A 57256-nucleotide genomic window follows, 5' to 3' on the forward strand; every position below is an offset into this window, starting at 1 on the left:
GATATCGGCAAAGTCGAGGTTGACCAGGCCCGGCGCCATCATCAGGTCGGTGACGCCACGCACGCCCATGTACAGGACGTTGTCCGCCATCTTGAACGCATCTTTCCAGCTCGTGCGCTCATTGGCCAGGCGGAACAGGTTCTGATTGGGAATGATGATCAGGGTGTCGACGAACTGCTGCAGTTCGGCAATGCCCGCTTCCGCCGATTTCGCGCGGCGGTGCCCTTCGAACGTGAACGGCTTGGTCACCACGCCCACGGTCAGGATGCCACGTTCGCGCGCCATGCGGGCGATGACGGGTGCAGCCCCCGTGCCGGTTCCGCCGCCCATGCCTGCGGTGATGAAGACCATGTGCGCACCATCAAGATGGCGCGAGAGTTCGTCGCACGCTTCTTCCGCGGCGGCGCGGCCGATCTCGGGCTTCGCCCCCGCGCCCAGCCCCTGCGTCAGGTGGGGGCCAAGCTGGATGCGGCGGTCGGCGCTGCTGTGGGAAAGCTGCTGGGCATCGGTGTTGGCGACGACGAATTCCACGCCCTGCAACTGCGAATGGATCATGTTGTCCACCGCATTCGTACCACCGCCGCCAACCCCGATCACTGTGATGCGGGGCGTGAAATCGGAATGATTCTGTTGCGGGATGGTCAGGTTGAGGGTCATGCTTGGCTCCCGATGGATTGGGGTAGGCGTGCTGGCATACTAACGGCAAAAGTACAATAAAAGGTTTTCATGCAAGATTATACCCTGTCACGTATGAAATCCACAAAACGTCTGACAAGGCTGCCTGGACGGGTGTCGCGGGTGTCGGGTTCGCCCATTTCATCCGCCGCCCCCGCCGCCCAGGCCAGAAGCCCCGCGGATGTGGAGAACATCGGCCACGTCGCCGCGTTCTCGGGCAGGCCGACAATACGGCGCGGGCGGCCCAGGCGCACCTGGCGGTTCAGGATCCGCGCCGCCATCGGCCCGATTCCCTCCAGCAGCGAACCCCCGCCGGTCAGGATGACGCGGCCGTCGGATGCGGGGCCGACCGCGGCCATTTCCAGCCTGTCACGTACCATCTCCAGGGTTTCCTCTACGCGCGGGTGTATGATCGAGACAATCTTTGCGCGCGGAATTCTGACATAATGATGGTCGTTGTCACCAATCAGTTGCACGAGAATGGGATCGTGATCGTCGCCCGCCAGCAGTTCGGCCGACCCGTGCATGGTTTTCAGCCGCTCCGCATTGTCGATGGAGGTGGACAGCCCATGCGCTATGTCGCGCGTGATGTGCAGCCCGCCTACGGGAATCGTGGCGGTATGCAGCAGCCGCCCTTCGCCAAACACCCCGATCGACGTGGTGCCGCCGCCCATGTCCACCACGGTGGCGCCCAGGTTGCGCTCGTCCTCGTTCATCACCGCAAGCCCCGAGGCGAGGGGGGAGGACACCATCCCCTCGATCTTCAGTTCCACGCGTGACAGCACGGCTTCCAGGTTGCGCAGCGCGGTCGTGTTGGCGTCGATCACATGCAGGCGCGCGGACAGCAGGTCACACAGGTGCCCGCGCGGGTCCAGCACTTCCTGCGTGTCATCCACCGCGTAATCCAGCGGCAGGGTATGGATGGCCGACCGCCCTTCGGACACGGCGCGCATCCGTCCCTCGCTTATGATCCGGTTGACATCGTTATCCGTGATCTCCCGCCCGCCCACGGACCAGCGCGCGTTGATGTGGCGGCTTTCGGGGTGGCCGCAGGACAGGTTGACGAAAATCGAATCGCGGCGTTCCGTCGCCATGTCCTCCGCCTGCGCCACGGCGGCGCGGATGGCGCTTTCCGCCTCACGCAGGTCCACGATCCCGCCACAGCGCACGCCATGCGAACGCCGCCACCCGTGGCCAAGGATGCGGATGGTGTTGTCAGGCTCGCCGCGCCCGATCAGGCATACGATCTTGGTGGACCCGATATCCAGCACGCTGAACGGTCCCGTGCGCAGCTTGCGCGTGGGCAGGCGCTCGCCCGCGGGGACAACGGATGTCGCGGGCCGCGGGCGGGGCACGCGCGCTGGCGTCCCGGCCCCACGGATGGCGGGAACCGGGGCAGCCGGTGTGGTGGTCCTGGTCGCGGGCAGGGTCGTCCTGACCTTGCCCGGCACTGGATAGTTCATGCCCGCCTCCGTCTTGGGCCGGTTTCGGGGGAAGAAAGCCATGGCGCGGCAGGGGCCTGATCCCCGGTGGGGGCAGCCTGTGGCGGCGTGTCGTCCCTGTCCCGGTCACTGTCGTTCGGGGCAACGGGATTTTCACGCACGATCAGGCGGTCAGGCAGGCGCATGTCGATGGCGATCACCGGCCGGTCCAGTATTTTTATGTTTTCCTGCAATTGTGCAAGACGCTTGAGTGCCGCGACTTCCTGCCCTTCGGGCAGCAGGATGGTCGTGCCGTTGCGCAGGGTCAGGTTCCACCGCCGCTGGCCCACGCGCGATGCAGCCACGACATGGCTGCGTACATCGGGCTGGGCGGACAGTTCATCAATCAGGGCGGCGGCCGCGGTGTTGGCGTCGGGGCCGACCACCAGGGGCAACTGCATGAAGGCCTCGGCGTCCTTGCCGGTCATGCCCTGGTCGCGTACTTGGTGGCCCTCGCGGTCGATCAGCATGAAATGTCCGTGATTCTGCCATACGGCAAAGGGCCGGCGTTCAAACAGGTGGATGATGATGGTGCCGGGCAGGTGGCGCTCCACCACGGAATGATCGACAAACGGCAGCGCGTCGATGCGTTCGCGCGCGGCGGTGACGGAAAAGCCCAGGATGAAGTCCCCCATGCGCGCGCCCAGCGCCTGCTGCAGCGATGTCTCGCTGGTCAGCACGCAGCCGGTCACGTCAATTTCGGTAATGCGCAGGGGCAGCATGTTGATGATCCGCCCGCGCAGCGGCGCGAAACGCGGGTCGGACCCGAAATGCCGCAATGTCGTGACGCAGCCCACCCCGATCACCAGCAGCACCAGCACCAGCAGTGCCGGGCGCAGCAGGCGTTTCTGGCGGCGCAGGAAGATCGAAAGCCGGGAGGGGCGGTCGCTGCTGTCGGTCGGTCGCCTCATGTACGGCAGGTCGCGTGGTCGATCATCCACTGGCACAACGTGGCGTAATCCATGCCGCAGGCCGCGGCCTGTTCGGGCAGAAGGGAAGTGGGCGTCATGCCCGGCTGGGTGTTGGTTTCCAGAATGACCAGGCGACCGGGCGCATCCGGCCCTGCGCTGTCGTCATAACGGAAATCCGTGCGGCTGGCCCCCCGGCAGCCCAGCGCGCGATGGGCGGCCAGCGCAAGTTCACGCGCCTGTTCAAAGGCGTCGGGGTGGATGCGTGCGGGCAGTTCGTGGCGCGACCCGCCGGATGCGTATTTGGCCTGATAGTCATAAAAGCCGGGGCCGCCGCCCGTGGGGGTAATGTCGGTGACCGTCAGCGCGCGGTCTTCCAGCACGCCAACCGTCAGTTCCCGGCCGGGGATGTATTCTTCCACCAGAACCTGGCCGCCAAAGGTCCATTCCGCCGCCACCGTGGCGCGGCGGTTGCTGCCGGGCAGGATGATTTCCACCCCTACGGACGATCCCTCGTTCAGCGGCTTGACCACATAGGGGGCGGGCATCGGGTCCGCCGGTTCCAGCTGCGCGGGCGTCATGACCAGCCCGCCTGCGACCGGCAGGCCGGCCGCCATGAACACGGTGCGGGCCGCGTCCTTGTCCATGGCGGTGGCGGATGCCCGCACGCCGGAATGGGTGTAGGCGATTCCCATCCAGTCCAGCACGCCCTGGATCGACCCGTCCTCGCCAAACCTGCCATGCATGGCGTTGAACACCACGTCCGGGCGGTGGGCCTGCAGGTCGCCCACGATGGCCAGCAGGTCGGGGCCCGCGTCAATGCAGCGCACGTCGTGCCCAAGCCCGCGCAGGACCTCGGCCACGTTGCGCCCGCTGGCAAGGCTGACCTCGCGTTCGGCGGACATGCCGCCCATCAGTACGGAAACCCGGCGGGCCATCATGCGCTTTCTCCCATGCTGTGCGTGGCGGGGCGACCGATGCGTTTGATTTCCCAGCGCAATGTGACCGCTGTGTGGTCATGCACGCGCTGGCGCACGGTATCGCCCAGTTGCTCAAGATCGGCTGCGGTGGCGTTGCCGGTATTCAGCATGAAATTGCAGTGTTTTTCACTGATCTGCGCACCGCCTACCGTCAGGCCGCGACAGCCGGCCGCATCAATCAGTTCCCATGCCTTGCGTTGCGATTCGTCAGGGTCGGGATTGCGGAAGGTGGAGCCGCCGGTCCGGGCGCGCACAGGCTGCGCCGCCTCCCGCGCCGTGCGGATTTCATCGATTCGCTGGCGGATGATGGCAGGCGGCGCCACCATCGCGTTCAGCCGCACCCGCACCACGACCGACTGCGGGGGCAGGGTGGCGTGGCGGTAGCCGAAATCCAGCGAGGCTGCGGGCAGGCGCAGAAGCCTGCCATCACGCGTCACCACTTCCACCCAGTCCATTACCGCCGACATGTCCGACCCGTATGCACCCGCGTTCATGGCCACGGCCCCGCCGATCGAACCCGGAATGCCCGCAAGGAATTCCAGACCCGACAGGCCCGCTTCCGCCGCGTGTTCGGCAACCGTCATGTCCAGACAGGCTGCGCCCACGACCAGCCCGTCACCATCACGCGTGATGGTGGAAAAACCGCGCGCAAGGCGGATGACCATTCCGTCGATCCCGCCATCGCGCACGATCACGTTGGAACACGCGCCCAGCGGCAGGACGGGAACCTCCAGCGGCAGGCGCTTCATGACCTGCGTCAGATCCTCGGCGCTGGCGGGCTGGAACAATAGTTCCGCGGGACCGCCAACGCGAAACCACGTGCGCGGGCCCAGGGCGGCCTGCGGCGTCAGGCGGCCACGCGGGCGGAAGCCCTCCGTGTCCAGGACCTGTGCCCATTGCGGCAGGGTGGTGGCGGCGGTCATGAATGGGCATCCGCCTTCTGGGTGGGGGCCGGTGCATGGGCGATGCCCTGCAGGTCCGCAAGCTGCGCGGGCAGCGCCTGCGCCCAGTTGGTGATGCTGCCAGCCCCCAGGCAGACGACAAAGTCACCCGGCCGGGCAATGGCGTTGATCATTTCCGCAAGGTGCTCCGGCCCCGGCAGCGGCACGACGGACCGGTGCCCGCGTTCGCGCAGCCCCTCGACCAGCGCGTCGCGGTCGATGCCTTCGATCGGCTGTTCCCCGGCCGCGTAGACATCGGCGATGATGACGGTGCCCGCGTCGTTCATGCAGGTGCAGAATTCGTTGAACAGGGTTTTCAGCCGCGAATAACGGTGCGGCTGCATGACCGCGATCACGTTGCCCGCGCCCGCCTGGCGCGCGGCCTTCAGCACGGCGGCGATTTCCACCGGGTGGTGGCCGTAATCGTCAATGATGGTGATGCCCCCGGTTTCCCCCGTGCGGGTGAAACGCCGCTTGACCCCGCGGAACGCGGCAAACGCCGAGCGGATGGTGGCGTCGTCTATTTCCATCTCGGTGCCGACCGCAATGGCCGCCAGCGCGTTCTGCACGTTGTGGTGGCCCAGCATGGGCAGGCGGAACGGCCCCGCGCGGCGTGAACGGTTGCGGTTGCGGTTGGTGATCACGACCTCGAACGTGGCCCCCAGCTTGTCGGTAATCACCTTTTCCGCGCGCACGTCCGCCTGTGGCGAGAAGCCGTAGGTGATGATCCGGTGGTCCGACAGGCGCGGGATCATCTGCTGCACGGCCGGGTGGTCGATGCACAGCACGGCAAAGCCATAGAACGGGATGTTGGAGACGAACTGGTCATACGCCGCCTGCATGGCTTCTTCCGTGCCCCAGTGGTCCAGGTGTTCGGGGTCCATGTTGGTCACGACGGTAATGACGGAGGGCAGGCGCAGGAACGACCCGTCGCTTTCATCGGCTTCCACCACCATCCAGTCGCCCGATCCCATGCGGGTATTGGTGCCGTAGGCTTCGATAATGCCGCCATTGATGACCGTGGGGTCCAGCTTCGCCGCTTCCAGCACGGCGGCGACAAGGCTGGTGGTGGTGGTCTTGCCATGCGTGCCACCCACCGCCACCGACCAGCGCAGGCGCATGAGTTCGGCCAGCATTTCCGCGCGCCGCACCACCGGGATCAGGCGCGCGCGCGCGGCCACGACCTCGGGGTTGTCGCGCTTGACGGCGGTGGACGTCACCACCACCTGCGCACCGCCCAGGTTGGCGGCGTCGTGGCCGATGGTCACGGGAATGCCGGCGGCGCGCAGGCGCGCGACATTCGCACTTTCGGCAATGTCGGAACCCTGCACCGCATAGCCAAGCATGTGCAGCACTTCGGCAATGCCGGACATGCCAATTCCGCCAATGCCGACGAAGTGGATGGTGCCAATGGAAAGGGGCAGGGCTCTCATGTAATCAGGTCTCCGTGTTCGCGCTGGCGGAATTAAGCGGTGCGGGGCAGGTCGGGCAAGCGGGCTTCTATCATATCCGCCAGACGGGCGGCGGCGTCGGGGCGGCCAAGGGCCGCCGCCGCCTGCGCCGTACGGGCCAGCAGGTCACGGTCGCCCAGCAGTTCCGTCAGGCGCCCTGTCAGGGCGGGGGCGGTGAAATCGGGCTGGCGGATCATCCATGCGGCCTGCGCGTCACACAATGCCTGTGCATTGGCGCCCTGTTCATCACGCGCCGCGATGGGCAGCGGCACCAGCAGCGACGGGCGGCCCGCCACCGTCAGTTCCGCAACCGACGACCCGCCCGCGCGGCCGATGACCAGATGGGCCGCACGCAGGCGGTCGGGCACGTTGTCAAGGAAGGGGGCGATGGTGGCGGGAATGCCCGCCGCGCGGTAGGCATCCGCCACGCGGTCCACGTCTTCCGCGCGGGCCTGCTGCGTAACCTGCACGCGCGCGCGCAGCGCCGGGGCAAGGGCCGCGAGGGCAGGCGGCACCACGTCGCTGAATACCCGCGCACCCAGCGACCCGCCCCATACCAGCAGGTTGATCACCCCGTTCGACGGTTCGTAGCCTTCGCCCGCAAGGGCCGCGATATCAGGCCGCACCGGCATGCCGGTCAGCGTGGTGGGCACGCCATCGGGCACGCCGGCCACGACGGGAAACGATGTCGCGATCGCATCCATGCGCGCGGCAAGGAAGCCGTTGGCCTTGCCCAGCACGGCATTGCCTTCATGGATGAACAGGAGCGGCCGCTGCTTTTTCGGCAGCAGGCTGCCCCCCAGCAGCGGCGGCACGGACGGATACCCGCCAAACCCGATGATGGCCGAAGGCCGGATGCGCGACAGCACGGCGCGTGCCTGCGCCGTCCCGCGCCCCAGTGCCATGGCCGCGCGCGCGGCCCGGATGATGCCGCGCCCCGCGATTCCCGCGCCGGGCAGGACAAACTGCTGCCGCCCGGCAAAGACGCCGGTTTCGCGCACGCCCGCGCGCCGGTCGGTCATGAGGATGATGTCATGCCCCCGGCGCACCAGTTCGCAGGCCAGTGCCTCGGCTGGGAAAAAATGGCCGCCGGTGCCTCCGGCCGCGACAGCAATGCAGTGACGGGTCATGACGGTGCTTTCTGCGATGAAGAAGGGGGGCCGAACTGTCCGTAACGGCCTTCCCCCGGCCGGTTGCGGGTCAGCGCCAGCACCAGGCCGATTGTAAGCGCAACCGACATGGCGGAGGAACCACCATAGGAAATGAAGGGCAGCGTCATGCCCTTGGTCGGGATCAGGTGCAGCGTGGACCCCATGTTGACAAAGGCCTGAAGTCCGAACCCCGTCACCAGCCCCGCCGTCGCCACCGTGATGAACGGGTCGTTTTCATGCAGCAGCTTGAGCAGCGTGCGGATGACGATGGTGGCGAACACACCCACGATGAACAGGCAGACCAGCATGCCGAATTCCTCCCCCGCCACGGCAAAGACGAAATCGGCATGCGCATCGGGCAGCAGGTCCTTCACCCGGCCCTCGCCGGGGCCACGGCCCAGCAGGCCGCCATTGCCAAAGGCCCGCAGGGCGGTGTCGATCTGGTAATGGTCGCCCACGGCGGGGTGCAGGAAGCGTTCCACGCGCGACCGCACGTGCGGGAACACCATGTACGCCCCCACGAATGCCGCGACCATGGCGGCAGCCCCCGCGCCAACCAGGAACAGGCTCAGCCCGTCAATGAAAAGCTGGGTCAGGAAAACCGTGGTAATGACGCTGAGCATCCCGATATCAGGCTGTGACTTCAGTAACAGGAGCACCAGCGCGAACAGCCCGATCGCCACCAGCATGCCGGGAAAATACCGTCGCGTCTGGCGTTCGGTCAGCAGCCACGCCGTGACCACGGCAAAGAACGGCTTGAGGAATTCCGATGGCTGCACCGACATCATCGGCAGGGCGATCCACCGCCTGGCGCCCTTGATCTCGATCCCGTGCACCAGTGTCATGAATGTCGCCGCCAGCGCCAGCACGAACCCGATCCACCCCGCCAGCCTGACGGCGCGCAGCGACATCATGGATGTGAAAACGACGATCAGCGCCGCCAGGATCAGGAAGCACACCTGCTTGAAAATGAACATGTCGCGCGACGCGCCGATACGCACGGCCACGGCGGGGCTGGCGGCCAGCATCAGGATATAGCCGAATCCGATCAGGATCCCCACGCAGATCAGCGTGACCCGGTCGATGCTGCGCCACCACCGTGCGGCGCGTGACGTGTTTATGCGCGATATGCCGCTCATGCGCGGGCGGTTCCATCCCTGCTGGCGGCCAGTTCATGCACCAGTGCCGCGAAACGCGCGCCACGGGCCTCGAACCCGCTGAACTGGTCGAAACTGGCGCAGGCGGGCGACAGCATCACGACATCGGCGCCCAGTTCGCGCGCGCGGTCCAGTGCTTCGGGCACGGCGCGGTCAAGGGTTTCGACAATGCGCTGGGGAATGCCGTGGCGGGCCAGCGTCGCCGCCAGGGCCGGCGCATCCCGCCCGATCAGCAGCGCCATGGCGACGCGGTTGAACAGGGGGGCCAGTTCCTCGATCCCGCCAGCCTTGGCCGTGCCGCCCGCGATCCACACCATCCGGTCATGGCACGCCAGCGCGCGCGCGGTCGCATCCGCATTGGTGGCCTTGCTGTCATTGATGAAGCGGACGCCATCAATGCTGCCCACGGTTTTCTGCCGGTGGTCCAGGGCTGCAAAGGACGCGAGGGCGGGTTCCACCGCCGCCCATGGCATGCCCAGATGCAGCGCCATGGCGGTCGCGGCGGCCGCGTTTTCGCGGTTATGGGTGCCCGGCAGGTCATGGGCCGCGCGCAGGTCGGCAATCACGCCGTCATGGTCACACAGCGCGTCGGGCGTGCAGTACAGGTCGCATTGCGGCATGTCCGCGCCGCTGACGCAGGCAATGGTGGTCCGCGTGACCGCCAGCCGCCTGCGGATCGTCTCGTAATCGGGCAGGGTCTCGCCCAGTACCGCCAGATCGCCCGCATGCTGGTGGTCGAAGACATGCAGCTTGGCGGTGACATACCCCGCCATGTCGCCATGCCGGTCCAGATGGTCGGGGGTAAGGTTCAGCAGGCAGGCGACATTGAAGTGCATCTGCTCCAGCCGTTCCAGCATGTAGGACGACATTTCCAGCACATACACGCCATTGTCCGGCAGCAGCGGCAGGGACAGCGATGCGGGGCCAAGATTGCCACCCTCAGCAACCGGCAGGCCGGCATGACGCAGCAGGTGGGCCAGCAGTGCTGTGGTGGTGGATTTACCGTTAGTGCCGGTGATGCCTGCAAATCGGGCTTTCGATCCGCTTTTACGAACTGCCTGAAACAGCAGGTCGGCATCGGAGAGGATCGGCACACCGGCGGCTTTCGCCATGGCCGCGACCGGATGCACACTCGGCAGGATATGCGGGATGCCCGGTGACATGACCAGCGCATCAAAGCCGTCCAGATTCTCAAATGGCGCGACGGTCAGCTTGCCCGATGGAGACTTCCAGCTCTCAAGAGCTTTTCGCCCGGCTTCGCCATCATCCCATGCCTGCACGGTAGCACCCATGCTTGCCAGCGCCTTGGCGGCAGGTGTGCCATTGCGGCCCAACCCGAGCACCGCAAAACGGTGGCCAGCGAACAGATCAGCGGGAAATGAAGTTTTAGCGGGCAAGGCAGGGTCTCCTCAGCGCAGCTTCAGCGTGGCGAGACCGAACAGTCCCAGCACGACGGAGACGATCCAGAACCGGACGACGATCTTGGGCTCCTGCCAGCCCTTCTTTTCAAAGTGATGGTGCAGAGGGGCCATCAGGAACACGCGGCGTTTGGTGCGCTTGTACCAGAAGACCTGAATCACCACGGAAAGCGTCTCGATCACAAACAGACCGCCGACAATGCACAGCACCAGTTCATGCTTGGTGGCGACCGCCACGGCACCGAGCGCGCCGCCGAGGGACAGCGAGCCCGTATCGCCCATGAACACGGAGGCAGGCGGCGCGTTGAACCAAAGAAAGCCTAGCCCCGCACCGACCAGCGCCGCGCAGAAGATGGCGAGTTCACCCGTGCCCGGAACCGCATGCAACTGGAGATAGTCGGCGAAAACATGGTTGCCGACCAGATAGGCAATCAGTGCGAACACCAGTGCCGCGATTATCACGGGAACCGTTGCCAGCCCGTCCAGACCGTCCGTGAAGTTCACGGCGTTACCGAAACCGGCGATCGTCACCATCGCGAAGATCGGGAAGGCGATGCCGAGCGGCAGAAGGAAATCCTTCACAAATGGAAAGGCGAGGTGGTTGGCCAGTTCAGGCGGCATCATCTGTTGCATCCACCAGCCCGCGATCAGGGAGGTAGCGAATTCGCAGGTCAGACGGGCCTTCTTGGACACGCCATCCGTATTGCGTCGGGAAAGCTTGAGATAGTCGTCCGCAAAACCGACAGCGCCGAACGCCGCCGTGACGAAAAGCACGGCCCACACGAACCCGTTCTGTAGGTCAGCCCACAAGAGTGTGGACACAAACAGCGCAATCAGGATCAGGATACCGCCCATCGTCGGCGTCCCGGCCTTCTCCAGAATGTGACGCTCAGGACCGAGTGCGCGGATCGGCTGACCCTCACGCTGGATACGCTTGAGTTCCCGGATCACTGGATTCCCAAGCAGCAGGGCAATCGCCAGCGCGGTCAGACAGGCTCCGCCCGCGCGAAAGGTGAGATAGCGGAACAGGTTGAGGAACGTCGTGTGACCATGCGCATGATGGGCGACGAGCAGATACAGCATCAGACGCTCTCCGCTTTCAGCGCATCCACCACAACCTTCATCCGGCTGCCGAAGCTGCCCTTGACCAGCACGGCGTCACCGGGTTGCAGGACCGCCCGCACACGCGGCGCAAGCGCCGTAGAGGTTTCCTCCCAGCTTCCCCGGCGGGAAGAGGGCAGGGCGTCAAACAGGTCTTTCATGTGCGGTCCACAACAGAATACAAGATCGGCCGCGGCGGTGACCGCAGGCTCAAGGGAGAGATGTTCCTCGCGAGCGAAGTCACCCAGTTCGCGGATGTCTCCCAACACGGCAATGCGGCGTTTTGCTGGCAGAAGTGCGAGCACACCAAGGGCGGCTTTGATCGAGAGGACGGAGGCGTTGTAGCTCTCATCCAGCAGGAGAGCCTCGCCGTCGAGAATGGGGGACGCCGCGCCACGTCCCGTGCCGGGTGAGAAACTAGCGAGAGCCTCCGCAGCCCGACTGACTTCAGAGCCGCTGCCATGCAGGGCTGCGACGATCGCCAGAGTGGACAGGGCATTCCGGGCGAGATGCTCACCGGGTGCGCGGATTTCGACCGGAACGGCGGGTCCCGCCACATGGGCGACAAACCGGCTGCCTTCGCCGGACAGTTCAAGGTCGGTGATACGCGCTTTACTGGTCTCGTCAAAGCCGGACCGCCAAAGCGTGACGCCGGAAGCCTGCGCTACGTCAGTAAAGATTGCCTGACCTTCCGCATCATCCGGCACGATGGCGATGCCACCGCGTGGGAGAGCCGCGATGATGGAGGCCTTTTCCTGCGCAATGGCGTCCAGACTACCCATATGCCCAAGATGCGCCGAGCCGATCGTTGAGATAACGGCGACATCGGGCCGCACCAGTTCAGCCAGTGGAGCAATTTCGCCGGGATGGTTCATGCCGATTTCACTGACACAGAACACGGCGTCACGCGGCAGTAGCGCCAGCGTCAGCGGCACGCCCCAGTGATTGTTGTAGGAAGCGGCTGAGGCGTGCGTCTTGCCGAGTGCGCCAAGCGCCACCCGCAGCATTTCCTTGGTCGTGGTCTTCCCGACGCTTCCTGTCACGGCGACGACATCGCCTGTGAAGCGGGTCCGCGCTGCCCGCGCCAGATCCCACAGTCCCACCATCGTATCGCCGACAATCAGCAGGCGCGGGTCCGTGGGATCAACGCCTTCCAGTTCGTCCGTGCGATGCACCATCACCGCCGCAGCGCCCTTGTCCAGCGCCATGGCGACATGGGCATGACCGTCCGAATTCTCGCCCAGCAAGGCGATGAACAGATCGCCTGCCTCAAGGGTGCGCGTGTCGATCGACACACCGGAGACCCGGATGGCATGACCATCTGCAGAGCCAAAGCGTCCTTGGGTCGCGGCGGCCAGTTCTTCGCCTGTCCAGAGAATGCTCACAGTGCCGCCGCCAGATCTTTCACCACACTCACATCGTCAAAGGGCTGCACGACATCGCCGATGATCTGGCCCTGCTCATGGCCCTTGCCCGCGACCAGCAGCACGTCACCCGGCTGAAGCTGATGCAACGCCTCACCAATGGCTTTTCTGCGATCCGGGAATTCGATGACTTCCTTGGGGGCACCAGCCAGAATATCGCGCCGGATGGCGGCGGCATCTTCACTGCGGGGATTGTCGTCCGTGACGAACACCACGTCAGCCCGCTGCGTGGCTTCCTGCGCCATCAGCGGCCTTTTGCCCTTGTCACGATCGCCGCCTGCCCCGAACAGAATCAGCAGACGCCCTTTGACATGCGGACGCAGACTGTCGAGCGCACGCGCCAGTGCGTCGGGCGTGTGGGCGTAATCGACATACACGGAAGCACCATTGGGCAGCATGACGGCCTGTTCCATGCGTCCACGCACGCCGCGCAGCGTCGGCAGCAGGGTCAAAGCCTCTTCCATGTCGGCCTTGTCTGGTCCTGCCAGAGCCACGGCGAGCAGGGCGTTATCCACCTGAAAACGACCCGGCAGCGGCAGGGTCACATCCATTTCCTTCCTGCCGATTTCAAGCCGCAGAAGCTGATGCCCGTTCGGCAGCGCCTTATGTGCAACAAGACGGATTGTGGTGCCCTTGCGCCCGACCAGTCGCAGATCGAGATCCCGGCGACGCTGGATATCCCGCAGGGCGTCGAGTGTGTCCTCATCCATATCGGCATTGGCCGCCGCAAGGCCACCACCGGGAAGAAGTGTGTCGAACAGACGCAGTTTTGCTGTGCGATAGGCTTCCAGCGAGCCATGATAATCAAGGTGGTCACGGGTCAGATTGGTAAAACCAGCGGCGGAAATCTTCACGCCATCCAGACGGCGCTGGTCCAGACCGTGGGAGGAGGCCTCCATCGCCACATCCGTCACACCACGCTCCCGCAGAGCGGCGAGTGCTTTCGCCAGTGTCACCGGGTCCGGTGTGGTGAGGGAAGGGATGCGGAACGGCAGTTCGACCGGCGAAATCAGTCCCAGCGTTCCAAAGCTCGCGGACGTGCGGCCCATGCCCTGCCAGATCTGACGCAGAAAATCGACGGTGCTGGTTTTTCCGTTCGTGCCCGTAACGGCGACGATATGCTCAGGCTGCGGACCGGCAAGGGTTGCGGCCAGAAGGGCCAGCGAGCGTCGCGGCGTCTTTGTGAAAACCGTCGGCACCTGTTCCGCGACAGCCTTTTCCCCCTCGGGCACGAGAACGGCGGATGCACCCGCAGCCAGTGCGTCAGGAATATAGATGCTGCCGTTTTCCTGCGTTCCCGGAAGCGCCACAAACAGGGAGCCGGGCTGAACCTGCCGACTGTCGGCCGTGATGGACGTGATTTCCGGATCGTTTGTGGTCAGAGCGTCTGATGTCAGGCCGGACTGGGAAAGGAGAGAGGAAAGTTTCATGATCTAGCCCTGTCCGCCTTCCTGTTGAGAACTGTTCTGTCTGTTTGCAGCATGTTTCATGGTGTTCGGATCGCCTGCCTTCAGCGACTTCTTTCTCTCCGCTTCCTCGACCCGCTTCTCCTCGGCTGCGTGCCGTGGATCTCCGGGATCATTGCCGGGGCCAAGCGGTCTTACACCTCTTGGGGGCGAAGGGCGCATGGGAATGGAGAGCGCCGCGTCGATCTGCGGTTCATGAGCCGTGTCAGGGAAGACCTGCAACATCGGTCCAATGCGGGAAATGATGCGGGCGACGGTCGGGGCGGCGTTCCACGCGGCTGTCGTCCAGCCGTGCGTCGCCGTCGTTCCCTTGGGGCTATCGAGCATGACATACACAGCATAACGCGGCGCATTCATGGGAAAGATACTGGTGAAAGCGGCAATATTTACATGCTTGAGATAGCCGCCATGCGGCCCGATCTTCTCGGCGGTGCCGGTTTTGCCGCCGACGTAATAGCCCGGCACTTCTGCGGTCTTGCCGGTGCCGAGCTTGACGTCCAGACGCAGAATCTTGCGGAGCGTCGCGGAAATTTCGGGTGAAAAGACGCGCTGCCCTTCAGGTGTGACCGGCTTGTCCACGCTTTCGTCTGTGGAGGCGGAGGTCTCTGAAAGCGCGTTCTGAATGTCCGGACCACCTGAAATGGACGGGCCGGACGCCATATCGGGGGCGTCCTGAGCTCTGGCGTCCTCGTCACGTGCAAGAAGAGTCGGTTTGACGAGAATGCCGCCATTCACCGTCGCCGCCGTGCCGCGCACTATGGCGAGCGGCGGTTCAGCCACACCATGACCGAAGCCAACCGTCATGACGGTAGAAATGCCCCAGTTCCGGCGTGCCGGGATGATCGGGTGTCCCGCTTCCGGCAGTTCGACCGGAACCGGTGCGAAGAACCCCATGCCCCTGAGCCAGTCCTGCTGTCTCTGTGCGCCGACATCCAGCGCGATATGGGCGGCAGCGGGGTTGGAAGAGAATGCCATCACTTCTGGCAGCGACAGCCAGGGGGCGAAATGGTCCGTCTTCATGTCGGCGATGGTGAACCTGCCGATATGGATGGGAATGGAGGAGAAGCGATCCCAGATATGGGCAACGCCAAGCTGGAGCGCCATGGCGGCGGTCTGAAGCTTGAAGGTCGAACCGGGTTCATACATTCCCGTTACGGCGCGGTTGAAGCGGGCGTCGCCGGGCGCATGGGCGAAATCATTGGCGTCATAGTCCGGCAGACTGACCATGGCGACGATTTCACCACTGTTTACGTCCATCACGATGGCGCAGGCCCCGATCGCCTCGAACGTCTGCATCGCGGCGGCGAGTTCTTCACGCGCCACACCCTGCACACGCACGTCGAGTGACAGTTTCAGCGGGTTTTTGTCACTGATCAGGCGTTTGTCGAAGTAACGCTCCACACCGGCGATGCCATGATCGTCAATATCCACGCTGCCGAGGATCTGGGCGGCAACCTGTCCCTGCGGATAATGACGACGCTCACCGGCCTCGAAGTAAATGCCCGGAATACCGAAATTGTTGATCGCCAGTTCCTGCTGGAGCGTGATGTTGCGCGCCAGATAGACGAACTGTTTCGCCATCGAGAGACGTTTGACCGTCTCTTCCTCATTCAGTTGCGGCAGAACGGATTTCAGCTTCTTCGCGACATCCTGCGGATCAATCAGTTCCCGCGGGTTGGCGTAAAGCTGTGCAACCGGCAGCGAGACGGCCAGCACCTGATTGTTGCGGTCCACAATCATGGCGCGCCTGACCTGCGGCATGGTCAGCGTGCTGGTCAGCGTGCTTTTCGGATCAATCTTCGGAATATCCGGCACCTGCGGACGCAACTGCCGTGCTTCCGGCGCCATGGGCGAGATGATGGTGGCGAACGTGGCCATCAGCGCCACTGTTCCAAACAGCAGACAGAACCCGGCAGCGACTCCGAGGAGGCGCACATGCATCCGCTCCAGCTGGGCCCGTTCACGCAGATCTGCGCTCGTGATCCGGACATCCTGTGGAGGATGCTCGTGATCTGATGAGGGAGACTCAGGTGGCGACGACTGGCGAGGCATGAGGGGCGGCGTATCCTCGAGGGCCCGGAAACATCTGGAAACACGTGTGCCGGAATGAAGGTCTGAAAAAGAGTCCGTGCCGGTCAGACCGGCACGACACTATGGAAACCGAAAACTGTGGCCTTAGTTTGAAACTGGCATTGGAGGCGGCAGTCCACCTCCGATTGCCGAGTGCCCAAGCAGGGAGCCGCTATAGGTTGCGCGGGCTTCCACATAACGCGGAGCCGCTGCCGGACGCCATGACGCAACAGTAACCGGTGAGAGCGATGTCGTGTGACGTGCTGTATCACTGGTCGCCACATGGGTCACTGCGTGATGTGTGGTGTGAACGACTTCACTCAGGTCTGTTGTCTCATGCGTGGCGACATGCCGCGTTACACTGTTGTCTGCCACGACAGTGTGGGCGCTGTGATGAACGGTCGTCGTCTCAGGTTTTTCGCCAAGCGCCAGAGCCAGCGCATCGGTCGATGCCGGTGTGGTGGCCGTGTGATGGCTTTTATGCGTGATAGCCGGTGTGGCGTCCGACAGGGCCAGCATCTGCGGCTTCGGGCTTTCGCTTGTCAGTCTGTGCGATTCACTCGCCAGATGAGCTTCCGTCACATGAGACTCACGCATGTGTGCCGGAAAAGCGGGTGTTTCAGCCCTCGCCAGAACAACCGGCGCTTTTCTGACGGGTGCTTCAGCAACAACGGAAGCGGCTGGCTTTACAGCGATATCCCGAACACGTTCATGTTCCGGGGTATTGCTGGCCATGACGGCAGGCGCAGATGTGTGGACTTCGGCAGCGGCGGTCGGCGCAACAGGTGTGTCGACACGGGCGACAATGGCATCATGAACGCTCACGGCAGGAGGCAGATGCTGCTTCAGATCCGTCATGCGGACAAACTGCTTCGGCTCCATCGGCTTGAGGCTGGAGTCAAAGCGGGCGGCGAGGTGGTTCAGGCGGTCAGGCTGGTTAAGCAGCGCCCACTGCGTCTGCAGCACGGCTGTCTGCTGACGGATATGCTGGGTGTCACCGACAATCTTTGAAATCTGCTGATCCAGAACGGTTGTCTGATGCTTCTTCGTGTAGAGGTACATCCCCGACGAACCGGCCAGTAACGCACAGAAGAAAGTAAAGGGCCTGAACATCAGACTGTTCCTTTGTCGGAAGATTTTACGGAACCGGCGCCGACATTCGCCTGCGGTTCCGCGTGCACGGTCTTTGAACCCAAACTGTCATCTGACGATCCGAGCCGGCTCAGGGCGCGAAGCTTGGAACTCCGGGCCCGTGGGTTGCGTCGACATTCCTCGTCCGAAGGCTTCATCGCCTTACGGAACAGGAGGCTGAACGACGCTGCTTTCTTTCCGCGACTCATGGAGCGCGGATCGTAACGGGACAGGCCGGGTTCCTGACCCGCCGCTGCCGCCATCACGCGTTTTACAATACGGTCTTCCAGAGAGTGGAAAGACACAACGACCAGACGTCCGCCGGGTGAAAGAAGAGCGAGCGCCTGTTCCAGACCGCGCTCGATTTCACCAAGCTCGTCATTTACGGCAATCCGCAGCCCCTGAAAGCTGCGGGTCGCGGCGTCGATGCCCGACTTGTCAGACGGCACGACGGAGCGGATGACTTCAGCCAGCTGAAGGGTCGTCTTCAGTTCCGTGTCCTTGCGGGCTTCCACGACAGTGCGCGCCACACGGCGTGCGTGTCGTTCCTCACCATAATAATGGAAGATGTCGGCCAGTTCGGCTTCGGAAGCCGTGTTGACGATATCCGCTGCGGAACGACCGGCTTTTCCCATCCGCATGTCGAGAGGACCATCGTGGCGGAAGGAGAAGCCGCGCTCCGCCTCGTCAATCTGGAAGGAAGACACGCCAAGATCGAGCATGACGCCATCGACATGATCTGTTCCGGCGGTGTGCAGCATCTCCTGCATCGTGCCGAAACCGCCGTGCAGCATCCGCAGGCGCGGTGTGCCGTCCGGACCTTCACCCCACACACGGGCAAGGGCCTCGCCGCGGATAATGGCGTCGGGGTCGCGGTCAATGCCCCAGACGTAGCAGTTTGCTGCTGCCAGAACGGCATTTGTGTAACCACCACCACCGAAGGTGCCGTCCACATACACTTCGCCGTCTTTGGGGGCGAGGCACGCAAGCACCTCATTCCGCATCACCGGAACATGACCGGGATCGTAGTCCGGATGGGGCACGGCAGGAGAATTCATTGCGTTCATGCCGCTCCTCCCGACTCACCAGTGCGGTTGCCCGGCAATGTTACGCGGCGGGAACGGAGTCGTGCTTCAGCCCGACGCTGCTCGGCAGCCTTCGGTTCCCAGATCTGGAAGATCCGGCCAAGTCCCATGAAAGCCACGCTGTCGGAAAGACCGGCATGTTCTCTCAGGAAATCGGGAATGATGATGCGGCCTTCGCGGTCCGAGTCCATCGGATAGGCGTCGGCGTACAGTGCAGCCGCAAGGTCGTCATGCTCATCCGAGAACATGTCGAGCCGGTCCAGCGGTTGCGCCAGAGAGGCGAAAGCCGCAGATGGCCATGCCTCGATGCAGGGCTGTGTGTGGGAAGGGCGCAGAACCATCAGAGCCTCACCTTCCACCGTCTGGTTGCGCAGCACCGTGCGGAACCCGGCTGGAATCGAAACACGCCCCTTGGCGTCGATTCGATTCTGGTGTGTGCCGAGAAACACGCTCACCGGGTTGGAAATCCTTCATGCGCAGGGGTGCGGTCCGAGGTTGTTGGGGCCGTTTGGTTGATTCTGGGATATCATGGGATTTTATGGGACGTCAAATGAATCTGTAATAAAAATTGGCAGAAAACCGCGAAAAAAGACAAGTTTGTCGTACTTCGTTCCTAAAAGGTTTCCAGAACGCAGGTATCCGTTAACGAAGACAGATGTTCTCGTTATGTTCTTTTTGGGGTTTCTTATTCTTCTCTTAAAAATTTCTGCTGCTTCAAAGACAGCGCTTTAGCCGATTCTTCAAAAAGAGAATCTTGTTTCTTTTATGAGTCGAAAGAGTAGGGGAAGAGAGTGCCAGACGGTCTGTAAGCCGGGTTCTGTCCGTTCTCCGAAGAGACCGTGACGATCATTCCTCTGGGACGTGTCTTGCAACACGCCTCACGCGACCAACCCGGACGGAAGGCGGGAGAACCTTTGGCAGTCAGGCTGCCTACCGTCCCTATTCGGTCTTGCTCCCGGTGGGGTTTGCCCTGCCGCCGCCGTTACCGGAAGCGCGGTGCGCTCTTACCGCACCGTTTCACCCTTACCTCCAGCCTGCGAACAGGCCCGGAAGGCGGTCTGTTTTCTGTGGCACTTTCCCTGAGGTCACCCTCGCCGGCGGTTAACCGGCACCGTTCTCCCGTGGAGCCCGGACTTTCCTCCATCACCTGATACAGGCAACAGCGATCGCCCGACCGTCTGGCAGGCGCGGACCCTGCGCGTGCAGAACTGTTCCGTCAAGATACGGCTGGACATATTCTGACGTACGCCACAGCCTGTCCGGGCCATGCTGAAGATTGAAATGCTCACGGAACGTCTGTCTGTCAGAAAATTCGCTGGCTCTTTCACCAGAGACAAACCGGATCTGACTTCCCGTCTCCTGCTGCGAGGGCTTCATGCCGCCAGCCAGAGACGCCGCAAACACCGGCAGACCCTCAAAGCTCCGCAGGCGGCCCCGGTCATACCAAACAAAGTATCAGCTGCGTCGCTTGCTTATATAAGGCGTCTTACAAATCGCCCATCATTTCCCATGGCTCTATCCGCGCTTCCCTTAAAGCGCGTCATTGATCTGCGTGTGCCGGGCGCGAAGGAGCTTCGGCCAGCACGCCTCTATATTCCTTATGGAAAGGTGAGGGGCGTCGTGCTGTTCCTGCATGGGGGCGGCTTTGTGCATTGTGGCCTCAATTCCCATCACGGGATCTGCTGTCGTCTGGCGCGTGCGTCCGGTGCTGCTGTTCTGTCGTTCGATTACAGTCTGGCGCCCGAGCATAAATTTCCGGCCGCGGTCGAGGATGTGTGGGCGGCTTTCAACTGGCTGACGTCGGAAGCCTGGCGATGGGGCGGTGCTGTTGCTGTCGCGGGTGATAGTGCGGGCGGAACATTGGCGGCCGTTCTGTGTCAGAAAGTAAGAGAGGCCCATCGGAATGGTGTCAGTCCCTCTTTCCCGTCTCCCGTCATGCAGGTACTTTATTATCCGGCCACGCTTGGACGTGAGGAAACGCCTTCCCGGGAGAAGTTTGCTCACGGCTATTTCCTCACGAAAGCTATGATGGAATGGTACGGGAGTCAGTATGCTTCTTCGGAAGAAGATCTGCTCAACCCTGACTTCGCACCAGCCTTACAGAAAGACCTGTCCGGGCTTCCTCCCGCATGGATCATGACAGCAGAGTGCGATCCGCTTAGGGATGAAGGGGCGCTTTATGCCCAGCGCCTCACGCAGGCGGGGAATGTGGTCAGCTACACCTGCGTTCGCGGCACGTTGCATGGGTTTCTTCTGTTCTATCCCATGATGAGAAAGGCGCGACGGGTTCTGCATCAGAGTGGACGGGCGCTACGCGCTGTGTTCAGGGCACGGAAATAACCGCTCATCCGAGCTGAAAGCTGTTGTGGTTTTGTGACCTTCAATATGAAGGAAGCTGCCGAGGTCGCCGCTACTGCTTAGAGATGGACACGCATGTGGTCCCGTAATTCATTGCACCGCTTGGCGTAGGTGGATGCTTTTGAAGCGGTAAAGAAATTGATCAGAAATGCGCCCGCGAGCGAAAGAAAGGAGAGAATAGTCAGGATTTCTCCCGTGAGAGACATTTCGGCGTCATAATGCACGGCTGAATACCACAGCAGCCCGAGACCGAGGATCGCGCCGAAAATTCCGAAAACGCCGGTCGATTTCATCAGGGAGTCTTCAATGGCTTCGAAGGCGGATGTTTCCCGCCACAGGTCGAACAGCATACGGTCAACATCGCCCACGGCGTCAGCGTGACTGGATTTCTCCTCGGATGTCCGCTTGTGGGGATTCTTGCGGTGGATATCCAGTTCCTGACGCGCCTTGGCGAAAACGCGCCGCCGCTCCTTGATGGCGGGCAGGCTGATATCCACAAAGCTGAGAATGGCGACGTTGAGACCAGCTGAAAGCTGTATCACAGCCTGAAAATCGCCCCATGTAGCGCTCATTGATACCCCTTGTTTTCCATTTCTGAAATCTGTAGCGCCACGGAGTGAGTGAGGATAGATGTCGGAAAGCGTAACTGCTATCCCGAAATGAACGGATGGAAACGAAAAAGTTACCAGAAGTGATTTTTGCTTTGTTTTGTTTTTACTGTAAATATTTTAAATTAATAATTATAGTTTTTGTGTTGTTGATTTTATATTTTTAATATTTATATATGTACTGTATATAAAAATCCATTATAGTGCATGTGAGTATTTCTGATGTGATTTTACTCATGATCCAATTCATTCTCGGGAGACATGCCTCTCTCAGGATCATCGGATAATGTCAGTCGAATTTATCGGTTATGTCAGCGCTCAGGAGCAGACGGAGGTCGTTGGTCCCAATGGACCTGTTGTAGATCCGGAATATATTGCCAGTAGTGCGCTTCTTCAGGAACGGGGTGGTTTCGACCGTGCTCTGATCGCGTTTCACTCCACTTCGCCGGACAGTCTCGTGGTTGCGCAACATGCGGCGTCGGCCACACAGCGTCTGGGATTGCTGATTGCCCATCGTCCCGGTTTCGCGGCGCCGACTCTGGCCGCCCGTCAGTTTGCGACACTGGATCAACTGACCGGTGGCCGTGTCGCCATGCACGTCATCACCGGTGGGAACGATAGGGAGTTACAGGCAGATGGCGATCATCTGACGAAAGCGGAACGCTACAGTCGTGCTGCTGAATATATCCAGATCGTTCGTCAGGAATGGCAGGAAAACGCGCCTTTCGATCATCGTGGAGATTATTATCAGGTCAGAGGCGCTCATTCGGATGTGCGGCCGGTCAGCGCTACCGGTATCCCGATTTATTTTGGTGGAGCCTCTGAAGAAGCCATTGCTGTTACTGGCAGGTATGCTGATGGCTATGCCTTGTGGGGTGAGCCGCTCAAGGAAGCGGGTGAACTGGTCGGGCGCGTAAAGGATGCTGCCGCCCAGAATGGAAGAAAGATCAGATTTTCCGTTTCTTTCCGTCCAATCATAGAGAAAACGGAAGAGCTGGCATGGGAGCGTGCTGCCGCCATTCAGGCGCTTCTTGAAAAGCGACAAGAAGAAGAGAAGGGGCCGACAGGCATCGGTCTTGATCGTGCAGGTCAGAGGCCAACATCTGAAAACCTGCCGACCAATGAAGGATCAAAACGTCTTCAGAAAATTGCGGCAAGAAGCAACCGCCATGATGAGCGGCTATGGACAGGCGTCGCTCAGGCGACGGGTGGGCGATGGAATTCCACATCGCTGGTCGGGACGGCGGATCAGGTCGCGGAGAGCCTGCTCAATTATTACAGGATCGGGATCGAGACTTTTCTGATCCGTGGTTTTGATCCGCTTTCAGACGCCCTGACTTATGGCAGTGAGCTTATTCCCCGGGTCAAAGCTCTTGTCGAACGTGAAGAACGATGTGGCAGATAACATCATGAAAATTCAACAACACACGCTGCCATCATTGCTTTTCGAGGATACTTTTTATGGCCCACATCGGGTTGCGTTCCTTTCTGATCGCCTCACTCTCCGGTATTTCTACAGCCCATGCCGCGACACCACATGCCTCAAGTGACCATGCCATGCGTGCGCGCAATCCGCAGGCGACGGCGGCACCAAAAGCTGTTGAAAAGCACAAGGTAGCTCCAAAACATGTTACGGGCGGATCTGAAGTTATTACGGTGCGGACAGTCCGCAACGCTCCTCGGCTTGCCCGGCACGTGCCTCTGGGCGCACTTGGAAACAAATCCGAATTTGACACGCCTTTTTCGGTCAGTTCTGTTTCAGCAGCCAAGATTGAAGCGATGCAGGCGTCCGACATCAACGATGTCATGCGGTATGAGCCCGGCGTTCAGGCCAATTCCAACGGAACATCCACGGCGTCAGGCTCGAGCGTCCGCGTGCGTGGGCTCAATCTGGACTGGACCAACGGTTATAAAATTGACGGGATGGCGATCCCTTACTGGTATATTGATCTACCGGTTGCAAATTTTGATACCATTCAGGTTTTCAAGGGAGCATCCGCTTTCATGTATGGTTTCGGGTCGCCGGGTGGCGTTCTGGATTACCGTCTGAAAGCGCCGGTGGAAAACAGGAAAGTCACGCTGGAAGCAGGCTACCGTTCAGATGCGGTGTTCCGGCAGATGCTGGATGTCGGCGGCTCGCTTGATTCCGCGCATCGTGTCCAGACACGTCTCTCTTTCGCTAGCGAGGTCGGGAACCAGTATAACGCCAGCTTTGTAAGAAATCTTTCGACCTCTTTCACCACAGACGTGCGTATTACCGATAAACTTCATTGGCACTTCAATGGTTTTTATCTGAATACCTTGCAGAAAGGGATGGTCAACACGATCGCGTCTGCAAATGGTGTCGGTGCTATTGAGACGATCAGCGGACGCTCTGTTTTTGGTGCGAAAAATTCCTGGAAGACAAACGACATGAAACGGTTCAGCACCGGATTCGACTGGGAGTTTGCAAAAAATTGGTCTGCGACGCTGACATATGGCTACACCCACCTCAACGAACAGTTTCCATCCAACCAGATCACCTTTACTAGCCCGAATGGAGATTACTACAATCAGGCATTCGAGCAGAAACGTGTTCTGACCTATCATCAGGTGGATGCCATCACGCAGGGACATTTCACGACCGGGCCGGTCCGTCAGGATGTGATTGTGGGCATCACCTGGCTGCGGCAGATGTTCGATGCGGACGCTAATTCAGGTGCTCTTGGTCCTCTTGAATACGGCAACATTCATGATGGGAGGCCGATCATCTCGAATGCGACGAATTTCAATCCTCGCATGTATCGCTACATTGATTACCAGCAGGTCGCGCCATTCTGGAGTGATACATTCAGCTATGGAAAATGGTCGCTGATGGCAGGGGCCCGTTACACGGATTATATGGAAAATGATTATTCGAAAACGGGCAGCAGGACGGCAGCTCATCGTAATAATCCGGTCACGCCTATCGTCTCGCTGAGCTACAAGATCACCCCGGAAATCAATGCCTATTTCAGCTGGGTGCAGGCGATGCAGGCTGGAGGGCAGGCAGGTTCGAGCAATGTGAACTACATGCAGGTGTTCGGCCCGATCCGAAGCGATCAGTACGAGGCCGGTATCAAGGTGCAGCGCAAAACCTTCAGTTGTACACTGGCTGTCTTCCGTATGGATACAGGCGCTGCTTATACGAATGCCCAGAATTACTACGTTCAGGACGGCAAGTCCCGTTATCAGGGTGTGGAGGCATCGGCCTCGTGGCTTCTGACGCGGGATCTGAACGTCAATGGCAGCCTTGCTTATCTGGACGCCCGCTATGTGAAAGCCGCTGTGGGCTATGCAGGCCATAAACTGGAAGCGGTTGCGCCGTTTCAGGCTGCTTTCAATGCCGATTACCGGATACGCCCGGTCAAGGGACTCAGTGTGAACGCCGGTTTCAATTTTGTCTCACGGAACTGGCTTGATGCCGCCAATACAATCCGTCTTCCATCCTATATCGTGGGAAATGTGGGTGCCTCTTACGCCGTGAATGTCGGGGGGCATCCGATGGTGTTTCGGGCGGCGGTCGAGAATGTTGGCAATGTCCGGTACTGGCTGAGCCGAGGGAGCCGCAATCTGTTTCCCGGCGCACCTCGTACTGTGACGCTGAGCGCACGTTTCGACCTGTAGAAAATGAGCCCTAGGAGGAGTTCCGGAGATGCGAACGGCTTTGGGGTAAGGAAAGCGAAGTTCAGGACGGTTTTTACAGAATTCTGCTCAATGGAGCGCCTCAGAACGGCAGAAAACCCGGATAGAACGGCTCAGGCCATTTCGTCGCCCGCCGAAATGTTCTAGGAGGCTCGAAAGACCATAAGGGGAATGCCTGTTCTGTCAGGGTGCGCGAGCGCTTCATGACGTCCTGATGTTTCCCGATGGTCGCGGTGATGAGGCTCGTAGCAGCCTGATTTTGAGCAGAAAGAGGAAACGCGCCCATGGTGCCTCGCTACACACGACCCGCAATGCTGGCTATCTGGGCCCCCGAAAATCGTTATCGGATCTGGTTCGAAATCGAGGCTCTGGCGTGTGAGGCGATGGCCGAACTGGGCGAGATCCCCAAAGAATCCGCCTGCACCATCCGCGAGAAGGGCGACGCTGCGATGGCCGCTTTCTCGCAGGCTGATCTTGACCGTATCGACGCGATCGAGGCCGAGACCCGTCACGATGTGATCGCCTTCCTGACATGGCTTGCGGAAAAGATCGGGCCGGATAGCCGCTTCGTGCATCTCGGCATGACGTCGTCCGACGTGCTCGACACCTGTCTCTCGGTCCAGCTTACGCAGGCGACGGACCTTCTGCTGGCCGATCTCGATACGGTTCTCGCTGCGCTGAAGAAGCAGGCTTTCGAGCACAAATACACGCTGACCATCGGCCGCAGTCACGGCATCCACGCCGAGCCGACCTCCTTCGGTCTCAAGATGGCTGGCCATTACGCTGAGTTCGACCGTAACAAGAAGCGTCTGGAAACGGCCCGCGCCGAGATCGCCACCTGCGCCATCTCGGGCGCTGTCGGCACGTTCGCGCATCTCGACCCGCGTGTGGAAGCCTATGTCGCCGACAAGCTGGGCCTGAAGCCGGAGCCGGTCTCCACGCAGGTCATTCCGCGCGATCGTCACGCCGCCTATTTCTGTGCGTTGGCTGTCATCGCCAGTGGCATCGAGCGTCTGGCGACGGAAGTGCGTCATCTCCAGCGTTCGGAAGTGCGTGAGGCGGAAGAGTTCTTCCACAAGGGTCAGAAGGGCTCCTCCGCGATGCCGCACAAGCGGAATCCGGTCCTGTCCGAGAACCTGACAGGTCTGGCGCGTCTGGTCCGTGCTGCTGTCATCCCCGCGCTTGAGAATGTGGCGTTGTGGCATGAGCGTGACATCAGCCACTCCTCGGTTGAGCGGAACATCTGCCCGGATGCGACCATCGGTCTCGACTTCGCGCTGGCCCGTCTGGCGGGCATGATGGACAAGCTGCTGGTCTATCCAGATCAGATGGCCGCGAACATCGAAAGCCTCGGCGGCGTTGTGCATTCCGGCGAAGTGCTGCTGGCTCTGGCCCGTGCGGGCGTGCTGCGTGAGGACGCGTACCGCATCGTCCAGCGTTGCGCGATGGAGACATGGACCAAACTCGGCAAGCCGGGCTTCAAGACCTTCCGCGAGAATCTGGACGCTGATCCTGAAATTGCCGGTCGGATTGCGCCGGAAGTGCTGGATGCCGCCATGGACAGCCGTTCCCATCTGATAGCTGTTGATGATCGCTACAAGCTGATCTTCGGCGAGGCCGGTCCGCAGGCCTGATTGGTCCTGAAACTGCCTTTCCTGAGGAAGCTGTTTTGCTTTCCGGAAAGGTGGTTCAGTCTTTATATAGTATGTGGACGGTCGCAGATGGATCTGATCGCACTGCGTCGGCGCATGCTGGTAGGTGCGTGCGATAACGATCTGACGCCCGAACTGGTTAAAGCTCGGGCGCGGGACATTCACGTATTTAGATCGTTACAAAGACAGTTTTGGTCGTTCGCAGGAACGGCATGAGTAATTCTAGCGAACGCTTCTGCATCATGCAAGGCGCTGAGTTCATTTCAAACTGCGCTTCCAGGGCGCGTTTGGCTTCAACGTTTCCGTTGGTGAAAAATTCTACGCCCATTTCGACTGCCTATTCTTGATTCTGCGATAGTGTCGATTGGAGGCAGCGGGCTGTTTGACCCTTGGGTCGGTCTCTACACAGCTAATTATCCGTTGATCCTGAAGAACGCGATGCTGGTTACATCAATCCGGACGTCACGGTCGGCAATAACACCATTGTCGGATCAGGAAGCGTTTTGACGAAGGATATCCCGCCTAACGTCATCGCGGCTGGCGTGCCGTGTAAGGTCATAAAGTCCATCTCTTTGGTCGATCGACGGGTTTTTTAGCTTTTTGAGCCTGTTTTGCGCGTTTTTCACTGCTTTTTCGGCTAAAATAATATGTATCTAATATGCATGTTTAATTCTGGAGAGCTCTTCCAGTGCGGTATCGTCCGGGTGCGTTTCTCCAACCCGGCAGTATCATCTCGCTTCGAAGGCTGCTAAGAGGCAGCCGCAGGAGGCCTGTGTTGGGCCGGAAAACTGCGGGTGGGTCTGTTTCAGTCTTCCCGCAAGCCGAGAGTGAGCAAGAACGACCATGGCCCGCCGCCGCCAGCTGTATGAAGGTAAAGCCAAGATCCTGTTTGAAGGGCCGGAACCCGGAACCCTCGTACAGTATTTCAAGGACGACGCCACGGCAGGGAATGGCGCGAAACATGGCATCATCACCGGCAAGGGTGTCCTGAACAACCGCATCAGCGAGTACATCATGCTGCGGTTGCAGGAAATTGGCATCCCGACACATTTCATCCGCCGGATCAACATGCGGGAGCAGTTGATCCGTGAGGTGGAAATCATTCCACTGGAGATCGTGATCCGGAACATCGCAGCTGGCAGCATCGCCAAGCGTCTGGGTATCCCGGAAGGTACGCGTCTGCCGCGTTCGATCGTCGAATATTACTACAAGAACGATGCTCTCGGTGACCCAATGGTGGCCGAGGAGCACATCACGGCGTTCGGCTGGGCCAGCCCGCACGATCTGGACGATATGGTCGCCATGTCGCTGCGTGTGAATGATTTCCTGATGGGGCTGTTCGCCGGCGTCGGGATTTCACTGGTCGATTTCAAGCTGGAGTTCGGTCGTCTCTGGGAAGGCGAGGAGATGCGCATCATCCTTGCGGATGAGATTTCTCCGGATAACTGCCGCCTGTGGGACGCCAAGACAAACGAGAAACTCGACAAGGACCGTTTCCGTCGGGATATGGGTCAGGTCGAGGAAGCCTATCAGGAGGTCGCCCGTCGTCTCGGCATTCTGCCCGAGGCCGGAAACGGCGATCTCAAAGGTTCTGAAACAATGCAGTAAGCACGCCGTTAAGGGTGTGTTTGAAAGAGTTAAGGCCAGAAGGCCGGAGGGCGGTATGAAGGTTCGCGTGACTGTTTCTCTGAAAGAGGGTGTGCTTGACCCGCAGGGGAAGGCCATTGGCCACGCCCTTCATGTGCTGGAATTTCCAGAAGTGAAGGAAGTCCGGGTCGGCAAGGTGATCGAGCTGGATGTTGAAGGCTCGGATGCAGCAAAGGTTGAGGCGCGCGCCACAGAGATGGCGAAGCAGCTTCTCGCCAATGAAGTGATCGAAGACTTTGCTGTGGAGGTGGTGAAATGAGCCGCTTTTCCGTTTTTTCAACCGCTCTTCTCCTTGCGTCCGGCCTGTTTGCTGCCGATGCAGCCATGGCGCAGCGCGTCTCGCCGATGACGGCTGGTAATTTCGGCCGTATCTGCACCCGTCCTGCCGGTGCGTCCGTATGTGACGCCTATATTTCCGGACTGGCTGACGCCGGAACGCTGTCAAAGATCAATGATCGCAATGAAGGCGATCCGAACGCCCCTGCCGGGTTCTGCATCCCCGCCACGGAAACAAGCGCCGCCATGCGCAACAATGTCATCACCTGGCTGAAGGCGCACAAGGACGTGCTGCAGAAACCGGTGGGTGAGGGCGTGTTCATGGCCCTGCATGATTCCTATCCTTGCGCTGCTTCCTCCAAGCCTGCGGAACAGAAGAAATGAAAGCCGGTATCGTCGTTTTTCCGGGGACCAACCGGGAGCGCGACATGGCGATCGCCCTGAAGGCGGTTACCGGTCACGCTCCGAAAATCCTCTGGCACCGGGACACCGAGCTTCCCGAGCTTGATCTCGTCGTGCTGCCCGGCGGCTTCAGTTATGGCGATTACCTTCGCTGTGGTGCGATGGCCGCGCATTCTCCGATCATGCGGGAAATCCGTGCATTCGCTGAAAAGGGTGGCCACATCCTCGGCGTCTGCAACGGCTTCCAGATCCTGACGGAAACCGGCCTGCTGCCGGGCGCGCTGCTGCGGAATGCTGGCCTGCGCTTCCTGTCGCAGGACTGCCATCTTCGTGTCGAGAATTCCGAGACACCGTTCACGCGCCGCTGGAAGAAGGGCGATGTATTCCGTACGCCGCTCGCCCATGGTGACGGTAACTATGTCGCGGACGCCGAGACGCTGAAGACGCTTCAGGGCGAAAACCGCGTGGCGTTCCGTTACGCCGCGCCAAACGGCAAGATGGACGCGGCTGACCGCGACAGCAACCCGAATGGTAGCCTCGACGCCATCGCCGGTATCTTGAGCGCCAACTCCCGCATCTGTGGCATGATGCCGCATCCGGAAGACCTCGTTGATCCGCTTATGGGCGGTGAAGACGGCAAGCCCCTGTTCGAAAGTCTGGTGGAGGCGCTGGTCCGATGAGCAGCAAGCAGAAAGCGGTCAACGCCGATCTGGCCCGCGAATTCGGCCTGTCCGCCGAGGAATATGATCGCGTCCTCGCCATCATGGGGCGCACGCCGAGCCTGACTGAACTCGGTGTGTTCTCGGTCATGTGGTCCGAGCACTGTTCCTACAAATCATCCCGCAAGTGGCTGCGGACCCTCCCGACCACGGCCCCGTGGGTCATCCACGGTCCGGGCGAGAATGCTGGTGTGGTCGATATCGGGCAGGGACTGGCCGCCATCTTCAAGATGGAGAGCCACAACCACCCCTCCTTCATCGAGCCTTATCAGGGCGCAGCGACGGGTGTTGGCGGCATCCTGCGTGACGTATTCACCATGGGCGCACGTCCGGTCGCCAACCTGAACGCCCTGCGTTTCGGTTCGCCGGAAACACCCCGCACACGTCAGATCGTGGACGGTGTCGTGCGCGGTATCGGTGGCTACGGCAACTGTGTTGGTGTGCCGACGGTCGGCGGGGAAGTGAACTTCCACCCGGCTTATGACGGCAATCCGTTGGTCAACGCCATGACGGTGGGCGTCGCCCGTCAGGACAAGATATTCTTGTCGGCTGCGGCGGGTATCGGCAATCCGGTGGTTTATGTCGGATCCAAGACGGGCCGCGACGGCATCCACGGTGCGACCATGTCGTCCGCCGAGTTCGATGAGAACGCGCTGGCCAAGCGCCCGACCGTGCAGGTCGGCGACCCGTTCGTTGAGAAGCTGCTGATCGAGGCATGCCTTGAACTGATGGCGACCGATGCGATTGTCGCTATTCAGGACATGGGCGCTGCCGGTCTGACGTCCTCGTCTGTCGAAATGGCGGGCAAGGGCGGTGTCGGCATCGACCTCGACCTCGACGCCGTGCCACAGCGTGAGCCGAACATGACGGCCTATGAGATGATGCTCTCCGAGAGTCAGGAGCGCATGCTCATCGTCATCAAGCCGGAACGCACCGAAGTCGCCCGTGCGATCTTCGAGAAGTGGGAGCTGGATTTCGCGGTCATTGGTCATCTGACCGACACCGGCAACATCGTTGTGCGTCATAAAGGGCAGGTCGAAGCCGACATTCCGTTGGACCCGCTGGCAGAGCAGGCCCCGATTTACGATCGTCCGACCGCACCGTTGCCTGCGCCGGAGCCGGTTGGTGACATTCATGATCCGCTCGGTCTGGAGCAGACGCTTATCCGTCTGGTCGGTTGCCCGGATGTCGCCTCGCGCGCATGGATTTGGAACCAGTATGACAGCACAGTCGGGGGGCAGACAGTTCGTCGTCCGGGTGGCGCAGATGCGGCCATCGTCAAGGTCGAGGATACCTCCATCGGTCTGGCGCTGACCACGGACTGCACGCCGCGCTACTGCCGCGCCAACCCGAAGAAGGGTGGGGCGCAGGCGGTTGCCGAGGCATGGCGTAACATCACGGCGACAGGCGCACGTCCGCTCGCCGTGACGGATAACCTGAACTTCGGCAACCCAGAGAAGCCGGAGATCATGGCGCAGTTCGTTGGTGCCATCGAAGGCATCGGTGAAGCCTGCCGTGCGCTCGATTTCCCGATCGTGAGCGGTAACGTCTCGCTCTATAACGAGACCCGCAATCCGGACGGCACGACGTCAGCCATTCTGCCGACCCCGGCCCTCGGTGGTCTCGGCGTGCTGGACGATGTCACAAAGAATGTCGGGCTCGGTATGCCTGAGAACGGCACGCTGATCCTCGTGGGCGAGACGAAAGGCCACCTCGGCCAGTCGCTCTGGCTGCGGGAAATCCTTGGACGCGAAACGGGTGATGCGCCGGATGTGGATCTGGCTGCAGAGCGTCGCAATGGCGACTTTGTGCGTGAGCAGATCACGTCCGGTGTGGTGAAAGCCTGCCATGACGTCTCCGACGGTGGCATTCTGATCGCAGCCGCCGAGATGGTTATGGCGACCGGTAACGGTTGCGAGCTTGAGCCGCCGCAGTCGGGCATGCGTCCGGAAGCGTTCTGGTTCGGTGAAGATCAGGGTCGCTATCTGGTTGCGGTCGAAGGTGACGGCAAGACGTTCCTTGCAGCGGCGGAAAAAGCTGGTGTTCCAGCCCGCGTGGCGGCAGCCATTGGTGGAGACTGTCTGGTTCTTCCAAGTGGGGCACGAGTGTCCGCAGCCCGTCTGAATGTGGCGCACGCCGCGTTCTTCCCCGCCCTGATGGATCGCTGAGCGACGTTTCGGACCGGATTTACCGGTTATCAAAGGAGAATGGTCATGGCCATGAGTGCGGCAGACATCGAGGCCTACATCCTCAAGGCGTTTCCTGACGCAAAAGTGAGCATCGACGATCTGGCGGGCGACGGCGATCATTACGCCTGCACTGTCGTCAGTGAAGCCTTTCGTGGATTGCCTCGGGTGAAACAGCACAAGCTGGTCTATAATGCGCTCGAAGGGCACATGGGCGGAACGCTGCACGCGCTTGCGCTCAAGACGTCAGCTCCCTGATGTCCCCGATTTTCTGAATAAAACCGGGTAGATTCCCCAGTTGATGCGGGTCTGTCCGGGAACTGGAGTAAGCAGAGATGTCCACACCTATTGGTCAGCGCATTCAGGCGCTTGTTGAAGAAAACCCCGTCATGCTGTTCATGAAGGGCACACCGGATTTCCCGCAGTGCGGGTTCTCCGCCCGTGTCGTTCAGGTGCTGAACCACCTCGGCGTGCCGTTCAAGGCTGAGAACGTTCTGGCTGATCCTGAAATGCGCGAAGGCATCAAGATCTTCTCTGACTGGCCCACCATTCCGCAGCTTTACGTCAAGGGCGAGTTCATTGGCGGCTGCGACATTATCATGGAAATGGCTCAGTCCGGCGAGCTGCAGACGCTGCTCAAGGAAAAGGGAATCGCCTGCGCTGCTGCGTAAGGTTTCCGGCCTGCAATATCGGTTTGCCACGATATTGCAGGTTTCTGTTTTTGGTTTGTTCTTTCAGGCCAGTATATATCGTTCCCACATCTGACGAACGATAGAAATGAAATAGTAATTTAGTCCCTTTAGGCACAATCAGCGGGTTGTGAGCGTCACGCAATGACGTATACTCGTGTGGAGAAACGAAATCCGGGGATGGAAATGATCAGGACGATACTGCGGAAGCTGACGATTATCACGGCAGGTGTTTCTGCGGTTGTTGCTGTCACTCATGTCAAATCGGCTCACGCCGAGCGTGTCATTTCCGATTACGAAGCCAGCAAGCTGACTCTTGAGTCCTTGACGGCTGTGCCGGTCTACCACCCGGTTGTGCACCACGCTGTGGCACGTCATTCAGTTGCCACTGCTTCGCGAGGGCACACTGTTCTGGCCTCTCGTGCGCAGTCCACTCATCCCATGATTCACCTTGTGTCATTCCATGTCGCGAAGAAAGCGTCTCATTCTGCCCATGTGCGCAATCGTACCTGACGTTTTCTCTGCGCTATGAAGTTGAAAGCCATCTGACGGTGTCGGATGGCTTTTTGTTTATCAGAATTAGTCTTTCAGTCTCTTGGCTGGGTGCCTTTGTCTTCCTGATACGTCAGCTTTGCCAGAAGGTATTCCGGATTCTTCTGGGAACACCAGTTTCATCTACAAGAATGACATCGAATACGACCGCGTCATAAATCCATTCAGGATGGGTAGCGAGGAGACATTCGGCCGCCTTCATGATCCGATGGCGTTGCCGTTCACTGATTGATTCTGCCGCGCGGGCATATGTTGTCCGCTTCTTGACTTCGATAAAGCTCAGTTGTCCGTTTTTGAGGCCAACAAGATCGATTTCACCAGCAGGCGTACGGGCGCGGCGCAGAAGAATCTGCCATCCATGCGAGAGAAGCGCCTGCTCGGCGATGGTTTCAGCCTGCACGCCATTCCGCCAAGCAGTGCGGCCACGTTCCGGCTGCCGGGATATGAGGGAATGTTGGTGCATTTGCATTCTCCCGATTGTCTCCCGGTAAGGTAAGAATTTCCTTAAACAGAGATGAAAGGAAGAGAGAATTCTACCAAACGCTACAACCCTCACGCTAGATGGTCTGCTGATCAGTCACTGTGCGGTGGCCATGATAGCCGCCGGGCATATCCTCCTGACAAAACGGGATACGTCTGCAGCGATCGGATGGATTGGAACGGTGCTGGTTGTGCCGTTTTTCGGGGTTTGTCTTTATCTCTTCTTCGGCATCAACCGTGTTCACCGTCTGGCGCGTAAACTTGTGCAGGCCCGCAATCCACAGGAAAGCGGGATCGATCCGGCAGTCCGGTGGAGTAGGGGAGACACAGGATCATTCAGACTGCTCTCACGGATGGTTGGACGGATCACTGGCCGTCCGTTGCTCGGGGGCAATCAGCTTGAGATCCTGATCGATGGCGACAATGCCTACCCGGTCATGCTGGAGGCGATTCGTCAGGCTGAGTCCAGCATCATGCTGTCGTCCTATATTTTCAGGTACGACCGGATTGGAAAAATATTTGTATCAGCTCTGATCGAGGCTCATCGACGCGGTGTGGCAGTGCGCGTCCTGCTCGACGGTATCGGCGCGGGGTATTTCTTATGTCCTGCGGCGAAGGCGTTGCAGGAGGCCGGTGTGCCCTGCGAGCGGTTTCTCCATTCCGTTCTTCCGTGGCGCATGCCGTTCATCAACCTCCGTAATCATCGCAAAATTCTGGTGACTGACGGGACAACAGGCTTTCTCGGTGGCCTGAACATCGGTGATGAGAATTGTGGCGCGACCGATATCGCAAAACGTGTCAATGACATGCATTTCCGTGTGCGGGGGCCAGTGGTCAGACAACTGGCCGAGGCTTTTGCCTGGGACTGGTCGTTTACCTGTGGCGAGGAATTGGCCGGAAGGACATGGTTTCCGCCGCTCACGGAAGAAGGGACCGAATTGCTGCGGGTAGTGACGGCCGGTCCGGATACGGATCTTGAAAAGATCGAGTATACGGCTTTGCAGGCTATTACTCTGGCGCGTCACAGTGTGCGGCTGATGACGCCCTATTTTCTTCCCGGCACCCGCCTCCAGTCCGAACTGGCTCTGGCTGCGTTGCGAGGGGTGCAGGTCGAGATCATCGTTCCCCGGCAGAGCAATCATCGGATCATGGACTGGGCATGCCGGGCCGATATCCATCCGATGCTGGACGCCGGATGTCGTGTCTGGCTCAGCGGACCGCCTTTCAACCACGCCAAACTGATGGTGGTCGATCGGGAATGGGCTTTTGTCGGAAGCTCCAATTTCGACACCAGAAGTCTGCGACTCAATTTCGAGATCAATGTAGAGAGCTATCAGGCTGGTTTTGCGGAGAAGATCGACGATTTCATATGTAGTCACCGGCGCGGACGGCTGACGCACCATGATCTTGATGAGCGCATTCTGCCGGTCAAACTGCGGGATGCGGCGATGCGGCTGTTTTCGCCCTATCTCTAGTCCTGCTGGCAGTTAAAGGCGGGATGATTGAGTTAGGAGGGCAAACGGCGTAGGAAAAACCCCGGAAACAAAGCTGGCCGTGATCTTGCAGACAATATTGTCCGGTCACGACAGATAATAACTTAGAAGTATGGTGTGGTGATGACTTCCTCTCCCTTGCGCGTCGGAATTGCAGGACTTTCAGGACGGATGGGGCAGGGGCTGGTGAAAAGTGCGCTCGACGCAGGTTGTGTCGTTGCCGGAGGCACATGCCGTGATCCGGGTGCCGCATCGCTCAGCATGGCTGAACTGACCCGGGACGGTTCGATCACGCTCTGTGCGGATATGCGTCAGCTTGCAGAAATGTCTGATGTTGTCATCGATTTCACGCATGTGTCGTCCGTGATTGATCATGCTGCGGCTCTGAAAGACGCCGGTGTGCCTTGGGTGCTTGGCACGACCGGACTGTCGGAGAAGGATCAGCGGGCAGTGGATGAGGCCGCGCAGATAATCGGCGTTGTGCAGGCTGCAAACTTCTCTGCTGGCGTCACGCTGGTGCTCCGGCTGGCGCGTGAAATGGGCATGGCTCTGTCGGCTGAGCGTTTTGATGCGGAAATTGTCGAGATGCATCATCGGCAGAAGGTGGATGCACCATCCGGGACAGCTTTGGCCATTGGTGAAGCTGTGGCGCAGGGACGGGGCGTGAAGCTTTCCGACGTGCGTGCACCGGTACGGGAAGGGCACTGTGGCGCCCGCAAGACGGGTGAAATCGGATTTGCTGCATTGCGCGGAGGACAGATCGTGGGAGAGCACGAGCTTCTGTTCACATCCACCACCGAACAGATCAGCCTTGGTCATCGCGCCTTCGACCGCCGGGTTTTTGCAGATGGCGCAGTGCAGGCCGCCGAGTGGGTCAGCGGCAAAATAGCGGGTCTTTACAATATGGAAGACGTTCTCGGTCTCTCCTGAAGTCGCTGGGGCGGATTTCATGAATGGCGGGTGACCGGTCTTGCAACTTGACCCCGCCGCCTTCATCCGCCAAACGACAAACTCTCATATCGAGATCTTCGCAAAACGCGAAACTTTCACCCTATAGCGAGGCAGTCGGCACAATCATGCTCAAGCAAGGCGAGTTCCTGTTTACCTCGGAATCGGTGTCCGAAGGCCATCCCGACAAAGTGGCGGACCGGATCAGCGATACGGTTCTGGATGCTTATCTGACAGCAGACCCGGAAGCGCGCGTCGCCTGCGAAACGCTGGTGACAACCAACCGCGTCATTCTTGCCGGTGAAGTCCGCGGTCCGTCTTCCATCACGTCGGAAGGTCTGATCGAAGCCGCCCGTGAAGCGATCCGTGACATCGGTTACGATCAGGCAGGCTTCTCCTGGAAGAACGCTGAAATCAGCAACTACCTGCACGCGCAGTCCGCTGACATCGCTGTCGGCGTTGATAGCGCAGGCGAGAAGGACGAGGGTGCAGGCGATCAGGGCATCATGTTCGGCTTCGCGACCAACGAGACCGAGACGCTGATGCCAGCGCCGCTGTACTACTCCCACAAGATCCTCAAGACGATGCGTGACCTGCGTCGCGCTGGCGATCCGCGTGCGAAGGGCCTGCAGCCGGACGCCAAAAGTCAGGTGACCCTGCGTTATCTCAACGGCAAGCCGGTCGAAGCGACATCTGTCGTGATCTCGACGCAGCATGACGAAGGCGTGGATCAGAACGTCATCCGCAATGAGTTGCACAACATCGTCAAGGACGTGCTGCCGGAAGGCTGGATGCCAGCCGACAAGGAATTCTACGTCAATCCGACCGGCATCTTCGTGATCGGTGGTCCGGACGGCGACGCCGGTCTGACAGGCCGCAAGATCATCGTCGACACATACGGCGGTGCGGCTCCTCACGGTGGTGGCGCGTTCTCCGGCAAGGATCCTACAAAGGTCGACCGTTCCGCAGCCTACGCCGCCCGCTATCTGGCGAAGAACGTTGTCGCTGCCGGGCTTGCTGACCGCTGCACGCTTCAGCTGTCCTACGCCATCGGCGTGTCGCATCCGCTTTCTGTCTATGTCGACTTCGACGGCACAGGCAAGGACATCGACGAGGCCAAGCTGGTGAAGGTTCTGCGCGAGGTCATGAACCTCTCCCCGCGTGGTATTCGTCAGCACCTGCGTCTGAACCGTCCGATCTACACCGAGACGTCCGCTTACGGTCACTTCGGTCGTACGCCTGACGAAGCCCGTGACACGTTCCCGTGGGAGCGCACGGATCTCGTCGACGCGCTGCGTAACGCTTTCAACCGCTGAAAGCAGGACGATGAGTGTGGTGGGTGAAGAGGGTGGCGCGGTTACTCCGCATGAGAGTGAGGAGAAGACCGCTTCCACTCTGAAGCCACCGGCTCAGCGTCTTTACGGTCGCCAGCGGGGTCATCCGCTGCGCGACCGTCAGCAGCGCCTGATTGATGAGGCGCTGCCCCGGATACGGTTTCCGGAAGATAAAGCCTCCGATCCGAAAGCGGCGTTTGATACCCGGCCTGAGCAGGTCTGGCTGGAAGTCGGTTTCGGTGGCGGAGAGCATGTTCTCTCCCAGATCGAGATGCATCCTTCTGTTGGCTACATCGCCTCGGAAGTGTTTGAGAACGGGCTCTGCTCCCTTCTCGCACCGTTGTTCCCATCGCGTGAGGAAGCGACGTCTCCCGTGCCGCCGCTTCTGCGTCTGTGGGACGATGATGCGCGTCTGATGCTCCAGAATCTGCCGGAAGCCTCGCTGGACCGGATGTTTCTGATGTTCCCGGATCCGTGGCCGAAAAAGCGCCATGCCAAACGTCGCTTCGTCCACCCCGGCAATCTGCCGTTTGTGGCGCGGGCGCTGAAGCCCGGTGCAATCTGGCGTGTGGCCAGTGATGATCCGACCTATCAGGCATGGGTCGAAGAGGTTATGGGCAATCAGAATTTCTTCGAGACGGCTCTTCCAGCGCTTGAGCGCCCGGAAGGCTGGCCTCCGACGCGCTATGAGGCGAAGGCTATTAAAGCCGGACGTCAGCCGATGTACTGGACGTTCGTGCGGAAGTAATGCCTCGAAGGGCAGGGGGCAATGTCTCTCTTACCCGATATCTCTAGGATGTATTTCTCGGGATAGGGGCGCATTAAGCGCCCCCACTATTAGTGAATAGCAGCACGGTTTGGATCGCTGAGTGACGCTGAATGTCGTCACCCGCATCGTGCGAGACCTGTCAGTGCGTTTCCGCCGACTTGATCACATCGTAGCCTGCTGAACCCGGCGGCGGGCCCGGAGGCGGCAGATCGTCCGCTGTCACGGAAAGCAGCTGCTGGGCGTCCGGTCCAATCTGATGCGCGTTGATGGCCGTTCCATAAACACCCGTAGCGCCCGGTCCCGCTGCATAGAGCATGGCTCCCGGCTTCAGCCACGCTGCGATCTTTGCCGCGTCACGGGTCGGGATGCGGATCACCGTATGATCCTTCAGAATGGCACCAATCAGTACGCCCTGAATGTTGTAGAGTGGGTGAGTAATCTCACCATGCACTACGATGTCGGGCCCGGCGACCATTTCAGGAGAATGCTGCGGCATGGCGATGCCAACATCCTCGGAACGGCTGCCTCGCGGTCCAGAGAGAGAAAAGGCCTGAATAATGGGAAGAGCTTTTCCCTTCAGGCCGGTGCCGGTAATCTTTTCGCCTGGCTTGACGATCTTGGGGATATCCCACGACAGATCCTGTGAAACGAGAACCTGCGTACCATCAGAGAGCAGCAGACCGGTCACGCCGCCTCCTGCTGAAGGGATATACTGCGTCACAGTCCCGCTGAACGAAGGGAGCACGGACAGATCGTAGACCGAGGCGGGGCCGCTTCCGGCTGATGATGAGGCCGCCAGAACGGGAGAGGCACTAAGCGCTGCGGCGGAACCGACGGCAATGACTGCAAGGCGTAACAGGTGACGCATGACTGGTCCAATCGTTCACTGGCCGTTTGCTGGCAGAGAGCGAACAGGCCGGAAAAGCGCGAAAAATAAAGCAGTCCGGATATCGCCACGAGTGACGTATCCGGACAAGCCTTTTCGTATGCGGATCAGTGCCTGAAATGACGCATACCGGTCAGCACCATGGCAATTCCGGCTTTGTCGGCGGCGGCAATGACTTCGTCATCACGGATGGAGCCACCCGGCTGGATCACGGCGGTAGCGCCGGCAGCCACAATGGTCTCCAGCCCATCGGCGAACGGGAAGAAGGCGTCCGAGGCCGCCACACTGCCGCGGGTCAGCGGCTCGGACTGGCCGAGAGCTTTCGCCGCTTCAAGACTTTTGCTGACGGCGATACGCGCGGAGTCCACACGGCTCATCTGGCCTGCACCCACACCAACAGTCGCGCCATCCTTGGCGTAGACAATGGCGTTGGACTTGACGTGCTTGGCGACGCGGAAGGCGAAGATGAGGTCACGCATTTCCTCGGCGGTCGGCGCACGCTTCGTCACGACTTTCAGAGCGCTTTCCTCAATCCGACCATTGTCGCGCGTCTGGGCGAGGAAGCCGCCCGCGACGGAGCGGACGATCACTCCGCCTTCGGTCGGGTTGGGCAGAGCGCCGGTCAGCAGCAGGCGCAGGTTCTTCTTGCTGGCGAGGACGGCCTGCGCCGCTTCGGTCGCATCGGGAGCGACAATGACTTCCGTGAAGATCGCAGAGATCTTCTTTGCCGTCTCTTCGTCCAGCGTGCCGTTCAGAGCCACGATGCCACCAAAGGCCGATACCGGATCGCAACGCAGGGCGCTGTCCCAAGCCGCGCTGAGGTTGGCGGCAGTCGCCACGCCACAGGGGTTGGCGTGCTTGACGATAACGACGGCCGGTTCCTTGAATTCGGCGACGGCTTCGAAGGCAGCGTCCGTGTCGTTGAGGTTGTTGTAGGACAGGGACTTGCCCTGCACCTGACGCGCTGTCGCCACACCGGGACGCTTGCTGCCGTCAGTATAGAAAGCGGCCTGCTGGTGCGGGTTCTCGCCGTAACGCAGGACTTCCCGACGCATGCCCGACAGGGTGAAGCGTTCTGGGAACGTGTCGTGGCGCTCCTTGGCGAACCATGCAGCAATGGCGGAATCGTAGGCTGAGGTGCGGGCATAAGCCGCGCCAGCCAGCGCACGGCGGGCTTCCAGCGTTGTGCCGCCAGCCTGAAGCGCTTCAATGATGGCGCCATACTGGTCCGGGCTGGTCAGCACAGCGACATGGCCGTGATTCTTGGCGGCTGCGCGGATCAGAGCGGGGCCACCGATGTCGATGTTCTCGATGCAGTCGTCAGCGGATGCGCCGGACGCGACGGTTGCCTCAAACGGATAAAGATTGACGGCGACCAGATCGATCGGCGCAATCTTGTGTTCTTCCATCTGGGCGACATGAGCGGGCAGATCGCGACGACCGAGGATGCCGCCGTGAATCTGCGGAACCAGCGTCTTGACGCGGCCATCCAGAATTTCGGGAAAACCGGTATGGTCGGAGACTTCGACGACGGGCAGGCCAGCATCACGCAGGGCTTTAGCGGAACCGCCGGTGGACAGGATTTCTGCTCCCTGAGCAACGAGGGCGCGACCCAGTTCGATCAATCCGGTCTTGTCGGAGACGGAGAGAAGGGCGCGCTTTACAGGCAACAGGCTGGTCTGGCTCATCGAAGTCGAGTCTTTCGCGAAGGAGTCCATCAAAACGACGGTCTGGCAAAACGTCGGTCAGGCGTCGTTGGCGGCGTGCTTAGTGAAGTGGTTGCGATGTGGCAACCGCAACGAGAAAAAGTCCGGGAGTGACCCGGACGGAAAAGCGGCTGGATTTTCCTGATTTTACTATTCAGAACAAAGGCGCAGCGTGTTTCGACCCGCTGCGCCTCCGCCTAGTCATTTTCCGCGGGCGGTGAAGTTTTCCAGCCAGTGGATCGTATAATCGCCCTTCTGAAACTCCGGATCCGCAAGGATACGGCGGTGCAGAGGAACGACTGTGCTGACGCCCTCGACCACCAGTTCATCCAGCGCCCGACTCATGCGTGCGATGGCAGCGGCACGTGTCGGAGCATGGACAATCAGCTTGGCGATCATGCTGTCATAGTAAGGCGGCACGCGGTAACCGGCATAGACGGCGCTATCGATGCGCACGCCGAGTCCACCCGGCGGGTGATAGACCGTAATTGTGCCGGGGCTTGGGATGAACGTGTCCGGGTCTTCCGCATTGATGCGGCACTCGATGGCATGACCGGAGAAGGTGATGTCCTTCTGGCTGTAGCCAAGCGGCTCACCGGCAGCAATGCGGATCTGCTCACGGACGAGGTCCACATCACAGACCATCTCCGTCACCGGATGCTCGACCTGAAGACGGGTATTCATCTCGATGAAGCAGAACTGTCCATCCTGATACAGGAATTCCAGTGTGCCCGCGTTGCGGTAGCCCATCTTGGAAAGTGCTGCCGTCGCCGTCGCGCCAATGGCGTCACGCTCTTCCGCTGTGAGGGCAGGGGAGCCTGCCTCTTCCAGCAGCTTCTGGTGACGACGCTGGAGCGAACAGTCGCGCTCACCGAAATGCACGACGTTGCCGTGCGTATCGCCCATAATCTGCAATTCGATGTGGCGCGGCTTGTCGAGATATTTCTCGAGATAGACCGCGTCATTACCGAAGGCCGCTAGGGACTCGGTGCGGGCGACGCTCCAGGCCTCGGGCAGTTCTTCGCGTGTCTGGGCGACCTTCATGCCACGACCACCACCACCGGCGGCTGCCTTGATCAGGACCGGGTAGCCGACGCGGTCAGCAACTTCGTAGGCTTCCTCAATGCTGAGGAGTTCGCCGTCCGAACCCGGAACCAGAGGAACGCCGAGGGCTTCCATCGTGGTCTTGGCGCTGATCTTGTCGCCCATGGTGCGGATATGTTCCGCAGTCGGGCCAATGAAAGCGAGGCCGTGGGCTTCGACGGTCTCGGCGAAGTCAGCATTTTCTGACAGGAAGCCGTAGCCGGGGTGGATGGCTTCCGCGCCAGTGATCGTCGCTGCAGAGAGGATCGCCGCCACGTTCAGATAAGAGTCGCGAGCCGAAGGTGGTCCGATACAGACGGCCTCGTCAGCGAGGCGGACATGCATGGCGTCCGCATCGGCGGTTGAGTGGACCGCGACCGAGCGGATGCCCATCTCCCGACAGGCCCGCAGGACGCGCAATGCGATTTCGCCGCGATTGGCGATGAGGATTTTGGAAAACATTATTCAATAATGACGAGCGGTTGGCCGAATTCAACAGGATCGTTGGATGCCACGAGAATCTGTTTTACCGTACCGGCTTTCGGGGCCTTGATCTGGTTGAAGGTCTTCATCGCTTCGATCAGCATCAGGGTCTGGCCAGCTGTTACGGTTTGACCTTCCGTGATGAACGGCGGAGAAGACGGGTCAGGGCTGAGATAGGCCACGCCGATCATCGGGCTGTTGACGGCACCGGGGTGTTTGGACAGATCGGCGGGCGCAGCGGCGACCGGGGATGCTGCAGCAGGCGTTGGGATTGCTGGGGCAGCCACCTGCACCGGAGCCGCGGCGACCGTGGAGGCAGCACGCACAACACGAATACGGCTGTCCTTTTCGGCGACTTCAATCTCGGTCAGCCCGGTGTCCGTCAGGATATCGGCCAGTGCCCGTATGGCATCTGCGTCTACGAGCAGTCGGCTCATTGCGTTTCCTCGTTCAAAAGTATGTCGGTCATTGCCTGAAGTGCGAGCGCGTAGCCCTGCACACCCAGACCACAGATGACGCCCACCGCAGCGCGCGAGACATAGGAATGATGTCTGAATGGCTCACGGCGATGGATATTGGAGATATGGACCTCGATCACAGGCAGATCGACAGCCAGCAGCGCATCGAGCAGCGCGATGGACGTGTGTGTGTAGCCCGCCGGGTTGATGATGATGCCCTGTGCCCGTCCCCGACATTCCTGAACCCAGGAAATCAGCTCTCCTTCCCCATTGGTCTGCCGGAAATCAATGCCGACATCCAGCTTTTCGGCGTTCTGCGCGCAAAGCTGCTCGACATCATCGAGTGTCGTTCTGCCGTAGACTTCCGGCTGGCGGAGGCCAAGCATATTCAGGTTGGGACCGTTGAGGACGGCGATGAGGGGGCGTTCCATAACTGCGCGCCGTTAGCACGCCCATTCCTTAACTCCAAGAGTCGGTTCATCATTTTTTGCATGATATGTTTCGTAATGTAATCTCTTTGTGGAAAAGAAATGGCGGAATATTGGTGTAAATTCAGCGATTGAAAGTTTGTCTTGAAAATTACTGTAGTAACTTGTGTGATTTATGCGGCTTTTACAGAAGTAAAAATTTTTGAAGAAGCCTTTCATGTCAGCCTGTGATTATTGCAATTGTAACCGCTCACTGACTGATCTGTCTGTCAGGGTTGAATTTCTCGGAAAAATCGGCTTTATTGGCTAAAGTCTCAACAGAAATCTGGTGAATGCGTGCTGTTTTCGCGTGGAAAAAAGGGTTCCGGGCTTTTCGCAATACTGGCCCTGTCATGGACAGTCGGTGTTGCCGAAGCCAAGGCAGCTACGCAGACGCATGATTCCGGCTTTTCGGCATCTCCCGCTCATACAAGCTGGGCTGCATCGGTAAAGGAAGCCCTTGCGAAACGGGCCGCAGGAGCAACGTCGCTGGCTCATCACATCCAGCATGGTATGGCGAGCTGGTATGGCGGTCGTTTTGCGCATCGTGGCACCGCGAATGGTGAGCGGTTTGATCCTTCCCAGATGACAGCAGCCCACCCTTCCGCACCGCTTGGCAGCAAGCTTCTTGTGCGGTCCGAGGAAACCGGTCGGCAGATTGTTGTGACCGTCAATGATCGCGGTCCTTATAAAGGTGGGCGTGTGATTGACCTGTCACATGCAGCAGCGGCGCAACTGGGAATGTTGCGAAAGGGAGTTGCGCATGTGGCGGTCAGCCCGCTAACGGAAGAAGAAGCTCTCGAGGTTGCTCAGGCACCCGAGTAATTTTCGCATATAATTCCGGGTCATACCCGTCAGGAATGGTGGTTCTTCAGTAAAAAAGTCTGGTACGTCCAGTGCGTGTCAGACTTTTTTGCTGTTGTATACTATGCAGACAGGGGAGCAGGCTGGCTTTTCTCCATATCAGAAGAAGCTGCGATTCCATTACGTTAAGTAAAGCAGGATCAAAGGGGCCGTGTCCATTTGTGGAATCCGGCGCAGAGTGCTGGCCGCTATTCCACTTCAGACTCTCAGGATTTCCCGTGTGGTCGACTGCGCCCGGGCTTCCAGTTCAGCATTGAATTCGGCACCAAGCAGAACGACCCAGGCACTGACAAAAAACCACATCATGATAGCGATAACGGCACCCAGGGGTCCGTAGGTCGAGCCATAGCTCGCAATGTTGGCGACGTAATAGGAAAAGCCGGAAGCGGCCAGAATCCAGATGAATGTCGCGGCGACAGCGCCCGGAATAACCCAACGCCATTTTGCATGATGACCGCTCGGCCCGACGCGGTAAAGCAGCATGTAAGCAAGAATGATCAGCACCGCCATGATGCTGAGACCCGCCAGTCGGACGCCCAGTTCGATCGAGCCGGGAGGCGGATCAATCCGCAGGATGACCGGCAGGAGCTGAAACAGGATGGGGACCGCGACCATGATTGCTACCCCAAGACAGATCTCCAGGATCGCGGACAGTGTCAGGGCGAGAGCCAGCGCCTGAAACGCGATGAAACTGCGGGTTTCAGTGGTGCCGTAGGCAATGTTCAGGGCGGAAAGAATCGATTTGATGCCAGCTGATGCTGACCAGAGCGCGATGGATGTCGAGATGGCCAGATTCATGGTCAGGGAGCTGTGAGGCACCGAAACAAGTTCGTTGACCCGGTTTTCAATGATCGAGAAAGCGGCGGGTGGCAGCAGTTGCCTGATCGAATTCAGCTGCGTGGCGACGCTCTGCACGTCAAAGGCCAATCCATAAATGGAAATCAACGTGCTGATGGCAGGAAACAGCGCCAGCGTGGCGTAGAACGCGCAGCCAGCAGCAATCAGCGTTGTCGGTCCGGCGATAATGGACGTCACCGTCGATTTGCAGACTTCCTTCCAGTCAGCCTTTGTCAGGGCGAAAGGGGAGGACAGATGACGGCGAGGCTTGTCTTTCTGTTCGGTCGCACCTGAGTCGCCCGCAGGCGTTCCTGTTTCAAGGTTAGGCTCAAGCGGAACATTGGACAGGGAGGAACTCATCGGGTGTCGTCAACCTCAAACTATATTCGGTGAAGCCTGCAGCGATTGCCAACGCGCAGGACGCGCCTGAGTTGAGGAGGCGCTCGGAAAGAGTGGGTGGACGAACAGTCCACCAGAATCCAAAGATTCTACTGCGAAAGTTTCTGTTTCGTGAAAGAGAGTTATTGAATGTCTTAAAGGAAGAGAGAAGGGGTTTTCCAGTTTTTTCGGTGTAATAAAAAAATCTGTTGCATTCGGGCATGAAACGCCCCATATGCCCCCTCACGCAGCAACGCACGTGCCACTGGCCCTCTGAGGTTACGCAACGACGTCAAGCGTTCTGGCAACTGGGATCCCTCGGGATTCAGTCTTGGTCGCTGGTCCGTTAGACCGTTTCGCAACACAGCCTGCCATGGCTCCTTATCTGGCAGGCCAGCAAGGGATAGGTGCGATGACACCCAAAATCTCTCAATTTCTTGCGGAAAATATTCCCGCCACCCCTTGCCTCGTCGTCGATGTCGATGAGGTCGAAAACCGTTATCGCGCCCTTCAGGTCGCACTTCCCCTTGCTCGCATCTATTATGCCGTGAAAGCCAACCCGGCCGAGGCGATCCTGAGCCGACTGGTTTCCCTTGGGTCCAGCTTCGATGCTGCTTCATGGGAAGAGATCGAGATGTGCCTGAACGCAGGCGCAGACGCTGATGACATTTCTTTCGGCAACACTGTGAAGAAAGTCAGCGCGATCAAGGCCGCTTATGCTGCTGGTGTCCGTCTCTTTGTCTTTGACTGCGAAGAAGAGCTGAACAAGCTCGCCCAGCATGCGCCGGGATCGAAGGTTTATTGCCGTCTTCTGGTGGACAATTATGGAGCTGAATGGCCGCTGTCCCGCAAGTTCGGCACGACGGTCGAAAGCGCCCGCGAACTGATGCTGAAGGCGCGCGACCTTGGCCTTGATCCGTATGGTCTGTCCTTCCATGTGGGAAGCCAGCAGGTTGAGACAGGCAGTTACGAAATGGCGATCAGCCGTGTCGCGGCTCTGGTATCGGATCTGTCCGAAGCCGGTCTCGATCTGCGCATGGTCAATCTCGGCGGCGGATTCCCCATTCGTTATCGTGAGGACGTGCCGCACATTGACGATTTCGGTGAGGCGATCTCGACGGCCATGAAAAAGCACTTCGGCAATGCCCTGCCTGAAATGCTGATCGAGCCGGGTCGCTTTATCGTTGGCGCTGCTGGCGTGGTTTCCGCTGAAGTCGTGCTGGTTAGCCAGCGTGGACGCGAAGGCGGTCCGCGTTGGGTCTATCTCGATATCGGTCGCTTTGGTGGTCTGGCCGAAACGGAAGGCGAGGCGATCCGTTACGCGATTCGCACGCCGCGTGATGGTGGGCAGACAGGCGCGGTGGCGCTCGCCGGTCCGACCTGTGACGGCGCGGATATCATGTACGAGAAGACGCACTACGAACTGCCGCTCGCTCTCGAATCCGGTGATCGTGTCGAGCTTCTTGGAACGGGCGCCTACGTTTCCACCTACTGCGCGACCCGTTTCAACGGCTTCGCACCGCTGGCGGAACATTATATCTGATACGGTATGGCAGGGCAGTTGTTGACGCCCTGCCGTTCTCTCAAGATATGCTGTGCGCATGACGCGCATTGATACAACAAAACCCTTTCTGCCTGTCCGGATCGCCGTGATGACGGTGTCCGATACACGCACTCTGGAAACGGACAAGTCCGGCCAGATCCTTGTTGATCGCCTTCAGGCTGCCGGGCATGTGCTGGCGGCCCGCTCGATCGAACCCGATGACGCTGACAGGATTGTCGCGCGTCTGGAAGAATGGATCGCCGACCCCCAGATTGATGTCGTGATTACAAGCGGTGGCACTGGTGTCACCGGCCGCGATGTCACGCCCGAAGCGTTCGAACGTGTGATAGAAAAACGTATCGAAGGTTTTGGCGAGCTGTTCCGCATGCTGTCTTATCAGAAGATCGGCACATCCACGATCCAGTCACGCGCTTTGGCGGGCGTGGCGCGCGGCACTTACCTGTTTGCGCTTCCCGGTTCGAGTGGTGCAGTGAAAGATGGCTGGGACGACATTCTGGTGTTCCAACTCGACAGCCGCCACATGCCCTGCAATTTTGTGGAGCTTATGCCCCGTCTGCAGGAACGATAAAGGAGACGACGACATGGCCGACGATATCAAGATTCTGATGCTTGCTGGTGATTACGTCGAGGATTACGAAATCATGGTGCCGTATCAGGCGCTGACCATGGTGGGTTACACCGTTGACGTCGTGTCCCCGGATAAAAAGAAAGGCGACAAGGTCATTACGGCCATTCATGATTTTGAAGGCGCCCAGACCTATAGCGAGAAACCCGGTCATCACTTCGCACTGACGGCGGACTTCGACAAGGTTGTCCTTGATGATTATGTCGGGCTGGTCGTGCCGGGCGGACGGATGCCGGAATATCTGCGTCTCGATCAGAGAGTCCTTGATATCGTCAAGGAGTTTTCGGATCGTCCAATCGCCTGCATCTGTCATGGCATCCAGATTCTGACAGCGGCTGGTATTGTTAAGGGGCGTAAAGTCTCGGCTTATCCGGCCTGTCGTCCTGAAGTTGAGATAGCCGGTGGGACGTATGTCGATATTCCGGTGACGGAAGCCATTACGGACGGAGAGCTGGTGACGGCCCCGGCATGGCCTGCACATCCGGCGTGGCTGTCCCAGTTTCTGAAGGTTCTAGGAGCCAATGTTTCTCCCTGATCTCTGACTGTCGAAGCACGGATTGAAAGGCGGCTCTTTATGAGGAGTCGCCTTTTTTATGATGAATAAAAAACTTTCTGTTTCTCATCGATCTGTATGATTTTTTTCGCTTTCAGAGTTTCTATGAGTGGAGAAACTTCCTGAAGAGTGATTTCCGTTTTAAATACTGCAATGAGCATATTTCTGAATTTTTCTTCTGTGCTGGGGCGGCCTTTTTTTATCTTTTCCAAATGCGCAATTACTTTGGTTTCCAAGGTCTTATTTGTAGTTTCCTCTGGTTTGTGATTGCCAGGAAAGCTGTCTGATCGCGTGCAATGTATTCCTGTTGCCTTCAAATGGGCGATGAGCGGATCAAAACCGGTGTCTTTTGAAATGATATGGAAACGGGCGGTTTTATCCACACCAGCAAGCAGCCCGATATAATAGGCGATATGAAAGTCGAGTGCGTTGTTTCCTGTGGCATGGATTTTTATGTAGCGGGCCCTTTTCCCTATAAGCTGTAAAGAGTGGGCAATATTGAAGTTGATTTTATCCTGTGACTTTCCGACAAAAACAAGAATATTGATGTTTTCATCTTTCAGGGAAGGAAGCGTTTTAGGTTGAATGTTTTCATAATCAATCAGAATATAAATTCTTGATAATGTAATTTCTTCTGATATCACGGTTTTTCTCCTGAAAATCGCAATATCTTAAAAATATTAATTTTTTATTTTTCACTCTCTGTTTGTAGAAGTTTTTTGTGTTTGTTTTGGCTTGTGTGATGGACGAAACACTTAAATAGACATGTTTTATTTTTACTGTTCTGACGGTTTTAGGGTAGGTGTAGGCAATGATTTGGTTTGTATGCCTGTACGAAATCCGTGTCATTTAACGGATTTTGGTATTTGACTATTGGTCTCGCTAATAAAAATGCGACGTTGCGACAGCAAGATTGGCTAATTTCTCCAGCACTACATCTGCATTTGATGGTGAGTTCTGAATTTATCTATCCCTATGATTTAGATTTTCCGTTATGTAAGTCAGAACCATACCTGCAACCAGCAAACTGCCAAGAACCAGAACCAGTCCTGCGAGACTTCCGGCGAAAGAAAGAGGCACCATGAAGATGGTATTGGCGTATCGCCAGATCATCATGACGGGATAGCCAAGCAAATAGATCGAGAGCGTGTTCCTTTTGGCAAAGGCAGCGACGGTTTCGAGCCAGGCGGGGCAAGGGCATGATGCACCTAACCACACTAACAGAGGTACGCCGATGCCCAGTAATGGCGCGCCGATGAGATGAATTTTCGGCAGGTGCATGCCAACGAATAGTGCGAGAACGGTGACTGGGTGGATTTTCGGGGTGCGAGCTCCATACTTCGTGTGCAGATGGCGTAACCCCGCGCCGCCGGCGAAGCTTAGAATCATACGTGGCCATCCACCCCAGTAATGCACTGATGCCCAGCCAGCATTGAGATCGCGCCACATCATGCTCAGGGTGAAGTAGATGAAAGCCGCGCCAATCCACAGAACAAACAACCGTCTGGGAGCATCATGAACACGTAGACAGACCAGAAGGGCGAAGCCGAACAACTCCAGCACGATAGCCCAGCTGGGTGGATTGAGCGGGAAGACCGAGCCGTAAACGAGTGTGGAGAAAAAAGGCAGCAAAACAGAACCGGAAATGAAAGCGCCGACCCAGTTTGTGATCGTCCATCCCCCCGTATTGGCGAGTGCCTGCGGAGCGAAGGAACAGAAGCTGACTACGAGTGCGATGGCGTAAACCGGATAGATATGAGCGAGGCGGATGCGGATAATCTGCCACTTAGTCATACTGATAACAGCGGGCTGTGATAGAAAGCCCATTGCGAGGAAGCCCTCGATCATGAAAAAGATGTCGATGGCGATCTGTCCCTGAGGCCACAACCGCCCCACATAGGCTTCCCCCCAGTGACCGGTAAAAATACTGAGCGCGACGAGCATGCGCAGCAGTTGAAGCATTGGATAGCTTCTATCTTTTTCGCTCGCTAACGAAATATCTGCAGCTATCATGGGCTTACAAACCGTATAACCCAACTGCCGTGGGCTATCAGAATTACTTTTGACTCATTGCTTCCGACGACGAAGGTCTGATACTGATGGCGGCATGGTCTGGTCTCGCTTGCCTCCGATAGATCGAACGCCGTCATGTTGTGACACGCACAGCAGAGAAATCGCTTCTCACATGCCTTTCAGTCTCGTGGAAACTGGCGCGACCGACGGGAATGCCAGTATCAGCAAAGGATATGTAGTTACTGACAATATACAGTCGAACGATAGCGATTTCTGTCGTCATGTCATCCTTTCCTTCACTGTTTTCTTAATGTCGATTCGGAAATTCCTGTCTCGGTCACCAGTCTTGCAAGTGCAGAACCCTGCTGCCGTGATTACTTATCCAAGTGAAGAACAAAATGGCAGAAGTCGTCGGAACTCCAAAGCTTAATGTTAAAACAATCCGTGAGTGAAAAGCTTTTTACGTAATCCGGTACCAGACCTCTGTGACCAGTGCGCCCACAGTGCAAGACCCGCACAATGCTATACACAGGAACGTCTCATGACGACACGCACGATCCTTAAAGCGCCGGCAGCTAAATTTACGATCCCAATCCGATACTCATAGGAACCGTAGCCATAGAATGGGCGGCAAGGGTTGCATTGCTCTTGCCTGCACGCATGTTCCTATTCCCACTATATGTAAGATCATTATTATCTAAAGAAGAAGTGTTATTACAAAAAAAAGTCGAGTTCAAATAAAGGTAAAAAATGACAGATCGGGTCATGCACGGCCCTCATCATGATCGCCTTTCTTTTAAAGAAAGAAGAATAATCAGCCCACACTACAACAGCAGCGTCCCATTCAGACTTAACGCCCTACAATGCGTGATTATAGTAAAAAGGGAATATGGATAAGGCGATTGATCGATCACGAAATAGAGAGTGTATCACAAGAATCCGTACTAAATATAAGGTAAATTTTGTAAAAAATAGGATTCATTCTTTGTTAAAATCAATTAATTTAAGGTGTTTATCCAATAAAATTAATAAGTTATAAGGTATAGTAGTATGCTGCGCGATGCCGTTCTATAGTGTTATTCGCTACATTTTTGATGACAGGCTTTCTATTTTATGTGTAACGTAACCACATACCCGGTTGTTCTTAAAAATAAATAAAAACAGTGAAAGCGAAGAAGGCCCGGATCAGTTTCTAAGGTAAGGAATAAACGAAAATAAAATACGACAGAAATTGATGCCATCTTCTGATCGTAACAGATGGTATAAGAGTTTTTGCGTGTCTTGCCTGAATTGACTGTATTAAGATTATTTTTTTCTGTTTCGGCAGATTTATGGTTTTGGGTAGAATGGATATCTAAAGACAAAACGAAGTTTATTCTACTTTGTTATGTTTGTATTTAAATTTAAATTTGTGTTTTCTTTCAGCGTGTGGATTAAGTGCAGGTATTTATTTCAGGAATCTGTGTTCCCAGAATGCTTCTCTGTAAATTTTCATGTGCCACTACAAGCATATTTTTTGCGAGGTCAATAATGTCGCTACAAAAAAGTACGACTTCTGACGTAACTGATTGAAATTTGGCTCTTTTGATGCGAGCGAGAGAAGGCGAACATGCGAGTTCTGATTGTCGGAAATATGGGTTACGTGGGGCCTGCCGTCTCGGCGCAGTTAAGACGGACACGGCCTCAAAGTGTATTACATGGTTTTGACAATGCTTACTTTGCTCATTGCCTCACAGGAGTTGCGCGTCTGCCCGAAAGAGCCCTCGATGCCCAGTTTTTTGGAGACGTCAGGTATTTTTCAGATGGATTGCTTGCTGGTTACGATGCTGTCGTCCAGCTTGCCGCAATTTCGAACGATCCCATGGGGGACAAGTTTCAGGATGTCACATTCGACATCAATCAAAATGCAACGGTAGCCTTGGCGCGGGCTGCATCTGCGGCCGGTGTAAAACACTTCGTCTTTGCATCCAGTTGCAGTATTTATGGAGTTGCCGAGGGTGGTCCCCGCAGGGAGAGGGATCCGCTCAACCCGATTACTACTTACGCACAATCCAAGATCGGTGCGGAAAAAGCACTGGAGCAGATTGACAGCGCTATGACAGTTACCTGTCTGCGTTTTGCCACAGCCTGCGGCATGTCGGATCGCCTTCGACTGGATCTTGTGCTGAACGATTTTGTCGCTTCTGCGATGGTTACTGGAAAAATAACCATTCTTTCGGACGGAACGCCCTGGAGGCCGCTGATTGATACGCTCGATATGGCCCGGGCGATAGACTGGGCGGTAAGCCGTTCACCAGATAATGGCGGACGTTATCTGGTCGTGAACGTCGGTAGCGATGAGCGGAATTATCAGGTCCGTCAGATTGCTGAGGCTGTAGCCAAAGCCTTGCCGGGCACCGCGTTAAATATAAACACAAATTCAGCAGTGGATAGCCGATCGTATCAGGTCGATTTCGGTTTGTACAAGTCACTGGCGCCCCATCACCAGCCCCAGATGACGCTTGAGGATTCGATTTCTCATCTTAAAACCGGTCTGGTTGGAATGGGGTTTAAGGACAAGGAATTTCGCGATTCAAGCCTGATAAGACTGAAAGTTCTGGAAAACCATATGGCTTCCGGACGACTCAATCGCTCTCTTGTCTGGCGATCCGAGGAGCAATCCCAATGTAATTACTGAATTTGAATATCCCCTATCCTTGATAGTCACAGGCTGAAAACAGCTCTGTCTTCAAGGTAATCACTTTAAAAGTGTTTTGCGGCAAAAGGAAAAAAATAAATGAAGGTCGCAATTCTTGCTGGTGGTTTTGGTACAAGGCTCAGTGAAGAGACAATGATCCGCCCCAAGCCTATGGCTGAAATCGGTGGACGACCAATACTCTGGCATATCATGAAGATATATTCCCATTATGGGTTCTCTGATTTTGTCATTCTCGGCGGTTATCGCATCGATTTCATACGAGATTATTTCATGCGCTATCGCTCTTCGCGCAGCGATTTCACCATAGACCTCGGCACGGGAGATGTGCGCTGGCTGGAAGCCCAGACCGACAACTGGCGCGTCACAATACTGGATACAGGACTGGAATCCTTGACAGGTGGACGCATTCTCCGTGCGCGTCGTTATCTTGAGGACAGCACATTCTGTCTCACTTACGGTGATGGTGTAAGTGACGTGAATATAACTGATCTTTTGGAATTTCATCGGTCGCGTGCGGCTTGGTGCACACTGACAGCTGTAGTGCAGCCCGGTCGCTTTGGCGCGCTGGAGCTTACCGATAATGCGATGTCCGTAAGCGGCTTCGGTGAGAAGCGCGCCGGTGATGGTGGATTGATCAATGGCGGTTTCTTCGTATGCGAACCGCAGGTTCTCGACCTGATCGATGACGATCTGACGACATGGGAAGCGGAACCGATGAGCAGGCTGATCGAGCGAGGCAAGCTGTCGAGCTTCGTGCATGATCGGTACTGGCAAAATATGGACACCCTGCGAGACAAGCAGGTTCTGGAGGCCACATGGGCAATAGGGGCTGCCCCGTGGAAAGTCTGGTCTGACTGAGATTGTCCTGACGAAAACCACTTTGTCCTAGAACTACATGATAATAAATCTGGAGCCGGAACATGATTATTGTCGATACGGCATTGAAGCATCGCGAAGCCGAAGGGCGACCAGTGACAGTAGCCCTGATTGGTGCAGGGACGCAGGCGAAGGCCATCGCGCGCACCATTGAAACAGCCACACCCGGGATGCGCGTAGTGGCTGTTTGCAACCGTACACGCGCCCATGGTGAAGCCCTGTTTGAAGAGTTGGGACTTGAGCCAGTGTGGTGCCCGGACGTTCAGTCGCTTGAACGTGCCCTTGCGTCAGGACAGCGGGTCGTGAACAGCGATCCGGTGCTTCTGGCTCAGGCCAGTGGAATCGATGCGATCATCGAGGCAACTGGTTCCATGGAATACGCTGCCAGAGCGGCGCTGGCTGCGATTGAAGGTGGCAAACATCTGATTCAGGTGAACGCGGAGCTTGATGGAACGGTTGGCCCTATTCTGAAAAAGAAAGCTGACCTCGCCAATGTCGTCTATACCGCAGGCGATGGTGATCAGCCGGGCGTCATGATGAATCTGGTTCGCTTCATGAAGGGGATCGGCGTGCGTCCGGTTTTGTGTGGTAGCATCAAGGGCCTTTACGATCCTTATCGCACTCCGGATACGCAGATATCGTTTGCGGAAAAATGGGGTCTGCAGCCTGCCATGGCGGCATCTTTTGCTGATGGAACCAAGATCTCCTTTGAGCAGACAGTGATTGCCAATGGCACAGGTATGAAAGTAGCCCAGCGCGGCATGCTTGGTCCCGATTTCTCTGATGGCAATCCTGATACACCATTGGTACCGCTTGAAGATGTTGCGAAAGCTTTTTCTCCACTTCTGGACGCGCATCTCGCGGCGGGGGGACCTGGAGTGGTCGATTATGTGATCGGGGCACGACCAGGACCGGGTGTTTTTGTGCTTGGGACGATGGATGACGTAAAGCAGCGTCATTTTCTGAATTATTACAAGATGGGACCGGGTCCCTATTATTGCTTCTACACCCCGTTTCATCTGTGTCATTTTGAAGTTCCAGGGTCTGTAGCGCGCGCCGTTCTGTTCGGCGACGCGACGCTTGCGCCGCAGGCTGGCCCGGTTGTCGGCGTTATCGCGCTGGCCAAGAAGGACCTAGTCCCGGGTGAGACAATCGCCGAACTCGGTGGTTTCGAAGCCTATGGAATGATTGAAAATATCGAAACCATAAGAGCGGAAAATCTTATTCCTCTCGGTCTTGCCATAGGTTCTACAGTTCGCAGACACGTTCCTCGTGATCGCCCCTTGACCTTTGCAGATATTGATCTGCCGGAAGGAAGAACCATCGATCGTCTTTATACCGAGCAGGAGAGGGAGTTTGCACCACGCGAGATGATCATGGAGGATGCCTGTGATCTTTCATGAAACTACGCTGAAGGATGCCATGATTATCGAGCCACAATTGATAGAGGATAATCGTGGCTTTTTCTCCCGGATGATGTGCCGGGATGAATTCACGCAACATGGTCTGATTTCCGATTTTGTACAACATAATATGTCGTTTTCACGGAATAAAGGCACGGTTCGCGGACTTCATTTTCAACGTGGCGTTCACGCCGAGGCCAAGCTCATACGATGCACCAGAGGCAGTATTTCCGACATAATCGTGGATCTTCGTGGAGATTCCGTGACCTATCTGAAACACGAGTCTTTTGTTCTGAGTGCAGAAAATCATCATATGCTGTACGTTCCACCCGGATTCGCTCACGGATTTCAGACACTTACTGATAATACAGAGGTTTTTTATCCTGTGAGCGCAGCTTATACGCCCAGCGCGGAAGGAGGGTTGCGCTACAACGATCCGCTGCTTGGGATCTCATGGCCTCTGGAAGTCATTGATTTATCAATTAAAGATGCATCATGGCCGTTTTTGCAGCAGGGGCAGCCTCCAATTTTCTAATGAATTTCCTGCAAAGGCGTCTCATGCTCTGTGAGGAATCTGACGGGAACACGGTGATGTGAATAACCTGAATACTTCCTGTTTCTGCTATAATTTTTCGTAAGCCATATCGGTTTAAATATAGGTTAGTTTCAGGAGATGAAGCCTCGGAGTGTCTTCTGTTCCTGATGCCTGGAGTTTCTGATGAAAAACGAAGAAGGGTTCCAGTCTGGAAAAAGACGTTTTCTGGTTCTCGCACGTGTCGGAGATGATTCATTGCATCGCGAATGGATTGCGGATGACACAACGCCACGCAATTGGGATCTTCAGCTGAATGTCTATGCAAAAGACCATTCGCTTTCTTTCGATGGTGATCTGCCTACCGTATTCGATTATGGAACGAAATGGGACAGTATAGCCCGTCATTTTAAAGCAAATCCTGCACTGCTTGATCATTATGACTATATCATGCTGCCGGATGATGACTTGCGGATGAAGTCAGCTGATATAAGCAGACTATTTGATATTGCGGTAGAACATGATCTCACCATGGCACAGCCGGCCATGACACATGATAGCTACGTCTCCCACGAGATTGTCTTGCGCGTGCCCGGCTTTCAGTTGCGTTACAGTAATTTTCTCGAATCAATGGCCTGCTGCATCAAGTCGTCGTATCTGCGCACGCTCCTCCCGATGTTCGAGCGGCATTTCACGGGATGGGGGACTGATCTCATCTGGACAATGCTGATGGAGGATCCGGCCTTCCGTGCGGCAATCGTCGATGAAGTGCCTATGGTTCATGTCCGCCCGCTTTACAGCGGTCCCATCTATGTGAGTTTCACTAAAGACGGAATCGATCCGCGTCAGGAAGTACGCCTTCTGACGAGTTGTTTCGACAACTATCCGAGGTTCAAGCATGTCTATGGAGGCTGGTTGACTAACGGTCGGCGGGTGGGGGATTTTGAAACGCGTATTCGCAATGCAATCGCGCTTTTGCGGATTGCGCCGCGGATGCAACACCGGAAGAGAACAACCTTTAAATCGTTTTGGCTGCTAGTCTGGGCATTTACCAAAGCCGGCTATCGTCCGGAGCAGCTTCGAGCCATAGCCGGTACTGAGATGGCTCTTCTTGGACTGGGGAAAAGGGTATCGTTCGCGCGCGGAGAGGCTGACGGCGTTATTGATGCTTCGGCAACGCGCGACACCATCATTTCTGGACTGGAGGAGAACAGTATGGCCGCACCGCCAACATTCCAGAGCTTGAATTTACCGAGCTGAACAGTAACGCTCCATCATGGATCCGACCAACTGAACGATTGGATGGTTTGGAGATTACATGAGATCACGAAAGACGGCTCTGGATGCTTGCGAGAAAGGCCTTAACTGAAGCCTCAATAAACCCTCTGTGTTTATTGAGGCTTCAGTATAACAGTCGCCCGAATGGTGGCGCTCACCGTCTGGTCTTCCGAACGCATGGTGGGAGCAGCCATCGCAGCGCGCGCCATAAAGGCGACCGGACGGGCTGTCAGCGGCTCACCGACTGAAATGGAAGAGATTGACGCTACTTTCAGACCAAGATCGCCAGCAATCTCATTAGAGCGGCTGCGCAGATCATCGACTGCCTTTTTCTCTG

At 58.0% G+C, this 57256-nt stretch carries 53 protein-coding genes and 1 other RNA gene (1 of these 54 running past the window's edge); 25 read left to right on the plus strand and 29 right to left on the minus strand.

Annotated features, from left to right (window positions below):
- From ftsZ to rnpB, 17 genes are all read right to left on the minus strand, one after another.
- On the minus strand, nucleotides 1-657 hold a 657-nt coding region (gene ftsZ, locus B3759_RS14710), incomplete at its 3' end, for a cell division protein FtsZ (protein WP_291367072.1).
- Nucleotides 658-734: 77 nt separating this feature from the next.
- Nucleotides 735-2138, minus strand: a complete 1404-nt coding sequence (gene ftsA / locus B3759_RS14715; protein WP_010509259.1) for a cell division protein FtsA — start codon at nucleotides 2136-2138, stop codon at nucleotides 735-737.
- Nucleotides 2135-3067 (minus strand): cell division protein FtsQ/DivIB, encoded by a 933-nt coding sequence (locus tag B3759_RS14720; RefSeq protein ID WP_010509260.1) that lies wholly within the window; start codon nucleotides 3065-3067, stop codon nucleotides 2135-2137. The genes ftsA and B3759_RS14720 overlap by 4 nt, the downstream gene beginning before the upstream one ends.
- Nucleotides 3064-4005 carry a D-alanine--D-alanine ligase gene (locus B3759_RS14725; protein ID WP_291367079.1) on the minus strand — a complete coding sequence of 314 codons (942 nt, stop codon included), beginning with the start codon at nucleotides 4003-4005 and terminating at the stop codon, nucleotides 3064-3066. Before B3759_RS14725 ends, B3759_RS14720 begins: the two co-directional genes overlap by 4 nt.
- On the minus strand, nucleotides 4002-4967 hold the full coding sequence (gene murB, locus B3759_RS14730) for a UDP-N-acetylmuramate dehydrogenase (protein WP_048850129.1): 966 nt from the start codon (nucleotides 4965-4967) through the stop codon (nucleotides 4002-4004). The genes B3759_RS14725 and murB overlap by 4 nt, the downstream gene beginning before the upstream one ends.
- Nucleotides 4964-6418 (minus strand): UDP-N-acetylmuramate--L-alanine ligase, encoded by a 1455-nt coding sequence (gene murC / locus B3759_RS14735; RefSeq protein WP_010509263.1) that lies wholly within the window; start codon nucleotides 6416-6418, stop codon nucleotides 4964-4966. Before murC ends, murB begins: the two co-directional genes overlap by 4 nt.
- Before the next feature lie 32 nt (nucleotides 6419-6450).
- A complete protein-coding gene (locus B3759_RS14740; protein ID WP_048850128.1) occupies nucleotides 6451-7566 on the minus strand; it encodes a UDP-N-acetylglucosamine--N-acetylmuramyl-(pentapeptide) pyrophosphoryl-undecaprenol N-acetylglucosamine transferase in 1116 nt (371 codons plus the stop codon).
- Nucleotides 7563-8726 carry an FtsW/RodA/SpoVE family cell cycle protein gene (locus B3759_RS14745; RefSeq protein ID WP_010509265.1) on the minus strand — a complete coding sequence of 388 codons (1164 nt, stop codon included), beginning with the start codon at nucleotides 8724-8726 and terminating at the stop codon, nucleotides 7563-7565. The genes B3759_RS14740 and B3759_RS14745 overlap by 4 nt, the downstream gene beginning before the upstream one ends.
- Nucleotides 8723-10141: a UDP-N-acetylmuramoyl-L-alanine--D-glutamate ligase gene (gene murD / locus B3759_RS14750; protein ID WP_291367085.1), complete on the minus strand. Its 1419-nt coding sequence runs from the start codon at nucleotides 10139-10141 to the stop codon at nucleotides 8723-8725. Before murD ends, B3759_RS14745 begins: the two co-directional genes overlap by 4 nt.
- A 12-nt stretch (nucleotides 10142-10153) precedes the next feature.
- On the minus strand, nucleotides 10154-11245 hold the full coding sequence (gene mraY / locus B3759_RS14755; RefSeq protein ID WP_291367087.1) for a phospho-N-acetylmuramoyl-pentapeptide-transferase: 1092 nt from the start codon (nucleotides 11243-11245) through the stop codon (nucleotides 10154-10156).
- Nucleotides 11245-12648 carry a UDP-N-acetylmuramoyl-tripeptide--D-alanyl-D-alanine ligase gene (locus B3759_RS14760; RefSeq protein ID WP_291367089.1) on the minus strand — a complete coding sequence of 468 codons (1404 nt, stop codon included), beginning with the start codon at nucleotides 12646-12648 and terminating at the stop codon, nucleotides 11245-11247. Before B3759_RS14760 ends, mraY begins: the two co-directional genes overlap by 1 nt.
- Nucleotides 12645-14117 (minus strand): UDP-N-acetylmuramoyl-L-alanyl-D-glutamate--2,6-diaminopimelate ligase, encoded by a 1473-nt coding sequence (locus B3759_RS14765; protein ID WP_291367091.1) that lies wholly within the window; start codon nucleotides 14115-14117, stop codon nucleotides 12645-12647. The genes B3759_RS14760 and B3759_RS14765 overlap by 4 nt, the downstream gene beginning before the upstream one ends.
- 3 nt (nucleotides 14118-14120) lie before the next feature.
- A complete protein-coding gene (locus tag B3759_RS14770) occupies nucleotides 14121-16205 on the minus strand; it encodes a peptidoglycan D,D-transpeptidase FtsI family protein (protein ID WP_291367093.1) in 2085 nt (694 codons plus the stop codon).
- Between the two features lie 123 nt (nucleotides 16206-16328).
- Nucleotides 16329-17336 (minus strand): cell division protein FtsL, encoded by a 1008-nt coding sequence (gene ftsL / locus B3759_RS14775; protein ID WP_291367095.1) that lies wholly within the window; start codon nucleotides 17334-17336, stop codon nucleotides 16329-16331.
- Nucleotides 17336-18421, minus strand: coding sequence for a 16S rRNA (cytosine(1402)-N(4))-methyltransferase RsmH (rsmH, locus tag B3759_RS14780; protein WP_291367096.1), 1086 nt, complete (start codon nucleotides 18419-18421; stop codon nucleotides 17336-17338). Before rsmH ends, ftsL begins: the two co-directional genes overlap by 1 nt.
- Nucleotides 18418-18894 (minus strand): division/cell wall cluster transcriptional repressor MraZ, encoded by a 477-nt coding sequence (mraZ, locus tag B3759_RS14785; protein ID WP_010668945.1) that lies wholly within the window; start codon nucleotides 18892-18894, stop codon nucleotides 18418-18420. The genes rsmH and mraZ overlap by 4 nt, the downstream gene beginning before the upstream one ends.
- 335 nt (nucleotides 18895-19229) lie before the next feature.
- An RNA gene (gene rnpB, locus B3759_RS14790) (RNase P RNA component class A) lies at nucleotides 19230-19621 on the minus strand.
- A 327-nt stretch (nucleotides 19622-19948) separates the two neighbouring features.
- On the opposite strand from rnpB, the gene B3759_RS14795 reads away from it, so the two are divergent.
- Entirely contained in the window at nucleotides 19949-20779 is an 831-nt protein-coding gene (locus tag B3759_RS14795) for an alpha/beta hydrolase (RefSeq protein ID WP_349679303.1), read from the plus strand.
- A gap of 77 nt (nucleotides 20780-20856) precedes the next feature.
- On the opposite strand, the gene B3759_RS14800 is transcribed toward B3759_RS14795, so the two are convergent.
- Entirely contained in the window at nucleotides 20857-21369 is a 513-nt protein-coding gene (locus B3759_RS14800) for a hypothetical protein (protein ID WP_291367100.1), read from the minus strand.
- Nucleotides 21370-21691: 322 nt separating this feature from the next.
- On the opposite strand from B3759_RS14800, the gene B3759_RS14805 reads away from it, so the two are divergent.
- From B3759_RS14805 to B3759_RS14860, 11 genes are all read left to right on the plus strand, one after another.
- Nucleotides 21692-22810, plus strand: a complete 1119-nt coding sequence (locus B3759_RS14805) for an LLM class flavin-dependent oxidoreductase (RefSeq protein ID WP_291367102.1) — start codon at nucleotides 21692-21694, stop codon at nucleotides 22808-22810.
- A 56-nt stretch (nucleotides 22811-22866) separates the two neighbouring features.
- On the plus strand, nucleotides 22867-25050 hold the full coding sequence (locus tag B3759_RS14810; RefSeq protein WP_291367104.1) for a TonB-dependent siderophore receptor: 2184 nt from the start codon (nucleotides 22867-22869) through the stop codon (nucleotides 25048-25050).
- A gap of 302 nt (nucleotides 25051-25352) precedes the next feature.
- Nucleotides 25353-26702, plus strand: coding sequence for an adenylosuccinate lyase (purB, locus tag B3759_RS14815; protein WP_291367106.1), 1350 nt, complete (start codon nucleotides 25353-25355; stop codon nucleotides 26700-26702).
- Between the two features lie 861 nt (nucleotides 26703-27563).
- Complete coding sequence (gene purC / locus B3759_RS14825; protein WP_291367108.1) at nucleotides 27564-28328, plus strand: phosphoribosylaminoimidazolesuccinocarboxamide synthase; 765 nt, start codon at nucleotides 27564-27566, stop codon at nucleotides 28326-28328.
- Nucleotides 28329-28383: 55 nt separating this feature from the next.
- On the plus strand, nucleotides 28384-28626 hold the full coding sequence (gene purS, locus B3759_RS14830; RefSeq protein WP_010666464.1) for a phosphoribosylformylglycinamidine synthase subunit PurS: 243 nt from the start codon (nucleotides 28384-28386) through the stop codon (nucleotides 28624-28626).
- Nucleotides 28623-29027, plus strand: a complete 405-nt coding sequence (locus B3759_RS14835; RefSeq protein ID WP_099348254.1) for a Rap1a/Tai family immunity protein — start codon at nucleotides 28623-28625, stop codon at nucleotides 29025-29027. The genes purS and B3759_RS14835 overlap by 4 nt, the downstream gene beginning before the upstream one ends.
- Nucleotides 29024-29725 (plus strand): phosphoribosylformylglycinamidine synthase subunit PurQ, encoded by a 702-nt coding sequence (gene purQ / locus B3759_RS14840; protein ID WP_291367111.1) that lies wholly within the window; start codon nucleotides 29024-29026, stop codon nucleotides 29723-29725. The genes B3759_RS14835 and purQ overlap by 4 nt, the downstream gene beginning before the upstream one ends.
- Entirely contained in the window at nucleotides 29722-31932 is a 2211-nt protein-coding gene (gene purL, locus B3759_RS14845) for a phosphoribosylformylglycinamidine synthase subunit PurL (RefSeq protein ID WP_291367113.1), read from the plus strand. Before purQ ends, purL begins: the two co-directional genes overlap by 4 nt.
- Before the next feature lie 45 nt (nucleotides 31933-31977).
- A complete protein-coding gene (locus tag B3759_RS14850) occupies nucleotides 31978-32208 on the plus strand; it encodes a BolA/IbaG family iron-sulfur metabolism protein (protein WP_010666460.1) in 231 nt (76 codons plus the stop codon).
- Between the two features lie 77 nt (nucleotides 32209-32285).
- Nucleotides 32286-32621 (plus strand): Grx4 family monothiol glutaredoxin, encoded by a 336-nt coding sequence (gene grxD, locus B3759_RS14855; protein ID WP_291367115.1) that lies wholly within the window; start codon nucleotides 32286-32288, stop codon nucleotides 32619-32621.
- Nucleotides 32622-32825: 204 nt separating this feature from the next.
- On the plus strand, nucleotides 32826-33152 hold the full coding sequence (locus B3759_RS14860) for a hypothetical protein (protein ID WP_291367117.1): 327 nt from the start codon (nucleotides 32826-32828) through the stop codon (nucleotides 33150-33152).
- Between the two features lie 112 nt (nucleotides 33153-33264).
- Here B3759_RS14860 and B3759_RS14865 read toward each other — a convergent pair whose 3' ends face one another.
- Nucleotides 33265-33654, minus strand: a complete 390-nt coding sequence (locus B3759_RS14865; protein WP_291367119.1) for a YraN family protein — start codon at nucleotides 33652-33654, stop codon at nucleotides 33265-33267.
- 130 nt (nucleotides 33655-33784) lie between these two features.
- On the opposite strand from B3759_RS14865, the gene cls reads away from it, so the two are divergent.
- The 4 genes from cls to trmB all read left to right on the plus strand — a co-directional run bounded on the left by cls (nucleotide 33785) and on the right by trmB (nucleotide 38194).
- Nucleotides 33785-35146, plus strand: coding sequence for a cardiolipin synthase (gene cls / locus B3759_RS14870; protein ID WP_291367121.1), 1362 nt, complete (start codon nucleotides 33785-33787; stop codon nucleotides 35144-35146).
- Between the two features lie 141 nt (nucleotides 35147-35287).
- The gene (gene dapB, locus B3759_RS14875) at nucleotides 35288-36094 is read left to right on the plus strand and encodes a 4-hydroxy-tetrahydrodipicolinate reductase (protein WP_291367123.1); all 807 of its coding nucleotides are present in this window, start codon (nucleotides 35288-35290) and stop codon (nucleotides 36092-36094) included.
- Between the two features lie 146 nt (nucleotides 36095-36240).
- A complete protein-coding gene (metK, locus tag B3759_RS14880; protein ID WP_291367125.1) occupies nucleotides 36241-37428 on the plus strand; it encodes a methionine adenosyltransferase in 1188 nt (395 codons plus the stop codon).
- Nucleotides 37429-37438: 10 nt separating this feature from the next.
- On the plus strand, nucleotides 37439-38194 hold the full coding sequence (trmB, locus tag B3759_RS14885) for a tRNA (guanine(46)-N(7))-methyltransferase TrmB (protein ID WP_291367127.1): 756 nt from the start codon (nucleotides 37439-37441) through the stop codon (nucleotides 38192-38194).
- 160 nt (nucleotides 38195-38354) lie between these two features.
- Here the strand turns inward: trmB and B3759_RS14890 are convergent, their stop codons facing one another.
- From B3759_RS14890 to aroQ, 5 genes are all read right to left on the minus strand, one after another.
- On the minus strand, nucleotides 38355-39083 hold the full coding sequence (locus tag B3759_RS14890) for a hypothetical protein (RefSeq protein WP_291367129.1): 729 nt from the start codon (nucleotides 39081-39083) through the stop codon (nucleotides 38355-38357).
- A gap of 125 nt (nucleotides 39084-39208) precedes the next feature.
- On the minus strand, nucleotides 39209-40789 hold the full coding sequence (gene purH, locus B3759_RS14895; protein ID WP_291367132.1) for a bifunctional phosphoribosylaminoimidazolecarboxamide formyltransferase/IMP cyclohydrolase: 1581 nt from the start codon (nucleotides 40787-40789) through the stop codon (nucleotides 39209-39211).
- A 219-nt stretch (nucleotides 40790-41008) separates the two neighbouring features.
- Nucleotides 41009-42352 (minus strand): acetyl-CoA carboxylase biotin carboxylase subunit, encoded by a 1344-nt coding sequence (gene accC / locus B3759_RS14900; RefSeq protein ID WP_010667930.1) that lies wholly within the window; start codon nucleotides 42350-42352, stop codon nucleotides 41009-41011.
- A complete protein-coding gene (accB, locus tag B3759_RS14905) occupies nucleotides 42352-42810 on the minus strand; it encodes an acetyl-CoA carboxylase biotin carboxyl carrier protein (protein ID WP_291367134.1) in 459 nt (152 codons plus the stop codon). The genes accC and accB overlap by 1 nt, the downstream gene beginning before the upstream one ends.
- A complete protein-coding gene (gene aroQ / locus B3759_RS14910) occupies nucleotides 42807-43262 on the minus strand; it encodes a type II 3-dehydroquinate dehydratase (RefSeq protein WP_010668754.1) in 456 nt (151 codons plus the stop codon). The genes accB and aroQ overlap by 4 nt, the downstream gene beginning before the upstream one ends.
- 333 nt (nucleotides 43263-43595) lie before the next feature.
- Here aroQ and B3759_RS14915 point away from each other — a divergent pair, with 333 nt between their 5' ends.
- Entirely contained in the window at nucleotides 43596-44123 is a 528-nt protein-coding gene (locus tag B3759_RS14915) for a septal ring lytic transglycosylase RlpA family protein (protein WP_291367136.1), read from the plus strand.
- Between the two features lie 237 nt (nucleotides 44124-44360).
- Here the strand turns inward: B3759_RS14915 and B3759_RS14920 are convergent, their stop codons facing one another.
- Nucleotides 44361-45359 carry a YihY/virulence factor BrkB family protein gene (locus B3759_RS14920; protein ID WP_291367137.1) on the minus strand — a complete coding sequence of 333 codons (999 nt, stop codon included), beginning with the start codon at nucleotides 45357-45359 and terminating at the stop codon, nucleotides 44361-44363.
- Between the two features lie 430 nt (nucleotides 45360-45789).
- On the opposite strand from B3759_RS14920, the gene B3759_RS14925 reads away from it, so the two are divergent.
- From B3759_RS14925 to B3759_RS14935, 3 genes are read left to right on the plus strand one after another with little or no spacing between them, the layout of a single operon-like run.
- Nucleotides 45790-46920, plus strand: a complete 1131-nt coding sequence (locus B3759_RS14925; protein WP_291367139.1) for a type III PLP-dependent enzyme — start codon at nucleotides 45790-45792, stop codon at nucleotides 46918-46920.
- Between the two features lie 58 nt (nucleotides 46921-46978).
- Nucleotides 46979-47509: a molybdenum cofactor biosynthesis protein B gene (moaB, locus tag B3759_RS14930; protein WP_099349380.1), complete on the plus strand. Its 531-nt coding sequence runs from the start codon at nucleotides 46979-46981 to the stop codon at nucleotides 47507-47509.
- Nucleotides 47510-47522: 13 nt separating this feature from the next.
- On the plus strand, nucleotides 47523-48101 hold the full coding sequence (locus B3759_RS14935; RefSeq protein ID WP_291367142.1) for a DJ-1/PfpI family protein: 579 nt from the start codon (nucleotides 47523-47525) through the stop codon (nucleotides 48099-48101).
- A 56-nt stretch (nucleotides 48102-48157) separates the two neighbouring features.
- On the opposite strand, the gene B3759_RS14940 is transcribed toward B3759_RS14935, so the two are convergent.
- The 3 genes from B3759_RS14940 to B3759_RS14950 all read right to left on the minus strand — a co-directional run bounded on the left by B3759_RS14940 (nucleotide 48158) and on the right by B3759_RS14950 (nucleotide 50415).
- A complete protein-coding gene (locus B3759_RS14940) occupies nucleotides 48158-48763 on the minus strand; it encodes a PIN domain-containing protein (RefSeq protein WP_291367145.1) in 606 nt (201 codons plus the stop codon).
- A gap of 319 nt (nucleotides 48764-49082) precedes the next feature.
- Complete coding sequence (locus tag B3759_RS14945) at nucleotides 49083-50132, minus strand: acyltransferase family protein (protein WP_291367148.1); 1050 nt, start codon at nucleotides 50130-50132, stop codon at nucleotides 49083-49085.
- A gap of 133 nt (nucleotides 50133-50265) precedes the next feature.
- The gene (locus B3759_RS14950; protein ID WP_291367149.1) at nucleotides 50266-50415 is read right to left on the minus strand and encodes a hypothetical protein; all 150 of its coding nucleotides are present in this window, start codon (nucleotides 50413-50415) and stop codon (nucleotides 50266-50268) included.
- Between the two features lie 1326 nt (nucleotides 50416-51741).
- Between B3759_RS14950 and B3759_RS14955 the strand changes: the two genes are divergently transcribed.
- The 5 genes from B3759_RS14955 (at nucleotide 51742) to B3759_RS14975 (ending at nucleotide 56901) form a co-directional block, all read left to right on the plus strand.
- The gene (locus tag B3759_RS14955; protein WP_291367151.1) at nucleotides 51742-52809 is read left to right on the plus strand and encodes an NAD-dependent epimerase/dehydratase family protein; all 1068 of its coding nucleotides are present in this window, start codon (nucleotides 51742-51744) and stop codon (nucleotides 52807-52809) included.
- Between the two features lie 99 nt (nucleotides 52810-52908).
- Complete coding sequence (gene rfbF / locus B3759_RS14960) at nucleotides 52909-53688, plus strand: glucose-1-phosphate cytidylyltransferase (RefSeq protein ID WP_291367153.1); 780 nt, start codon at nucleotides 52909-52911, stop codon at nucleotides 53686-53688.
- Between the two features lie 62 nt (nucleotides 53689-53750).
- Nucleotides 53751-55109, plus strand: a complete 1359-nt coding sequence (locus B3759_RS14965; RefSeq protein ID WP_291367155.1) for an NAD(P)H-dependent oxidoreductase — start codon at nucleotides 53751-53753, stop codon at nucleotides 55107-55109.
- Nucleotides 55096-55644, plus strand: coding sequence for a dTDP-4-dehydrorhamnose 3,5-epimerase (rfbC, locus tag B3759_RS14970; RefSeq protein WP_291367157.1), 549 nt, complete (start codon nucleotides 55096-55098; stop codon nucleotides 55642-55644). The genes B3759_RS14965 and rfbC overlap by 14 nt, the downstream gene beginning before the upstream one ends.
- Nucleotides 55645-55827: 183 nt before the next feature.
- On the plus strand, nucleotides 55828-56901 hold the full coding sequence (locus tag B3759_RS14975) for a DUF707 domain-containing protein (protein ID WP_291367159.1): 1074 nt from the start codon (nucleotides 55828-55830) through the stop codon (nucleotides 56899-56901).
- A 131-nt stretch (nucleotides 56902-57032) separates the two neighbouring features.
- Here the strand turns inward: B3759_RS14975 and B3759_RS14980 are convergent, their stop codons facing one another.
- Nucleotides 57033-57256, minus strand: the 3' end of a protein-coding gene (locus B3759_RS14980) for an SIMPL domain-containing protein (protein WP_291367161.1). The gene runs 481 nt beyond the window's last position; the window shows 224 of its 705 coding nt (coding positions 482-705); its start codon lies beyond the right edge, outside the window — the gene reads right to left on this strand; the stop codon is at nucleotides 57033-57035.

Origin of the sequence: Acetobacter sp. UBA5411 (genome assembly GCF_002409645.1) — a bacterium.
Lineage (GTDB): Bacteria > Pseudomonadota > Alphaproteobacteria > Acetobacterales > Acetobacteraceae > Acetobacter.

What these genes read in the sequence shown, in the direction of transcription:
- ftsL (WP_291367095.1), bottom strand. Translation starts at nt 17,336, where the DNA reads ATGTTCAGGCCCTTTACTTTCTTCTGTGCGTTACTGGCCGGTTCGTCG.
- B3759_RS14890 (WP_291367129.1), bottom strand. Translation starts at nt 39,083, where the DNA reads ATGCGTCACCTGTTACGCCTTGCAGTCATTGCCGTCGGTTCCGCCGCA.
- B3759_RS14920 (WP_291367137.1), bottom strand. Translation starts at nt 45,359, where the DNA reads ATGAGTTCCTCCCTGTCCAATGTTCCGCTTGAGCCTAACCTTGAAACA.
- B3759_RS14800 (WP_291367100.1), bottom strand. Translation starts at nt 21,369, where the DNA reads ATGAGCGCTACATGGGGCGATTTTCAGGCTGTGATACAGCTTTCAGCT.
- rsmH (WP_291367096.1), bottom strand. Translation starts at nt 18,421, where the DNA reads ATGAACGCAATGAATTCTCCTGCCGTGCCCCATCCGGACTACGATCCC.
- B3759_RS14795 (WP_349679303.1), top strand. Translation starts at nt 19,949, where the DNA reads ATGGCTCTATCCGCGCTTCCCTTAAAGCGCGTCATTGATCTGCGTGTG.
- purL (WP_291367113.1), top strand. Translation starts at nt 29,722, where the DNA reads ATGAGCAGCAAGCAGAAAGCGGTCAACGCCGATCTGGCCCGCGAATTC.
- murB (WP_048850129.1), bottom strand. Translation starts at nt 4,967, where the DNA reads ATGACCGCCGCCACCACCCTGCCGCAATGGGCACAGGTCCTGGACACG.
- B3759_RS14740 (WP_048850128.1), bottom strand. Translation starts at nt 7,566, where the DNA reads ATGACCCGTCACTGCATTGCTGTCGCGGCCGGAGGCACCGGCGGCCAT.
- B3759_RS14925 (WP_291367139.1), top strand. Translation starts at nt 45,790, where the DNA reads ATGACACCCAAAATCTCTCAATTTCTTGCGGAAAATATTCCCGCCACC.
- B3759_RS14935 (WP_291367142.1), top strand. Translation starts at nt 47,523, where the DNA reads ATGGCCGACGATATCAAGATTCTGATGCTTGCTGGTGATTACGTCGAG.
- accC (WP_010667930.1), bottom strand. Translation starts at nt 42,352, where the DNA reads ATGTTTTCCAAAATCCTCATCGCCAATCGCGGCGAAATCGCATTGCGC.
- B3759_RS14810 (WP_291367104.1), top strand. Translation starts at nt 22,867, where the DNA reads ATGGCCCACATCGGGTTGCGTTCCTTTCTGATCGCCTCACTCTCCGGT.
- purQ (WP_291367111.1), top strand. Translation starts at nt 29,024, where the DNA reads ATGAAAGCCGGTATCGTCGTTTTTCCGGGGACCAACCGGGAGCGCGAC.
- B3759_RS14950 (WP_291367149.1), bottom strand. Translation starts at nt 50,415, where the DNA reads ATGACGACAGAAATCGCTATCGTTCGACTGTATATTGTCAGTAACTAC.
- dapB (WP_291367123.1), top strand. Translation starts at nt 35,288, where the DNA reads ATGACTTCCTCTCCCTTGCGCGTCGGAATTGCAGGACTTTCAGGACGG.
- purH (WP_291367132.1), bottom strand. Translation starts at nt 40,789, where the DNA reads ATGAGCCAGACCAGCCTGTTGCCTGTAAAGCGCGCCCTTCTCTCCGTC.
- rfbF (WP_291367153.1), top strand. Translation starts at nt 52,909, where the DNA reads ATGAAGGTCGCAATTCTTGCTGGTGGTTTTGGTACAAGGCTCAGTGAA.
- B3759_RS14725 (WP_291367079.1), bottom strand. Translation starts at nt 4,005, where the DNA reads ATGATGGCCCGCCGGGTTTCCGTACTGATGGGCGGCATGTCCGCCGAA.
- B3759_RS14745 (WP_010509265.1), bottom strand. Translation starts at nt 8,726, where the DNA reads ATGAGCGGCATATCGCGCATAAACACGTCACGCGCCGCACGGTGGTGG.
- B3759_RS14975 (WP_291367159.1), top strand. Translation starts at nt 55,828, where the DNA reads ATGAAAAACGAAGAAGGGTTCCAGTCTGGAAAAAGACGTTTTCTGGTT.
- B3759_RS14865 (WP_291367119.1), bottom strand. Translation starts at nt 33,654, where the DNA reads ATGCACCAACATTCCCTCATATCCCGGCAGCCGGAACGTGGCCGCACT.
- grxD (WP_291367115.1), top strand. Translation starts at nt 32,286, where the DNA reads ATGTCCACACCTATTGGTCAGCGCATTCAGGCGCTTGTTGAAGAAAAC.
- B3759_RS14850 (WP_010666460.1), top strand. Translation starts at nt 31,978, where the DNA reads ATGGCCATGAGTGCGGCAGACATCGAGGCCTACATCCTCAAGGCGTTT.
- B3759_RS14720 (WP_010509260.1), bottom strand. Translation starts at nt 3,067, where the DNA reads ATGAGGCGACCGACCGACAGCAGCGACCGCCCCTCCCGGCTTTCGATC.
- aroQ (WP_010668754.1), bottom strand. Translation starts at nt 43,262, where the DNA reads ATGGAACGCCCCCTCATCGCCGTCCTCAACGGTCCCAACCTGAATATG.
- trmB (WP_291367127.1), top strand. Translation starts at nt 37,439, where the DNA reads ATGAGTGTGGTGGGTGAAGAGGGTGGCGCGGTTACTCCGCATGAGAGT.
- B3759_RS14965 (WP_291367155.1), top strand. Translation starts at nt 53,751, where the DNA reads ATGATTATTGTCGATACGGCATTGAAGCATCGCGAAGCCGAAGGGCGA.
- murC (WP_010509263.1), bottom strand. Translation starts at nt 6,418, where the DNA reads ATGAGAGCCCTGCCCCTTTCCATTGGCACCATCCACTTCGTCGGCATT.
- B3759_RS14945 (WP_291367148.1), bottom strand. Translation starts at nt 50,132, where the DNA reads ATGATAGCTGCAGATATTTCGTTAGCGAGCGAAAAAGATAGAAGCTAT.
- accB (WP_291367134.1), bottom strand. Translation starts at nt 42,810, where the DNA reads ATGAGCCGACTGCTCGTAGACGCAGATGCCATACGGGCACTGGCCGAT.
- B3759_RS14955 (WP_291367151.1), top strand. Translation starts at nt 51,742, where the DNA reads ATGCGAGTTCTGATTGTCGGAAATATGGGTTACGTGGGGCCTGCCGTC.
- moaB (WP_099349380.1), top strand. Translation starts at nt 46,979, where the DNA reads ATGACGCGCATTGATACAACAAAACCCTTTCTGCCTGTCCGGATCGCC.
- purC (WP_291367108.1), top strand. Translation starts at nt 27,564, where the DNA reads ATGGCCCGCCGCCGCCAGCTGTATGAAGGTAAAGCCAAGATCCTGTTT.
- B3759_RS14770 (WP_291367093.1), bottom strand. Translation starts at nt 16,205, where the DNA reads ATGCCTCGCCAGTCGTCGCCACCTGAGTCTCCCTCATCAGATCACGAG.
- metK (WP_291367125.1), top strand. Translation starts at nt 36,241, where the DNA reads ATGCTCAAGCAAGGCGAGTTCCTGTTTACCTCGGAATCGGTGTCCGAA.
- mraY (WP_291367087.1), bottom strand. Translation starts at nt 11,245, where the DNA reads ATGCTGTATCTGCTCGTCGCCCATCATGCGCATGGTCACACGACGTTC.
- B3759_RS14860 (WP_291367117.1), top strand. Translation starts at nt 32,826, where the DNA reads ATGATCAGGACGATACTGCGGAAGCTGACGATTATCACGGCAGGTGTT.
- ftsA (WP_010509259.1), bottom strand. Translation starts at nt 2,138, where the DNA reads ATGAACTATCCAGTGCCGGGCAAGGTCAGGACGACCCTGCCCGCGACC.
- B3759_RS14835 (WP_099348254.1), top strand. Translation starts at nt 28,623, where the DNA reads ATGAGCCGCTTTTCCGTTTTTTCAACCGCTCTTCTCCTTGCGTCCGGC.
- purS (WP_010666464.1), top strand. Translation starts at nt 28,384, where the DNA reads ATGAAGGTTCGCGTGACTGTTTCTCTGAAAGAGGGTGTGCTTGACCCG.
- purB (WP_291367106.1), top strand. Translation starts at nt 25,353, where the DNA reads ATGGTGCCTCGCTACACACGACCCGCAATGCTGGCTATCTGGGCCCCC.
- B3759_RS14805 (WP_291367102.1), top strand. Translation starts at nt 21,692, where the DNA reads ATGTCAGTCGAATTTATCGGTTATGTCAGCGCTCAGGAGCAGACGGAG.
- cls (WP_291367121.1), top strand. Translation starts at nt 33,785, where the DNA reads ATGATAGCCGCCGGGCATATCCTCCTGACAAAACGGGATACGTCTGCA.
- B3759_RS14765 (WP_291367091.1), bottom strand. Translation starts at nt 14,117, where the DNA reads ATGAAACTTTCCTCTCTCCTTTCCCAGTCCGGCCTGACATCAGACGCT.